The sequence below is a fragment of the Pseudomonas sp. HY2-MNA-CIBAN-0224 genome (genome assembly GCF_040310285.1).
GTDB classification, from domain to species: Bacteria; Pseudomonadota; Gammaproteobacteria; order Pseudomonadales; family Pseudomonadaceae; genus Aquipseudomonas; species Aquipseudomonas helleri.
In genome coordinates this window covers 1-57,671 of the sequence record NZ_JBEOPQ010000027.1, presented here as the reverse complement: position 1 = coordinate 57,671, position 57,671 = coordinate 1, and the positions used below count along the sequence as shown (strand labels likewise).

The window sequence follows — 57,671 nt, the reverse complement described above, 5'->3', positions numbered from 1 at the left end:
GCGTGCATCAATATCGGTCATCAGCCATTTCTCCAGCAGATTCTGGGCGAGTTCGTGGCCCAAGAGTGCGTCGCAATGGGCGTCGCTGGCAAGCCATGCGCGCGCTAAACAGCTAATTAACCTATGACCCATCAGTCAGAAAATTTTTAGGCAAACTGCCATCTTTTTTTTTGAACTATTCAAATTTCGTTCAGGTCACAGCTTTTAACCATCACTGCAGGAACCTGCGTCCAACTGCTCCAGGTCAACCGACAGTTGTGATGGAGATGATGTTTTTAAGGAGTTCCCTAATGGAGTTGAAGACCATGATGACCCGCACTGTCAAAACCACCTCTCCTCGCCTGCGCGGGCTGAAACTGGCTGCATTGGCGATCGGTGCCAGCTTCGTTTTAGCCGGTTGTGCTGGTAACCCGCCAACCGAGCAATACGCTGTGACGCAGTCAGCCGTAAACAACGCCGTCAGCGCTGGCGGTACCGAATACGCTCCAGTGGAAATGAAGTCGGCACAAGACAAGCTCAAACAAGCTGAGCTGGCCATGCACGACAAAAAATATGACGAAGCCCGTCGCCTGTCCGAACAAGCTGAATGGGACGCTCGCGTAGCAGAACGTAAAGCCCAGGCCGCCAAAGCCGAGAAGGCCGTTCAGGATGCTCAGAAAGCCGTCCAGCAACTGCGTCAGGAAGGCATGCGCGGCCTGCAATAACAGCCGCCCCTCTTTGATCGCAACTGGCGATACAGCATTCCTAATAGATAGAAAGGACAACTATTATGCGCAATACAGTAATGATCCCTGCCCTGCTGGCCCTGAGCGTTGGTTTGGCCGCGTGCTCGCACCAGCCGAACGTTAACCTGGAAAACGCCAAGAGCAACTACTCGGCCCTGCAAACCAACCCGGAAGCGACCAAGGTTGCAGCGCTTGAAACCAAAGACGCTGGCGAGTGGCTGGACAAGGCTGAAAAGGCCTACCTGGACAAAGAAAAAGAGTCCAAGGTTGACCAACTGGCTTACCTGACCAACCAGCGTGTTGAGCTGGCCAAGCAAACCATCGCCCTGCGTACTGCTGAAAACCAGCTGAAAAACGCCGGTTCCGATCGTGCCCAGGCTCTGCTGGATGCCCGTGACGCGCAAATCAAAAAGCTGCAAAGCCTGAACGCCAAGCAAACGGATCGCGGCACCCTGGTGACCTTCGGTGACGTGCTGTTTGACTTCGACAAGGCCAACCTCAAGCCTAACAGCCGCGAAAGCATCGCGACCCTGTCCAACTACCTGATCCAGAACCCGGATCGCAAGGTGATTGTTGAGGGTTACACCGACAGCAAAGGCAGCGCTTCTTACAACCAGAACCTGTCTGAGCGTCGCGCCAACGCGGTTAAAGCAGCACTGGTACGTGCCGGTGTAGACCCATCGCGTATCGTTGCCCAGGGCTATGGCAAGGAATACCCGGTTGCTGACAACAGCAGCAACTCGGGCCGCGCTCAAAACCGCCGGGTTGAAGTGACCATCTCCAACGACAACCAGCCGGTTGCGCCACGCTCTTCGATCCAGTAAATCGACAAGCGTTAAATGAAAGCCCCGCCTGAGTGATCAGGCGGGGCTTTTTGTTGTATGGCTTTCCCCTCACCCCAGCCCTCTCCCGCGGGAGAGGGAGCTCTACCGACGTGTTCTCACATTCAGCGTCAGGCTCACAGATCGCCAAAAATCTGCAGCAGCCCACAAGCGGGAGAGGCGTGGTGAGGGCGCTTTTGCTCTTAAGGTTGCAGCTTCGGCGTGTCCTGCCCCATGCAATGCACAGCCTGTTTCTTGTTATTGACCAACACCCCGGTCAGGCCTTTTTGTTCGGTATCAAACAACACCACGATCCCGTCAATGCACTGCGCCACCTGGTTGGCGGGCGTCAGGGAGACTTTGTAGTCCTCGCCCGGCAAGGTCTTGAGCATGGTGAAGTCGTTGAGCAGCAACGCATCCTCAGGCTTGGCGAAGTGTAGGTAACCGTAGTACCACAGGCAGCCCACCGTACCGATGATGGTGCCGATGCCAGTGAGGATCAGGGGGATGGCGTTACGCTCTTCACTCATTGCGGGGTCTCTGTTTCGGGAGCTTTAGTCGGCGAGTAATTGGGGATCTCCCCCAGTCGCCGCACACCGTTGAAATGTTGCGGGTCTTCAAGATAACGCAGCATCACTTGGCGCCAGGTCGGGTCACCAAACGTTTGCACGTGACCGCCCCGGGTCAGTTGCAACACCTTGGGCGGCGGCGCGGCCTGGTACAGGCGGATACCGTTGGACAGCGGGACGATCGGGTCGTCCATGCTGTGAAAAATCAGCACGGGCAGGTCTTTCATGTCCGGCATGGCGTACACCGCACTGTCTGCGTCAGGCACCAACCACGACAGCGGCACTTGCAAGGGCCAGGTCAGCCAGGACGTGCTCAGGGCAAATTGCCCCACTTCGCGGTAACTGGCAGGCACACCATCGAGCACCACGGCCTTGAGCCGGGCGCGCTGCTGCGGGTGCTGGCTCAGGTAATGAACGCCCATGGCACCGCCCAGGCTTTGCCCCAGCACAATCAGTGGCTGCCCCTGCACGGACGGTTGTTGCTCTAACCAGTCAAAGGCGGCGTCGATGTCCTGATACACCGCAGGCAAGCCCGGTTTGCCCTGCGACAGGCCATAACCGCGATAGTCGAGCATCAGCACTTGATAGCCCTGCTCGGGCAACCAGGCCACCGCGCCCAAGTGATACGCCAGATTGCCGCCATTGCCATGCAGGTGCAGCACCGTGCCCTTGAACGGCACGCCGGGCTTGGCCGGCAGCCACCAACCATGCAATTGCGTGCCATCGGCGGCAGTGAGGTTGACGTCTTTGTACGCAAGGCCCGCCGCCGTCGGGGTAATCGGCTGGCCAGGTTCGGGGTAAAACAACAATGAGCTGCATCCGCTGAGGGCGAGCAGCAGGCAGAGTGCAGCCAGGGTTTTCATTGAATGGACCGCCTTGTCACAAGATATTGGAGTAGTCGGCTTCGATCCGGTCCAGGCTCAAGTGGTTGAGGAAGTTGGAGAAGCACATCCATGCCGACAAGGCGTTCATGTCGCGGAACTGGTCTGGCAGGTATTTAGGCGCAACCACTAATCCTTCATCGACCAACTGGCGCAAGGTGCGCATGTCTTCCAGCGTGGTCTTGCCACAGAACAACAGCGGCACTTGTTCGAGCTTGCCCTTACGCACGGCCAACTGAATGTAGTTGTAAACCATGATGAAGCCTTTGAGGTAGGACAAGTCTTTGGTGAATGGCAGACCATTAGGCACCGAGCCACGGAAAACCCGACTCGCGTTGCCATAGCTTTCTGGCATCTCGAACCCCTGATCACGGAAGAACTGATACACCTGCATAAAGTCCGCGCCCTCTTCCACCATGTGAATGGCGCGGGTGCGGTTGGTTAGTTTGCGCAAGCGGCTCGGGTAGGAGGCGAAGGTGATGACTTCCATCAAAATCGCCAGCCCTTCCTGGGTCACGGTCGATGAGGGCGGGCCTTTGGACAGGAAGGTGCAAATGGGCTGGTTTTGGCCATTGAGCGTGGTGCCCACGTGCACCAGCCTTTCGTGTACTTCTAGGGCGCGCACGTCGCGCTCGTTGAACATCGCATCGCTGCGGATCTTGATGTAGTCGGCGCCGGCTGCTGCGTCCGCGACGATACCGTCCGACTCAAACACCCGAATGGTTTCTTCGCACTCGCCAAAGACCTTGTTGAGCCGGCTTTGCAGCAGGTTCACCGCGTCTTTGGCGGTCAGATTTTTGACTTCGTCCTTGAGGTCACCACGCCCGTCGATGTTGTCCAGGTAATCGGACATCATCAGGCCCAGATCGGCCAGCGTTGGATCACCGGCATGGAACGCGTCGGAAGCAGCGCCGTATAACTCTTGGGAAATCAGCCCGAAGTCTTCTGTGCCGCGTGCTTCGAGCATGCGCACCACCATTCGGTACTCTTTGCACATGCGCCGCATGATCTGCCCGACCGGGTTGAACTGCCCCAGTTGCCGGGTGATGTCACGCTCAATGTGTTGGAACTCTGACTTGACCGCACTGGAGTCAAAAGACAGCGGCCGCGACAAGTAATAGTCACGGCTGACCGCTGGCATCTCTTTGCCTTTGGCCTTTAAAAAACCCTGCCGGATGCTGTCATCCCATTTCACCGCATCCAGCACGCGGATCGGCGCCTGGGCCAGCACAATGCGGTCTGACAATGTGCGTATGGTGCGCTGGTAATCGTCCACCCGCGGCTCCTTGATTAAATGCGGTTACTTGATCGCACGCTGATAGCGGGCCACTTCGACAAAGACGTCCGAATTGGCAGGATCGTCGAGGTATGCAAAAACTGTAGCTGATGGGCTCTTGATCTGTACGCCTGAACCTTCAGACGTTTCGACCGGCTCACCGTTCAAGGCCGACTGGCCTATCGCCTGCTTGATCTGATCAAGGTCCAGGTCGTACACCACCAACTCACCGTTGTCGTTCACCTCAAAGCCATTGAGGGTGTAACCACCGCCCAGTTTGGCTGGCAAATTAGCCGAGGCGTACCAGCGGCTGCCGTGGCGGGCAACGATAAAGGTGTAGCGATCACGCGCCTTGGGTTCGCCCTTGGGGTAGACCACGGCTTCGTAGCGCGTCTTGTCGACGGCGCGGATATTCAGGTTGCGCGCCTCGCCCCAGGCATCCTTGCTGGTCCATCTTCCGAGCAGTTGTTTTGGCGCTGGCTGGGCCGCAATCGGTGCGTCTTTAAACGTCACCAGGCACCCGCTCAACATCAAAAATGACAATGCCACCAGCAATACGCGCCACACTTTCATGCCTGCATCCTTCTATAGAGCGGCCAGGGCTCATTGAGTAGGGCCTGATATTCCATCCGACTGACAATCGCCGTCAACCGTTGGCATGCTGGTGCGCCTGATTGAAGAGCGCGATTTTCTTTGTAGCCGCTGCCGAAGGCTGCGATAAGGTCCGCAGGGCCTTCACTTTTGACGCCAGAAACCGGGGCTGCTACGCAACCCATCGCAGCCTTCGGCAGCGGCTACACCCTATGCGCTTTCATCGGGCAATAAAAAACCGCCTTGAATCGGCGGCTTTTTATTCGGCATCGTTACGCTTGTGGGCGCATGTGCGGGAACAGGATCACGTCGCGAATCGACGGGGAGTTGGTCAGCAGCATCACCAGACGGTCGATACCGATACCTTCACCCGCCGTTGGCGGCATGCCGTATTCCAGTGCACGCACGAAGTCGGCGTCGTAGTGCATGGCTTCGTCGTCACCGGCGTCCTTGTCCGCCACCTGCGCCATGAAACGCTCGGCCTGATCTTCCGCGTCGTTCAACTCGGAGTAGGCGTTGGCGATTTCACGGCCACCGATAAACAGCTCAAAACGGTCGGTCACGTTCGGGTTGTCGTCGTTACGACGGGCCAGCGGCGACACTTCAAACGGGTACTGGGTGATGAAGTGCGGCTGTTCCAGCTTGTGCTCGACCAGCTCTTCGAAAATCATCACTTGCAGCTTGCCCAGACCTTCGAAGCCCAGCACCTTGGCACCGGCTTTCTTGGCGATTTCACGCGCCTTGTCGATGTCGTTCAGGTCTGCAGCGGTCAGCTCAGGGTTGTACTTGAGGATCGAGTCGAAGACCGACAGACGCACAAACGGCTCACCAAAATGGAACACCTTGTCGCCGTACGGCACGTCGGTGCTGCCCAACACCAGCTGTGCCAGTTCACGGAACAGCTCTTCGGTGAGGTCCATGTTGTCTTCGTAATCGGCGTAGGCCTGGTAGAACTCAAGCATGGTGAATTCTGGGTTGTGACGGGTCGACACGCCTTCGTTACGGAAGTTACGGTTGATCTCGAACACTTTTTCGAAGCCGCCCACCACCAGACGCTTGAGGTACAGCTCAGGCGCGATACGCAGGAACATTTCCATGTCCAGCGCGTTGTGGTGAGTTTCGAAAGGTTTGGCTGCCGCGCCGCCCGGAATGGTTTGCAGCATCGGCGTTTCAACTTCAAGGAAGTCACGCGCCATCAGGAAGCTGCGGATGTGCGCGATCACTTGCGAACGCACACGGAAGGTGTGGCGCACGTCTTCGTTAACGATCAGGTCAACGTAACGCTGGCGATAGCGCTGCTCGGTGTCAGTCAGACCGTGGTGCTTGTCTGGCAGCGGGCGCAGGGATTTGGTCAGCAGACGCACGTTGGTCATTTCAACGTACAGGTCGCCTTTGCCGGAACGGGCCAGGGTGCCTTCAGCGGCGATGATGTCGCCCAAGTCCCAGGTTTTCACGGCGGCCAGGGTTTCTTCTGGCAGGGTTTTACGGTTGACGTAGACCTGGATGCGACCGGTCATGTCCTGAATCACCATGAACGCGCCACGGTTAAGCATGATGCGACCCGCAACCTTGACCGGAATGGCTGCTTCAGCCAGCTCTTCCTTAGTCTTGTCGGCGTACTGCTTCTGCAAGTCAGCGCAGTAGTTTTCACGACGAAAATCATTCGGGAAGGCGTTGCCTTTAGCGCGCTCGGCTGCAAGTTTTTCCTTGCGCAGGGCGATCAGGGCGTTTTCTTCCTGTTGCAGGTCTTGGGGGTCGAGTTGTTGGTCGCTCATGTCTTAAAAATTCCATCACAGGTTCGTTGCCCCTGCCCTGCGGCAGGGGTTGGCGGGCCTTTAGCGCGCCTTGAGGCATCGCATTGGCTGCGCACTTACGGTTATTGCGCGACTTACAGCCCTTGTTTCAGGCTGGCTACCAGGTATTCGTCGATATCGCCGTCGAGCACTTTGTCGCAATCGCTGCGCTCGATGTTGGTACGCAAATCCTTGATACGCGAAGCGTCGAGTACGTACGAGCGGATCTGGTGGCCCCAGCCGATGTCACTCTTGGTGTCTTCCAGGGCTTGGGACGCCGCGCTGCGCTTCTGCATTTCTTGCTCATAAAGACGGGCCCGCAACATTTTCATGGCGGTGTCTTTGTTCGCATGCTGGGAACGTTCGTTCTGGCAGCTCACCACAGTGTTGGTCGGTACGTGGGTAATCCGCACGGCCGAGTCAGTGGTGTTTACGTGCTGACCACCCGCACCGGAGGAACGATAGGTATCGATCCGCAGGTCAGACGGGTTGATGTCGATTTCGATGTTGTCGTCGATTTCCGGCGAAACGAAAACAGCCGAGAACGAGGTGTGACGACGGTTGCCCGAGTCGTAAGGGCTTTTACGCACCAGACGATGGACGCCAATCTCGGTACGCAGCCAGCCAAAGGCGTATTCACCCTTGATATGCACGGTTGCGCCTTTGATACCAGCGACTTCACCGGCAGACAGTTCCATGATGGTGGCATCGAAGCCGCGCTTGTCGGCCCAACGCAGATACATCCGCAACAGGATATTGGCCCAGTCTTGCGCTTCGGTACCGCCGGAGCCTGCCTGAATGTCCAGGTAAGCGTTATTGGCGTCCATCTCACCGCTGAACATGCGGCGGAATTCGAGTTTTTCAAGGGCTTCGCGAAGACGCTCGACTTCAGCGGCGACGTCATCGACAGCGGCCTGGTCTTCTTCTTCGGCGGACATCAACAGCAGGTCTTTGGCATCGGCCAGACCTGAGTGCATCTCATCCAGGGTTTCGACGATCTGCGCCAGCTGGGCGCGTTCGCGGCCTAGCTCCTGGGCGTACGTCGGGTTGTTCCAGACACTAGGATCTTCAAGCTCGCGATTGACTTCGATCAGACGCTCATGCTTTTGATCGTAGTCAAAGATACCCCCGAATAGTTTCGGAGCGCTCTGACAGGTCCTTGATGCTGTTAAGGATCGGGTTGATTTCCATGGCTGGCGGCACTCGTAGGCGATTTTTACAAAGCCGGGGAGTATACCGCAAACATGGGCTGGCAGCAGCCCGCCTGGCGGGGGCAGTTCACTTTGTAGGAGCTGCCGAAGGCTGCGATTTTTTGCCTTTAAAGATCAAAAGATCGCGAGGCAAGCTCGCTCCTACAGAGTTTTGGGATGGCTTTTTGACGCATTCCGTCAGCAATTTCCTCTTCCCAATGCAGGGCACTTCCTAGAAGATTGCCCCCGCTCGTGAGTCGCTTGCACCACTGTAAAACCGGGGTTTAGTCTGCGCCCTTCGTTGAACTTTCAACGGACGGATGTGGAAGTCCGATGCTACTCACGCCCCGATAATCAGCAAGCGGAGCTTTCGTATCATGAAAAAAACAAACCCGGACCTACCTAAAACTCAATCCCTCGAAACCGCCCAATACCGCATACTCACAGCGCTTAAAAGCCCAGCCCCCGACATCCATTCGACCCTGCCCAACACATCTCAACGCGCCTTCGGCCCTATCGACTCGACTTTGCAACCCATGTTTACCCTGCGTGCCGGCATCAGTGCGCAAGATGCACTGGCGCATGTGTCGCTGTTGCTGTTATGCGCCGAGCAGACGAGTGATGAAATTACAGAGTTGGGCAGCGGCGTTGAACGCGGGTTGATCTGGTCGATGGTGCACTCGGTCGAAATGGCCCGTGCGGTGGTGGATTCATTGCTGGATAGCTCACAGCATCACACGACATAAACGCCCCGCTATGGGCTGACTTGTCAATTCCAACAGCCTTTACAGCCAATAGATCATACAAAAAAGAGCTCGTCAGTTTCTGTAGCTCAGGCTGACGGGCTTACAATTATTCCGTTCCTGAAACCAAACCAACAAGCTGCTCTCTTTAAAACAAACCGCCTATCAGAAAAACATTAAAGACCAACAGCCTATACACACTCACCACCCTCATAAAAAAATACTTACCTATCAATAAATTAAAAACAAAAAAAACACATTCAACAAAAACATCCTACATAGAAAACAGAAAAATCCTACAACAATCAAAAACAAAAAGAGCATTCATTAAAAATAATAAAATTGACAGTGAGGAATCAGAAAACTATAAAAAATACGCACACCAGATACAAAACTGTCTCACCCACTGATCAAGGAGTAATCGATTATGACCACAGAAAATGATATTGAAATACTCGAAGATTCAGCCTCGGAGATTGAAACACTTACAGCACTTGTAGAAACTGACTATGATGCTGTCGGTGGAAAGACATCACCAGAGTTCTAATTAACCGCCCTGCGAACCTTGTCCTCACAAGGTTCGCTCAAGGAGATGTGAGATGTACATCACCTTAAAAAAGGATGTTTTTTCGTATTCTAATCTAGGGTTTTGCTTTTTCCACAACGGCAGCCACTTATTAAAGATAAACAAGAAGACTTTCTTAAACGCTCTCGCAAAACCGATAGAAGCTCAGCGAATTATTGATCAATACCCAACATTTTTTACTGCCACCTTTATAAATGGCGATGGTAAAACATATGAACAGAGCATTGTCGACTTTTCAACTATTCACGAGCAATTCTGACAGTGGTGGGCCTGAGTTAAAAATAGCGCTGGTTGCCCTTCCTTATGAAGAGGGGCCACAGAGGATAATGCCACTAGGACTACAAAACATTTCAGCTTATATCAAGAAAAATATAAAGCAGAAAAAATCTATAAAAATATTTGATTATTCCAATTTAGAAAGCTCCAACACAGAACAACTAGAGGATCTCATTTCTTGGAAACCTGATCTAATAGGCATATCAATTTACAGCAGTCACGTATGTGCCGCTATCCATTGGGGACATATAATTCAGCAATCATTACCTGCAAGCTTCATTTTTTGTGGAGGACCGCACATCAGTCTCGCCGCAGAAGATTTTTTAATTAGAAGCCACCATACATTTAAACTCGCCATTCAAGGCGAAGGCGAACATCCAACTCGAATTTTAATAGAACACTTCAACACCTTGCCCTCCCTAAAAAATTCAATTGACTACGATAATTGGGCAGAACAAATACCCAACACCGTGTGGATCAACTCGAAGGGCAAGATAAAACATAGCCTTGATAAAAAACTACAGTTACCGGCCAGCGAATGGGAGAATCCATTAATGGAGTACCATTCTGAACGTTTACAAAATCTGTACTTTACTGATCGTCGCGACAAAAAAAAGCGAACAGCCATCGCCCTCACCAGTAGCCGTGGCTGCCCACTAAGCTGTTCTTTCTGCGCAATTGTTGCTGCGGATAAAGAGGGTCCTAAATGGCGTGCTGTTGAAGCAGAGACTCTTGTCGCATGGATTGGGGAGGCATTAAACAGCTATGACTTTCAGCACATCTACATAATGGATGCCAATTTCTTTGTAAAAAAAGAAAGAGTGCTCGCTTTTTCCAGAGGTTTACACAAGCTAAGAGGAGGCACACTCACTTGGAGCAGCTCATCTACAGTTGGTTATTTATTAAAAATACGTCACGAGTTACCCACACTGGTATTGCGAGGCTTACGTTTAGTGGAAATGGGTATAGAGGCAGGTTCTCAGTCTCAACTGGACTATATGAACAAGCGTGTGAGCGTGCAAAACAACATCGATGCCATTAAGGCTCTACAGAAAAACAATATTGATATCGGTCTTGATTTTATAATGTTTTACCATGACCAAAAAAAGCAAGAAATTATAGATAATCTTATCTTTCTGGTCAGCGCTGGCGTTACAGAGCACGAGTCATTTGATCACTATTTCAATATCATGATGCTTTATCCTGGAACTCCAGTCAGGCACAATTTAGAAAACAGCATCGGTGAAAAGCTCAGCCTTGAGAAACTTCCGTTCAGCAGAGACTTTATAGACAACTACGATGTAAAAAAATTTACTCCACTTTCATAGATGACTTCGCAAAACCTTGGTTAGGAAAGCTAGAAGCCGCTATTTCATCCAACCTAAGAGTGCTCTCCCAGTCAAAAAGCAAGTCACTGAAAGCACAGCTTTCACTGATGAATATTTACTTGAGGCATATGCCATTTATCGTCTTATGGGAACTGTCTCACGCAAAAAAACATGCTCCAATCGAAGTTATTGTCCCCCAATTTTCAAACTACACACACCTCATAGAGTCCCTCTTACATCGTAAAGACGAGGCTACGATCGCACGCAAAATAGTCGAAATAGGCACAACCGGTGTCGGTGGGCGTAGCGGAGAACTAATCAGTAAAATTTCATAACTCCAACAACTACGAAGGTGAGCACATGCGTACCAATGACGTGCGGCTAGGTATTAGCGGTGACATCCATAAATTAGCGAGTATTGCCCGCGCATTCAGGCAAGAAAAATACCACCCTTTCAGTAATATTCATCACTTCAGCTTAGGCCTAAGGCCTTGGGAGGTCCTGGATGAAGCGCTTATCGATTTCTTAAAAAAACAAAATATCACTCTATCCGCTCACCCTACTGATATTAATTTTTCCGGAAGGTTAAATATCACCGAGCTAAAAATATTAAGTAAAACACTTAAACCTTGGCCAGTCTCATACATTGAAGAGGACATGGGTATCTGGCGTACTGGAAAACTATTTTTGGGAGCACACCAGTTAAATCCTGTCATGAACAAAACATCACTACACAAAACAAAACTCAATATTATAGACGCGTCAGAAATACTAGAGTTACCCATTACTATTGAAAACCCACCCATTTACTACGAGGCTGGGAATATTGATTTTTGGGATTACTATTTGGAATTATGTACCTGTTCAAACAGCCAGATGGCTTTTGACATAGGTCACTACATCGGATATTGCAAAAGCCAAAATCAGTCACCTGTTTACAGTTTACCCTTCCATGACCTGTGCAATTTAATGAGAACCGTACACATATCCGGTATAAAATCCTGGACGTGGAACGGCATAGCCGTTTGGTTAGATCAACATGCAGATGAGTTCAAAACGCCAAGCCTCACTCTGCTAAAAAACGCAGTTGAGCGGAGCTGTAATATTTCAAATGTCTTACTTGAAATGGAGGGAGCGTCCGCATCCGTAGAGGCAAACAATATTGAACGCGTGTCGACTTTTTTAAGCGAGCATCTCTACCATGGATAACTCAACGTGTAGCCCCACTGAATTCCTCAGCACAATTTATACTCTTGATAATATTAGACCCTCAGCTTCTCGCCCTCACCAAAACGCCCACCTGGTGTTCGAGAGCACTCGAAGATTCTTGGATATTACTCGGCACATTTATCGCCGGTGGCCGTACTCAGCCCCCTATATATTAGCTTTTGACCAAGGCCACTCGCTGACTCAGGTGTTTGAGCAATTCCCCTTACGCGCGCGTCATTACAACAATATAGCAATGGGCGCTCATGCATTATTCAAACGTGCTGTTGCAACATTGAGCACTCCCTTTTACGCTGAGCTTCTAGAATACGAAGATGCCCAAAATTCGCACACTCCTCACGGCGTCATATACACAACTGAACAACCGCAGAAAGGTCACTACTTAGTACTCCCCTATGACTTAAATTCGATGTATACAAGCTTACTATTTTACGGCAGAGCTTCAGCCCCAGCATTTCTATATCAACAACTAACACCTGAGCAAGGCACGACTTATAAGATACTCTCACCATGAAGGCCAAACAACTGATTGGCCGATCAGATGCGATGTATTGTGGCATCGCCATGGTAGTTACCATATTGGAACTTGCTCTTATAGCAACAAACCCACAGCTAGGTGCCTATGCGTTAGAAATCGCATTACTATTACAGCTCATTATTTCTGCCTCACTAGAGTTTTATGCTGGAGCCACACTAAGTTTCTATATAGGTATTGGTAACACCATGCTGACGGGATTCGCACTCAAACTGGCGAGCGCCGTCAGCTTCCTAATCGGATTTTATTTATCTTACCAAGGATTAATTATAATAACCTGGTGTTTTTTAGTGACTGCTTTTGCCTTGGACTCCATAGGCACAGGCTGTTTAAAATCGACATTTCGCCCAACTTATAATCGAATCCATTACACCCTGACAGGGAAGAACGCTGACTTCGCTATCATAGCCTTTAGTTTCTTGACGCTACGCCTCTTACTTCCTTTAGCACTGCTACTTTTGGCCAGCTATGTATTGAGTTCCTGGCAACCTTCATACTCAGCAGCAGCCACTTTTTCAACGATTATTATTTGCAGATTAGTTCAGTTTTTTTATGCCCACCAAGACCTTAAACTAACTCGGGTGACATTCAAACCTAAACAACACATTCGCATCCTCTCACTGAGCAGACTCCGTAACGCTTACCAACGAAATCCTTCGGCTTTTTATGGCTTTTTAACTGGAAACTTATTTGAGTCAATCATTCTCATGTACGCTATCGGCCTGTTGTATCAGTACAAACACCTTTTACAACTACCTGGGTTCCTGTCTTGGCTTGGCAGTTCTATGATAGCCTTTTCGCTGTATTTAATTTCTATCATCATTGGCGGTGGGCTATTAGTAAAAATCATAAATAACACACTACCAAAATCTTTAGCTTTGATTTTTTTCAGCCTAACACTGTCAAGCTCTCTCTGGATAATAATCGACACGCAGGACAAAGGATTATTCTATGCACTGACGATATTCAGCTTCTCGGGCGTCATAATTGGCTTAATACTTATGAGGCTATCAACTAACTCAATTCTACAAACCTCTACCGATTTAGAGGCGGTAGATTTCTTTCTTCTAGTTGAAGTAACCACCACTTTCTGCATTGTTATAATAGCGGGTATTGCGGCTTTAATTTTTGGTCCTGATGGTTTAATAAAAGGCTTCGGCTCAGGCATTACCATTGCCATGCTTATTTATTTTTCTTACTTATACAAAAAGCAAAAACAATCCACTCTGTGAGTGCGAGCTTGTCTCGCGAACTTTTGCCTTTAAAGATCAAAAGTTCGCGAGACAAGGTGGGATGCGTTACTCGATCCCGACTTGGTTACGCCCGTTGTGTTTGGCCAGGTACAGGCCTTTGTCCGCCGCGGAGATCAATTGGCGTGAGCTGCCGTTTTGCTGTGGGGTGAGGGTCGCCAGGCCAATGCTGATGGTCAGGCTGCGGCCTTCGCTGGGCTGGATGTGCGGGATTTTCAGGGCTTCTACGGCCTGGCGCAGTTTTTCTGCCACCAGTCGTGCTCCGCCCTGGGAGGTGTTGGGCAAGACGATGGCGAATTCTTCGCCGCCGTAACGCGCCGGCAGATCAGACGGGCGACTGCTGGCATCACGAATGGTAGAGGCCACTTTGCGCAGCGCTTCGTCGCCGTCCAGATGGCCGAAGGTGTCGTTGAAAGACTTGAAGTAGTCAACGTCGATCATCAACAACGACAGCTGGGTCTGCTCACGCAAGGCGCGGCGCCATTCCAGCTCGAGGTATTCGTCAAAGTGCCGACGGTTCGACAGCCCGGTCAGGCCGTCCGAGTTCATCAACCGTTGCAGCACCAGGTTGGTGTCGAGCAGTTGCTGCTGGCTCACACGCAGCGCACGGTAGGCTGCGTCACGCTGCAAGAGGGTCATGTAGGAGCGCGAGTGATAGCGAATGCGCGCCACCAGTTCGATGTTATCGGGCAGTTTGACCAGGTAATCATTGGCCCCCGCCGAAAACGCCGCGCTCTTGATCAGCGGGTCTTCTTTGGTGGACAGCACGATGATCGGGATATTCTGGGTCGCCGGGTGATTGCGGTATTCACGCACCAGGGTCAGACCGTCCAGCCCCGGCATGACCAAGTCCTGCAAAATCACGGTCGGTTTGATGCGGATGGCTTGCGCAATCGCCTGATGCGGGTCTGCACAGAAGTGGAAATCAATGTTCTGCTCTAGCGCCAAACCCCGGCGCACAGCTTCGCCGATCATCGCCTGATCGTCTACCAGCAGCACCATGGCGGCGTTTTCGTCTGTTTTAACGTCGTCCAACTGTAAATCGCTCATGCGCGTTCACCTGAATTACTGCCTTCAAGCCAGTCCTGAGGGATTTTGTCGATCATTTGGCAAATATCTCCAGCAAACGTGGCGCAATCTTGTCCAAAGGACGGATCTCAACCGCGGCATCAATGGCCGCAGCTGCTTTAGGCATGCCGTACACCGAACTGCTGTGTTGGTCTTGCGCAATGGTGAGGAAGCCTTGTTGGCGCATGAGTTTAAGCCCCTGAGCCCCATCGCGTCCCATGCCGGTTAATAACACCCCCACGGCATCTCCCTTCCAGTACCTTGCAACACTTTCAAAAAACACATCAATCGAGGGGCGGTAAATCTCGTTTACCGGCTCTGCCGTGTAAGCCAAGGTACCGTTTTTCAACAATCGTATGTGGTGGTTGGTGCCCGCCAGCAATACCGTCCCCGGCTGTGGCACTTCGCCTTCCCGGGCCAGACGCACGTCCAGCCCGCACGAGCCGCTCAACCACTCCGCCATGCCCGCCGCAAACACCTGATCTACGTGTTGCACCAGGACGATAGGCACCTGGAAATCTCTCGGCAGCCCCTTGAGCAAACTTTCCAGCGCCGCCGGGCCGCCTGCAGACGAGCCAATCACTACCAGCCCGCCCTGCAAGCCCAATGCTCGCGGCTGTGCCGACACCGGGCGTACCCGCTTGTCACTCTGCCCCATCAACCAGCCCACGTTGAGGATCTTGCGCAGTAACGGCGCTGCCGCTTCTTTGGCATTGCCTGCGCCCAACGCGGGCGTGTCCACCACATCCAGCGCGCCAAAGCCCATGGCCTCGAACACGCGGTGTACGTTCTGCTCCCGGTCAACGGTCACAATCACGATGGCGCAGGGCGTTTCTGCCATGATCCGCCGCGTCGCCTGCACCCCGTCCATGACCGGCATGATCAGGTCCATCAAAATCAGGTCCGGGGTGAAATCAGCACACTTTTGTACCGCTTCGGCACCATTGTGAGCGACCCACACCACTTCATGGCTCGGCTCAAAGGCCAGCGCCCGACGCAACGCTTCAACCGCCAAAGGCATGTCGTTGACGATGGCGATTTTCATGTTTGGGCTCCCCCGATGAGTTCAACCACGGCATCAAGCAAGGCGTCGTCATGGAAGCTGGCTTTGGCTAGATAATAGTCGGCTCCCGCATCCAGGCCACGTCGACGGTCTTCTTCGCGGTCTTTGTAGGACACAACCATCACCGGCATGGATTGCAGGCGGTTGTCGCGGCGCAACAGGGTGACCAGTTCGATGCCATCCATGCGTGGCATGTCGATGTCGGTAATCAACAGATCGAAATGCTCGGCACGCAGGGCGTTCCAGCCGTCCATGCCGTCAACCGCCACGGCCACTTCGTAACCCCGATTGATCAGCAATTTGCGCTGCAATTCGCGCACGGTCAGCGAGTCGTCTACCACCAGAATGCGTTTGCGGGTCAATTCTGCGGTGTGCCGATTGCGCCGATCAATACGCTCCAGACGCCCGGTGTTGAGCAACTTATCGACCGAACGCAGCATATCCTCAACATCAACAATCAGCACCGGCGAACCATCGTCCAGCAGCGCACCGGCCGAGATGTCCTGCACCTTGCCCAAGCGTGGATCGAGCGGCAAAACCACCAGCGTGCGCTCACCGATAAACCGCTCGACCGCGACGCCATACACGGCGTCGCGCTCACGGATGACCACCAATTTGAGGGTTTCGTCATCGCTTTGGCTGGGCGGGCGCTGGAGCAACTGGCTGGCGGCCACCAGGCCGACGTGCCGGCCTTCGTGCCAAAAGTGCTGACGCCCCTCGACTTGCACGATGTCATCCGGCAACAGGTCGCGCATACGCTCGATGTGCGCCAGCGGGAAGGCGTAGGCCTCGTCGGCCACTTCAACCACCAGGCTGCGCACCACAGACAAGGTCAACGGCACTTCCAGCAGGAACCGGCTGCCCTGCCCTGCGGTTTGCTCCAGCACGATGGCACCGCGCAACAGGCGCACCATGTGTTGCACCGCATCCAGCCCGACGCCGCGCCCGGAGACTTCAGTCACCGTGTCGCGCAGGCTGAAGCCCGGCAGAAAGAGGAAGGTCAGGAGTTCTTCTTCGCTCAGTTGCGCCACCGTCTCGGCGGTCGACAACTGGCGCTCGACGATGCTGCGGCGCAAGCGTTCGAGGTCGACACCGGCGCCATCGTCACTCAATTCGACGGCCAGCAATCCGGCCTGATGCGACACCCGCAAGCGGATCGTGCCTTCCGGCTGTTTGCCCGCCAGAAAGCGTTGCTCGGGCGATTCAATCCCGTGGTCGACGGCGTTGCGCAGCAAGTGGGTCAGCGGCGCTTCAAGTTTTTCGAGAACATCGCGGTCAACCTGGGTTTTCTCGCCTTCGATTTCCAGGCGTATCTGCTTGCCTAACGCCCGACCCAGATCACGGACCATACGCTCCTGGCCCACCAACACATCGGCGAACGGGCGCATGCGGCAGGCCAGCGCAGTGTCATAGAGCAATTGCGCGCGCTGGCTGGTCTGCCAGCCGAATTCGTCGAGTTCGGCGGTCTGCTCGCTGAGCAAATGCTGCGACTCGGAGAGCACGCGGCGGGCCTCATTCAGGGCCTCTTCAACCTCGTGCGTCAGGCCCACCACTTTGAGCTGCTCGTTAAGGGTGTCCAGCGCCCGCAGGCTGGTGCTTTGCATACGTTTGAGCCGATGCAACGCCATCAGATACGGCTTGAGACGCTGGGTTTCGACCAGCGATTTACTCGACAGATCGAGCAAGCTGTTGAGGCGCTCGGCGGTGACGCGCAACACCCTTTCGCCGCTTTCTGTCAGGCGCTGAGGCCGACGCGCAGGTTCGGGGGCCGGCTCGGCGGCAACTGGAGCCACCGGCTCTGGCTGAAGCAGCGGCTCGGGCTCGGGCAAAGCCTCGGGGGCCAGCAACAATTGCGAGACGTCGAACTCCACAGACGCGGCCCGTGGCGCCTCCCGCCCTGAAGGGTCCAGCAGTTCGTTGAGGTGCGCGACATACGCGTCGATATCGGCCGGGCCGACGTTGTCGCTGCCCGGCGTGGCGATGCGCATCAACAAGTCGGTACCCTGCAACAAGGCATCAATGTGCTCGGGATGCAGGCGCAAACGGCCTTCCTGCGCGCTGACCAGGCAGTCTTCCATCACGTGGGCCACGCTGACGCCCGCATCCACCCCGACAATCCGCGCTGCGCCCTTGAGCGAGTGGGCGGCGCGCATGCAGGCTTCCAGCTGGTCAGCCTGGGTCGGGTTGCGCTCAAGCGCCAGCAACCCCTCATTCAGCACCTGCGTCTGGGCCTCAGCCTCCAGGCTGAACAGTTCAAGCAGCGACGCGTCGCGCATTTGCTCGGGGGTCATGTCAGGCTCCGGGTAATTGCGCCAAGCAGTTGTTCTTCATCCAGCCAGCGCAGGCTGCGGCTTTTCCACGCCAGCACACCCCGGGTGTATTTCGCGCTGGCATGCTCGCCCGACAGCGAGGCGGCGTTCAAAGCGCGCTCTTCAATATTGTGGACACCGTCGACTTCATCCACCGGCAACACCACCGGGCCACCATGGGCGGCCACGATCAGCATGCGCGGCATCACCCGCTGCGAAGGGGTAATGGTCACCGTCGGGTCCAGCCCCAGCAGGTCAACCAGCGACAAACACGGCACCAGCGCTCCGCGCACGTTGGCCACCCCTTGCAGGGCCCGCGAACGCTGGTGTGGCAACGAGTGAATGGCCTGCATGCGCGCCACTTCGTCGAGGCACACCGTGTTCAGGCCCAGCCATTCACCGCCCAGACGGAACACCACCAGCGAACGTGTGGCGACTTTTTGCTCAGCCACTGGCTGGGCGTTGAGTTCTTCAGGCTCTTGCTCAAACGAGTAGCGATCCAGCAAGCGCGTGGCTGCGGCGGAATACACGGCGCAATTGCGGCAATGGATGTGCTCCGGCAGCTTCGGGCAAGACTTGTCGCCGAAGATACCGATGCGGTTCCAGCAGTCATCAATGGTCTGGGCTTCATCATGAATCAAGCCTTGGGCGAATAAACCTCTCATTGTTTGCGCTCACTGTGAACCGAACGTTCATGACGGGCAGCGCGCTCCTGCAAGCGCTGGGCGCCTGCTGTGTCACCTTGGGCAGCCAAAAGAGCAGCCAGGTGCGCCAGCGCTTCTGAATGCTGGGGTTCCAGGTACAGCGCCTTGCGATAGAAACTCTGCGCCTGCGCCGCTTGATCTTCAACATCGCTGAGCAGGCCCAGCCAGTAGAACACCTGAGCGTGCGGGCCATGCAGTTGCAAAAACTGATCACACGCCTGGCGGGCATCGCTGCTTTTGCCTTCGTTGGCCAGCACGGCAATGTTCGCCAGCAAGGCGGCACCCGCGCACGCGGCGGGGGTTGGCGCGGTGGGCATTGCGGGCACTCGCGGTGCTAAGGGCCGCGGCGCAGAGACCGGCGGCATCGGCCGTGGTGCGGGCTTGGGCAGCGGTCTGGACTCGGCCAGCGGTGGCCGCGCAACAGGCACCGGCTCATGGCTGTGACAGAAGGCAAACGACTGCGGTGCACCGATCGAACGCATGCCCAGGCGGCCCAGCAGGCTGCCCTCGGCCGGGCCGATAAACAGCGCGCCGTCGTCACGGGTCAAGCGCTTGAGGATATCCAGCGCTTGGTGCTGAGTCTTGAGGTCGAAGTAGATCAACAGGTTGCGGCAGAACACAAAGTCATAAGGCAGGTGATGGCTGAGCAGCGTCGGGTCGAGCAAGTTGCCGACCTGAAAAGTGACCTGCTCGTGCACCCGCTCCGACAGCTGATAGCTGTCATTGACCGGGGTGAAATAGCGCTCACGAAAACCAATTTGCTGGCCGCGAAATGAATTTTTGCCATACAGCGCCGACTGCGCCCGCGCTACCGACAACGGGCTGACGTCCAGGGCTTCGACCTTGAACTGATGCCCGACCAGCCCCGAATCAAACAGGGCCATGGCAATCGAATACGGCTCTTCACCCGTGGAGCACGGCAAACTCAGAATGCGCAGGGTGTGCAGGCCGCCGGTGTCGGCCAAACGCTGGCGGGCCAGACGGCCCAATGTGGCAAACGATTCGGGATACCGAAAAAACCAGGTCTCGGGCACGATCACCGATTCGATCAACGCCTGTTGCTCATCGTGGGAGCAGATCAGGCGCTGCCAGTAGTGATCGTTGTCGGGCATGTTCAACGCCAGGCAGCGCTGGCGTACGGCACGCTCGATAATCGCCAAGCCCACGGACGCGACATCCAGGCCTATGCGTTGCTTCAAAAAATCGTAAAAGCGCTGGTCGTCACTCATGCGAGACCCTCTGCGCTGGCGTCATCCAGGCTCGGAGGGAACAGCAGCGCGCACACTGCCGGGCTCAACAGGTCATCGACATGGATCCACTGCAGCAAACCCTGGGCATCCTCACGAACCGGCCCCAGGTACGGCGCGTCGCGATTATCCAGGCCGTAGGGCTGAAAATCTGCCGGATCGCAGCGCAAGGTCGCGTTGGCCTGTTCCAGCATCAGCCCCAACAGTTTGCCGCGAAAATTGACCAGCACCAGCCGCGTGCTGGTGCGGGCCACGGCTTCATGGCCAAAGGTCATGGCGCTGATATCGATGACCGGGACCATCTGCCCACGGTGCGAAAACACGCCAGCCACCCAGGCCGGGGCGTGGGCAATCGGCTTAAGCGGTAAACGCGCCAGCACCTCGACCACATCGGTCGCCGCCAAGGCATAACGCTCATCCCCGATGTAGAACACCAGAAACAGGCGCTGACTCGGCGCCACGACGGCCGCACGCTTGGTTAAAAGTTCGCTCATCAGACTTTAAAACGCGAAACGCCACTGCGCAGCCCAACGGCAACCTGACTGAGTTCGTCGATCGCGAAGCTGGCCTGACGCAAGGACTCTACGGTCTGACTGCTGGCATCCCCCAACTGCACCAGTGCCAGGTTAATTTGCTCGGCGCCGGTGGCTTGCGCCTGCATGCCTTCGTTGACCATCAACACGCGCGGCGCCAAGGCCTGAACCTGATGAATGATTTGCGACAGTTGCTCACCGACTTGCGTTACTTCGGCCATGCCACGGCGCACTTCTTCAGAGAACTTGTCCATGCCCATCACACCCGCTGACACGGCGGACTGGATCTCGCGCACCATCTGCTCGATGTCATAAGTGGCCACAGCCGTCTGGTCGGCCAGGCGGCGGACTTCGGTGGCAACCACGGCGAAACCACGGCCATATTCACCGGCCTTCTCAGCTTCAATGGCCGCGTTGAGTGACAGCAGGTTGGTCTGGTCGGCAACCTTGACGATGGTGACGACCACCTGGTTAATGTTGCCGGCTTTTTCATTGAGGATCGCCAGCTTGGCGTTAACCAGATCGGCAGCGCCCATCACCGAGTGCATGGTTTCTTCCATGCGCGCCAGGCCTTGCTGCCCGGAACCGGCCAAGATCGAAGCCTGATCGGCAGCCGAAGTCACTTCGGTCATGGTGCGTACCAGGTCACGGGAGGTGGCGGCAATTTCGCGGGAGGTCGCGCCGATTTCCGTGGTGGTGGCTGCGGTTTCGGTAGCAGTGGCTTGTTGCTGTTTGGACGTGGCGGCGATCTCGGTCACCGAGGTGGTGACCTGGACCGAGGAACGCTGGGCTTGAGACACCAGAGCGGTCAGCTCGGTCATCATGTCGTTGAAGCCGGTTTCGACGGCACCAAACTCGTCTTTGCGGTCCAGGTTCAAGCGCGAGCTCAAGTCACCGGAACGCATGGTTTCAAGGATCGAAACGATGCGCTGCATCGGCGACATGATCGCCTGCAACAACAGGTAGCCGCACAGCCCGGCAGCCAGCACGGCCACTATCAGCGAGATGATCATGCTGATTTTTGCCGTGGTCACCGCATTGGCAATGGTTTCGGTGGCGTGGTTGGCCTGGGTGCGGTTGGTGTCAATGATGGTGTTGAGCTGCTTGCGCCCGGCCGCCCACAGCGGGGCCAGTTGCTCGTTGAGCATGGCATCGGCTTGCTCGGTTTTTTTGTCTTCGTAAAACTGCAGAACGCCCGCTAACGCTTTGGTGTATTGACCATGGATACGCTCGAATTCATCAAACTCGGCGCGGTCCTGGTCATCAAAAATGGTGGTGCGGTAGTTGTCCAGCTCCTGGTTCATGCGATCTTCGTAGCTGGCATACAGCTTACGGTCTTCGCTAGTCAAATCACGCTGGGTGGCCGAGCCGACCAGTTGCAGGGTCAGGACATAGCTGTCGACCCAGGCACTGCGCACCATCGAACTGTAATAGACCCCGGGAATCGAATCGGTGCGAACGGTCTCTTCGCTCGACTCAATCGACAGCAGGCGCGAGTAAGACGCGACAACCATCAGCAACATGATGGCGATGATCACCGCAAAGCTCGCCAAAATGCGTTGGCGTAACGTCCAGTTCTTCACAGTCTATCCTCGGGGCCATTCAAATGATGGAGGAGTATAGCCGAGGGCCAGCAAGGATTCTCACGGACGTTGAGACTGTTCTCACAGCAATTAGTAAAAATACCTACAACATCGGGTTGCGCACATAACCCGTGTAGGAGCGAGCATGCTCGCGAGCTTTTAAAAGATCAAAAGATCGCGAGCAAGCTCGCTCCTACAGAGACGTAAGGGGACGCTTCTATCTCACGCCTGAGCCTGTTTAACCTGCGCCTCCAGTTCAGCTTTTAGCCCCGGATCCAGCTTGAGTTGCTTGGCCAGTTCATCCAGATAAGCCCGTTCACCAAACGCCTCTTCATCCACAAGTATCAAGCTGGCAATGTACATTTCTGCGCCGATTTCCGGGGTGGTGGCCGCGCTGGCGACTTCGGCCGGGTCCAGCGGTTTGTTCAGTTCAAGCTGCAGCCATTGCTGCAGTTGTGGGTCGTGCTTGAGCTTGCTCAACTCGCCCTCAATCATTTGCCGCTCGCGATCGTCAATGTGACCATCCGCCTTGGCCGCCGCGACCAGTGCTTTGAGAATCGCCTGACTGTGTTCCTCAACCTGCACCGGCTCGACACGATCAATGGTTTGCGGCGGGTGTTCGGGGGCCGTGCCCTGGCTGGCCTGCCAGTTGCCATAGGCTTTGTAGGCCAGCACGCCCAAGGCCGCCAACCCCCATAGGTCAAGGCCTGGCCGCCGAACTTGCGCCCGCGCTTACTGCCCATTAACAGGCCCAGGACACTGGCCGCCATCGCCCCACCTCCTGCCCCCGAGAGCAGGCCGCCGAGCCCGCCCGCACCCAGCACATTGCCCAATCCCCCTTTATTGGTACTGGCGCCAGAAGCGTTGTTTGACGCACCGGTCTTTTTCTCCAGCAGTTCCTGGCCAGACTTCAGCAGTTGATCGAGCAATCCACGGGTGTTCATCAGCAACCTCCTCGTAACGGGTTCAAGTGACAGGTCGGGTTTCAGTCGCGCAGGTCCGATTCATGAATCGGCTGATCGCGATGGGTCGCACGCTGGTACTGCGCCGGCCAGATCGCTTTTCTGCCGCCCAGATCATCGTCGGCATGCAGCGGCCAGTACGGGTCACGCAAAAGTTCACGGGCCAGCAGAATCAAGTCCGCTTGGCCTGTGCGCAAAATATGTTCGGCCTGCGCCGGCTCGGTGATCATCCCCACCGTGCCCGTGGCGATGGCCGCCTCCTTGCGCACACGCTCGGCGAATCGGGTCTGGTAACCCGGCCCCACCGGAATTTCTGCCGTCGCCGCCGTCCCCCCCGACGACACGTCAATCAGATCAACACCCAGTGCTTTCAGGCGCCGCGCCAGCTCAACCGTTTCGTCTGGGTTCCAGCCATCTTCGACCCAATCGGTGGCCGAAACGCGGACAAAGACCGGCAGTTCTTTGGGCCACACTTCACGCACCGCTTCGGTCACTTGCAGCACCAGGCGGATGCGATTCTCGAATGAACCGCCGTACTCGTCGAGGCGTTGGTTGCTCAGCGGCGACAAAAATTGATGCAGCAAGTAACCGTGGGCAGCGTGTACTTCAACCACCGAAAATCCGGCTTCGAGCGACCGTTTGGCGGCATCGATAAAGGCTTGAACTATGCCCTGGATCTGTTCTGTATCCAGTTGTTTGGGCGCGGTGTGATTGGGGTCAAAGGCAATGGGTGAAGGCCCGACCGGCACCCAGCCGCCCTCGTCCACTTTGACGCTGCCATGCTTGCCCAGCCAAGGCCGGTGCGTGCTGGCCTTGCGCCCGGCATGCGCCAGCTGAATCCCCGCCACGGCGCCCTGGGCGCGGATAAAGCGGGTGATGCGTTGCAGCGGTTCGATGTGTTCGTCGCTCCACAGCCCAAGGTCTTGAGCGGTGATCCGGCCATCGGGGGTTACCGCGGTGGCCTCGGTAAAAATCAGACCGGCGCCGCCAACGGCCCGGCTGCCCAAGTGAACTAAATGCCAGTCATTGGCCAGCCCATCAACGCTGGAGTATTGGCACATTGGCGAGACCGCAATGCGGTTATTCAAGGTCAGTTGGCGCAGGGTGTAGGGTTCGAGCAGCAGACTCATGGGTCACCTCTCATTCCAGTGGGTAGGCTCCAGGCACTCCTTAGAGACTAGTCGACAACACTGGAAGAGGTGGGGTTCAAATGAGGGGGCAGGCCGTGGTCTTTTAAAAGATCAAAAGATCGCGAGACAAGCTCGCTCCTACGGTTTTGCTTGTAGGCGTTAGCGCGGTTCGATGTGGGCGATCATCAGTTGCACGGTTTCGTTGCCGCGAAACTCGTTGAGGTCGAGTTTGTAGGCCAGTTCGACCCAGCGAATGGTCGGGTTGGGCCACACTTCGCGGTCTACACCAAAGGCAATGCCGTCCAGTTTGACGCTGCCGCACTCGGTCTTAAGTACGACTTTCAAGTGCCGCTCGCCAACAATACGCTGCTCGACCAACTGAAACACGCCGTGAAACAGCGGCTCAGGGAAGTGCTGCCCCCACGGCCCGGCATGGCGCAACGCGCGAGCCAGTTCAAGGTGGAATTCTTCAATTGCCAAACTGCCATCAGACAGCAGCCGCCCGGTCAGGTCTTCTTCACGCAGTTGACGTCGGACTTCCTCATCAAATGCCTGAGCAAACTGTGGGAAGTTGGCTTCAGGCAATGTCAGACCCGCGGCCATGGCGTGGCCGCCATATTTGCTGATCAACTCCGGGTGCTGCGCGGCGACCACGCTAAGGGCATCGCGGATATGAAAGCCCGGTACCGAACGCCCCGAGCCCTTGAGCATGCCGTCTCCGGCATCGGCAAAGGCAAAGGTCGGGCGGAAATAGCGCTCTTTGAGGCGCGAGGCCAGAATCCCGATCACCCCCTGGTGCCACTCCGGGTCGAACAGGCACAGGCCGAACGGCATGCTGTCCAGCGTCAATTCCTTGAGCTGAGCCAGCGCTTCACGCTGCATGCCTTGCTCAATGGACTTGCGGTCCTGGTTCATTTCGTCGAGCTGGGCGGCCATGTCCCGCGCCGCGTTGGGGTCGTCGGTGAGCAGGCACTCGATGCCCAGGCTCATGTCGTCCAGCCGCCCGGCCGCGTTCAGCCGTGGCCCGAGAATAAAGCCCAGGTCGGTAGAAGTAATCTTCGAATGATCGCGCTTGGCCACTTCCAGGATTGCCTTAAGCCCTGGCCGCGCACGCCCGGCACGGATTCGCTCAAGCCCCTGATGCACCAGAATGCGGTTGTTGGCGTCCAGCGGCACCACGTCGGCCACGCTGCCCAATGCCACCAAATCGAGCAATTCGGCGATGTTGGGCGCTTTGACCGTTTGATACCAACCCAAACTGTTCAAGCGTGCACGCAAGGCAATCAGGACGTAGAAGATCACCCCTACCCCGGCCAGCGCCTTGCTGGGGAACTCGCAACCCGGCTGGTTGGGATTGACGATGGCATCGGCCGCCGGCAGTTCGTTGCCCGGCAAGTGGTGGTCGGTGACCAGCACACTCAGCCCGGCTTTTTTTGCCGCCGCCACGCCTTCGACGCTGGAGATCCCGTTGTCCACGGTGATCAGCAATTGCGGCGAACGGGTCAGCGCCACTTCGACGATTTCGGGGGTCAGGCCGTAGCCGTACTCAAACCGGTTGGGCACCAGGTAGTCGACATGGGCGGCGCCCAGCAGACGCAAACCGAGCATGCCCACGGTGCTGGCCGTGGCACCGTCGGCGTCAAAGTCACCGACGATCAAGATGCGCTGGCGCTGTTCAAGCGCCATCACCAGCAAGTCCACCGCCGCGTCGATGCCCTTGAGCTGCTGGTACGGGATCAACCGCGCCAGGCTCTTGTCCAGTTCAGCTTGTGATTGCACACCCCGCGCGGCGTACAAACGCGTGAGCAGGGTCGGCATTTCGCCCAAGAAAGGCAGGGTTTCGGGCAGTGGACGAGGTTCGATGCGCATAACCGGGGGGATGTTCTCTTAAAGTGTTGAATCGAGTGAATTAACCGCGTTCGCCTTGCAGCCACTGCAACTGAACTTCGTGCTGGCCACGGTCGTCGGTCACGAACACGGTGCCTTCACTGATCATCACGTCCCACTTGATAACGCGTGGCATGTCTTTGGCCAGTACTTCCAGAATCTCTTGCGGAACGGCAGCGATGTTGACGTTTTTCAGGTTTTTGATCGCCGGGATGACCTTGCCTTCCCAGACGCGCAAGCTGCCATAGGCCAGCAAACTGGTGCGTTCGGTACGGCGCGAGCACCAGGTCAGACGATCGGCATCGGGCTGGCCCACTTCGATCCAGTGCAGAACACGGTCATCCAGGCTTTTTTCCCACAGCGCTGGTTCGTCTACATCTGAAAGGCCTCGGCCAAACGACAAATGCTCGTTGTACCAAAGGGCGTAAGCCAGAAGGCGCACAGCCATGCGCTCTTCGGTTTCCGAAGGGTGACGGGCGATGGTTTGCTTGACGGTTTCATAGACCCCACGATCGAGATCGGTGAGGTTGAGTTCGAACTTGTAGGTCGTGGACGGCTGGGCCATGAACGGGCTTCTTGATACGGAGAAAGACGGCAAGTCTAACCGATCCGCCCGAGTTCTGTGGGAGCGGGCTTGCTCGCGATGCAAACAACGCCGTCTATCTGAATCACCGCGGTGATGTTATCGCGGGCAAGTCCGCTCCCTCAGGACGGGGTGCCACGACCTATGTTAAAACGCTGTTCTCGTTCGCTCTGCATAAGGACTCCGCATGTCGCTCGCCACCAAACCCCTTTCAGGCCTCAAGGTTATCGAACTGGGTACCCTGATCGCCGGTCCTTTTGCCTCGCGAATTTGTGCCGAATTTGGCGCCGACGTGATCAAGGTGGAATCACCCGATGGCGGCGATCCCCTGCGTAAATGGCGCAAGCTGTATGAAGGTACATCGCTGTGGTGGTTCGTCCAGGCGCGCAACAAAAAATCCCTGACGCTGAACCTCAAGCACCCCGATGGCCTGAACATCCTCAAGGAGCTGTTGGCCGAGGCCGACATCCTGATCGAGAACTTCCGCCCCGGGGTTCTGGAAAAACTGGGTTTGGGCTGGGACGTGCTGCACGCCTTGAACCCCAAACTGGTGATGGTGCGTTTGTCGGGCTTCGGGCAGACCGGGCCGATGAAAGACCAGCCCGGTTTTGGCGCGGTGGGTGAGTCCATGGGCGGGTTGCGCTACATCACCGGTTTTGAAGATCGCCCGCCCGTGCGCACCGGCATTTCGATTGGCGACTCGATTGCCGCGCTGTGGGGCGTCATTGGCGCTTTAATGGCATTGCGTCATCGTGAAGTGAATGGCGGCCTGGGCCAAGTGGTGGATGTGGCGCTGTACGAAGCCATTTTCGCCATGATGGAAAGCATGGTGCCGGAGTTCGATGTGTTCGGCTTTATTCGCGAGCGCACCGGCAATATCATGCCGGGCATCACGCCCTCCTCGATTCACACCAGCAAGGACGGCAAGCACGTACAGATTGGCGCCAATGGCGACGCAATTTTCAAACGCTTCATGCTGATTATTGGCCGCGAAGACCTGGCGAACGATCCGCAACTGGCCAGCAACGATGGCCGGGATGCCCGCCGTGACGAGCTGTACGGCGTGATTGACCGCTGGGTTGCCTCGCTGCCGCTGCAAACCGTGCTTGATCACCTGAACACGGCAGAAGTCCCCGCCAGCCGCATTTTCTCGGCCGAAGACATGTTCACTGACCCGCAATTTTTGGCCCGCGAAATGTTCTTGCAGGCCAAACTTCCTGACGGCAAAGCGTTCAAAATGCCAGGCATCGTGCCTCGGCTTTCTGACACGCCAGGGTCAGCCGAGTGGGTAGGACCGGAGCTGGGCGCTCATAATCAGGAGGTCTTGGCTGATTTGGGCTACGACGCCAACGCCATCGTTAAATTGAAACAGGCAGGCGCGATTTAACCGTTAAGCCGTTTTAAGGACCGCCAAGGAGACAGGCCCGATGACCAAGCGCTGGAAATGGCGAGGCATCTGCGCGGGGATGATAACCTCGGCGATGTTTTTTTACACGCCCGGCGCGCTGGCGGCCGAAAAACTCATTTGGCTGGTGCGCGACCTGCCACCAATGGCAGTGCACGATGGGCCGAACAAGGATCAAGGCATCATCGATCGCTTGCTCCCGGTGCTGATCGCCAACATGCCGCAGTATGAACATGTCATCCAGCGGGTCAATCGGGCCCGCTCCCTGCAAATGCTAGAAGGGCAAGAGCTGGCCTGCGATCCAATGCTGGTGTGGAATCAGAGCCGTGCCCAGCACATTGTTTATTCAAGCCCGATCTTCGGTTTACGCAGTAACGGGCTGGCCATTCGCCGTACGGATGAACAACTGATCGCGCCGTTTGTGCATGACCAGGCCGTCGACTTGCCTGCTCTGCTGAGCGCTCAGTCTGTCAAGCTCGGTCTGGTGGCCAAACGCAGCTACGGGGTCTGGATTGACGATCAATTGTCAAAAAGCCCGACGGACCCACTTTTTATCCATTACGGCAACGATGCGATAGGCAGCCTGTTGCAAATGCAGCACGCCGGACGCCTGCCGACGCTGCTGGGGTATTGGCCAGAGATTCAGTCAAAGGCCAGGCAATATGGGCTTTCATCCAAGGCGCTGGCTTTTTACCCGATCCAGGGTGCCCCGGCTTACCAAACGATCTACGCCGGGTGCACAAAAACCCCGGAAGGGCAAAAAGCCATTGCCGACATCAATACGGTATTGGGAAATCTGCCCCGGGATTCACTCGCGTCTGCGCAGACCTTTTGGATACAGGCCGATGATGGCAATGCATCGGCCCCCATTCCGGAGCAAGAACCGACGGGGCCCTGACAAAAAAAATACAAAAAAAACCCCGAGCAGTGGGGAGACAACTCGGGGTTTAACAAGGTCATGATGACCTGCTCAGCAAGCTACAAGTCTCGGAGCAAAAGACTTGATCTTGCTGATAAAAAATCTGACAGAGCAAACTCGTCAAAGGTTCCCGATGCGCGGGATCAATTTTCACTTCATGCGCCAGCCCGTGTGCCATAAGCATCCAGCAAGCGTCCGAGGCCGTTAACGGTCACGGGTTTGGGCAAATACCCCAACACCTCCAAGCCTTCCTCGCGGGCAGTGCGTACCGCGCTTTCGACAACGTGTGGCGCGGCACAACTCAGAATAATCAGCGCCTGGGCTTCACGCTTGGTCGCCAACTCGCGAATCAACTCAAGCCCGGACAACCCTTCCAGATGCAAATCACAAATAGCCAGGTCAATGCCCCCGCATTTGGCCAATGAGCAACGGGCAGACTCAACACTCTCGGCAGCCAGCACGTCAAAGATGCGAAAGGCGTTCAACATTTGGTGTAGCACCATCAGCTGAAAAGGATTGTCTTCAAGAATCAGAACTTTCATTGAGCGCATAAAGGGCCTTGGAAGAGTTCACGCACTATTGGCAAGGGGATCGACTTTAGTGCGATTGCCTAAGAATCGACATAAGACAAATCCTAAATAGATGTAGGGCAATTCAAAAAAACAAAACTAATCGATACCGCCTTTAACCCCAGCTCCCCCCATCAAGGGCCATGAGCGTGCTGACAACCGGCCGCATGCCCTGTGCGGTCAACGGTTTGAGGCTTAATGAAGGCCAGATCTTGTCAGATGAAATACACCGCAAGGGCGCGGTCCAGGCATGAGAACAGCGAGTTACTGACTAGCGGTGCAAGCCTGCCCAAAAGATCGCTAGACAAACTCGCTTCTGAGGTGGCTAAGCATTTACCCCCATTTTTGGCGATTTAGACAGGTCAAACCAGCCTCCCACCACCCCTTCCAAATGGCCTGAGCCCGAGTAAAAAGGCACAATCCAGCAACACACCTCACCACCGGCCGTTTTGAAGGCTTGACTGCGTTTTTGATAGAAAGGCTTTCGGTTGCGCAGCACCAACATCAGTTCAGCATTAAACTGCTCAGCGATTTCAGTGGAGAAAAACGGCACTTCGGTCATAGGCCGCCCGAGAATCAGCTCTAGCCGGGTCGAAAAAAAATCTTCGTAAGTGCGGTTACAGGTGATGACTTGCCCTTCAAGCCCCTTCACAAAAATCGGACAGGGGATCGCATCAAAGAAGCGTTGCCCAAACTCCAGGCGGGCGCTTAAAGCGCTCTCGGCCAAGCGTGCAATGCGCAACTGGTTTACCAGGCGTCGGTTCCACACCACCAGAATTCCCGCCAGGCCGATACCGCCTGCCAGCCCCCCGTACAACAACGGCAAAATCGACACCTGCGGTTCGACCGGCATTTTCTTGAGGTCATGCAACCACTTGTGCCGCAGTGCCTGCATATCAGTCATGGGGATGGCCTCCAACCCCTTGTTCAGTATGTCGAGCAGTTCCGGGAACTGATCCGCAACCGAAAAATTATCGGAGGCCCAGCGACCGTCGACACTTCGGCCTACTTTCAAGTGCCTGGCCGGGTGCAGATACGCCTGTGTTTCATTCTGGATCGTGGCCAGCGCTTCGCCTTGCTCAACCAGATCACGTGCCTGCGCATAGTTCTCGACACTGCGCAGGATGATGTCGGGGTAGTTGCGCCGAATCATTGATTCCAGCGCATGCCGGGCCGGTAGCGCCAATACCTTGCCCGCGAGCTGATCCAGAGAACTCAGGCGAAAATCATTGTTGCGCACGACAAAGACCCAGGGAGCGCCGCCATAGGAATAGGTGAAATTGAGATACGCCTGACGCTCGGCATTCTTGGCCAGGGTGGTATTCATCTGCGCCTTGCCGCTTTTGAGCATCTCCAGGGTTTGCGCTGTTGAGGCGCTATCTTGATGGACAAACTGCAACCCGGTCATATGGGAAATACGCGCCAGAATATCCGCGTTCAACCCCTCCCAGCGCTCCTCACCGTTTTTGAAGACATACGGCGGGTATTGCTGAGAGGCCACAATAACCACCGGATTTTGCTTGATCCAGTCGTGTTCGCGCGGCATGAGTTGTATGTGTTGCTGGCCAATAGCGCCCAGATGCCCTGCGTGCCAACGCGAAAGGATTACGTGCCCCATCTCGTCATCCAGGCTGTTCAACGCGCGATCAATCAAGGCCTGCAACTGCGGATCATCACGGCGCACGGCAAAGGCAAAACCCGACTTCGGCAAAGCGCTCTGCCCCAAAACACGCAAGCTTGAGTAAGACCGCAGCGTCTTGAAGCCCCGGACAATGAGTTCATGGGCAACCAGTGCATCAATGTCGCCTTCATTGAGCGCTTCCAGCGCACTGTGCAAGGTGGGGGTGAGGATGATCTCGCTGTCTGGGTAGAACGCGTCGGCAACGTGTGCATCGACCTCGCCGTCGAGAAAGCCGATTTTTTTGCCTGCCCAGTTCCCGTCGGGCGCTGCTGCTTCTTTGCCCACCATCACTGAGCGATCAGTCATGTATTCACTTGAGAACAGCAGGCCGTCAATACCGCGCTCGTAGCCGGTGGCGCTGGTCAGAATGTCGATTTTGCCCGAGAGCAGCGCTGCCACTGCCTGGTCACGCTTGCTGAACCCCAGCACTTCAACCGTGCCCCCCAGCTTGTCCCGCACGAGGCTGAGGTAATCGGCACTGATGCCCTGATAACGGTTGCGCTCGTTGGCGATGTCCATGGGGGCGTAATCGCCAATGGAGATGCCCACGCGTAGCCGGCCGCGCGCCTCCAGCCATTGCTGTTGCTCGTAATCAAGCACCAGCGGCTTGAGTTCGATAAAGCTCTTAGGCAGCCGGAACGGCAAGCCTTGGGCCGCCTGGGTGCTGGCAGTCACGCTCACCAGCACGATGCACAGCACCCGCAACATCCATGATTTCAGCACGTGGGCAAAACGTGACATGACAGCCTCCTTGACCGGCTACTCGCCAGCATACGGAGGCGAAAACCGAGCAAGTTTGCCACGCACCCACAAAAAAGCCCGTCAGATGACGGGCTTAAAAGTACGTAAGAAAAAGACCCTTAAAGAGCTTTCCCACGGTTGCCATGCTGGCTGACAAAGGCCTGTACGGCTTTAAGGTCATTGGCCAAAACGGTGTAACGCTCTTCTCGCTCAAACAAGTCGGAAAGGTGAGCAGGCAGCTCCAGAGCTTTTCCTACACCCGCTTTCTCAACAGCCTCAGGGAACTTGACCGGATGCGCCGTCCCCAGAATAACCATCGGGATATCCAGGCTACGACGGCACTCACGGGCCGCCTTCACGCCGATGGCGGTGTGCGGGTCGAGTACTTCGCCGGTTTCAGCGAACACTTGGGCGATGGTTTCGCAGGTTTGCTCGTCGTTGACCGCCAACGAGTCGAACAGACGGCGAGCTTCAGTCCAGCGATCGTCTTCCACGCTGAAGGTGCCAGTTTGCTTGAACGCGTCCATCAGGCCCGCAACCGCGGCGCCATTGCGACCATGCAGGTCGAACAGCAGGCGTTCGAAGTTCGACGACACCATGATGTCCATGGACGGCGACAGGGTCGCGTGCAGGGTCTCTTTGGCGTACTGGTTGCCGCTCATGAAGCGGTGCAGGATGTCGTTGCGGTTGGTGGCTACGATCAACTGATTGATCGGCAAGCCCATGTTGCGCGCCAGGTAGCCGGCGAAAATATCGCCAAAGTTACCGGTCGGCACCGAGAACGACACTGAACGGTGCGGACCGCCCAGTTGCAGGGCTGCGTGGAAGTAGTAAACGATCTGGGCCATGATCCGTGCCCAGTTGATAGAGTTCACGGCCACCAGGCGTGTGCCCTTGAGGAAGCCCTGGTCAGCAAAGCTGGCCTTGACCATTTCCTGGCAGTCATCGAAGTTGCCTTCGATGGCGAGGTTGTGGATGTTGTCGCCAAACAGGGTGGTCATTTGACGACGCTGTACTTCCGACACCCGGTTGTTCGGGTGCAGGATGAAAATATCCACGTTCTCGCAGTGTTTGCAGCCTTCGATGGCCGCCGAGCCGGTATCGCCCGACGTTGCGCCAACAATGACCACGCGCTCGCCACGCTTGGCCAGCACGTAATCCAGCAAACGCCCCAGCAATTGCAGGGCAAAGTCCTTGAACGCCAGCGTAGGGCCGTGGAACAGCTCAAGTACCCACTCGTTGCCATTGAGCTGACGCAGCGGTGCAACCGCGCTGTGAGCAAAGGCGCCGTAGGTTTCTTGCAAGATTTTTTTGAAATCGGCATCAGGAATGCTGCCGGTGACAAACGGGCGCATCACCCGGAATGCCAACTCGTGGTACGGCAGGCCTGCCCAGGAAGCGATTTCTTCCTGAGTGAAACGCGGCAGGTTTTCCGGCACGTACAGACCGCCGTCGCTGGCCAGACCGGCCAACAGAACATCTTCAAAATTCAGGGCCGGTGCCTGGCCACGGGTGCTGATATAGCGCATTTTTTTCAAACCTTCGGCTTGAGCGGCAAGCGGTTTAGCCCCAAGCCACAAGTAAAAGCAGAGTTGCCTTTAGCTTGCAGCTTGCAGCTTGAAACTTGCCGCTCTCAATTAATTGAGACTTTCTACGCGGATGCGAACGACCGGACCTACAACACCTTGCAGCGCTTCAAGCGCAGTGATGGCGTCATTGATGTGCTGCTCGATAACACGGTGAGTCAGCAAAATCATTGGCACCAGACCGTCATGCTCTTCGGCTTCTTTCTGCATGATCGATTCGATATTGATACCGCGCTCCGACAAGATGCTGGCCACTTGAGCCAGGACGCCCGGATGGTCTTTGGCCTGGATGCGCAGGTAGTAAGCACTTTCACACGCCTCGATCGGCAGGATCGGGTGAGCAGACAACGCGTCCGGCTGGAAGGCCAGGTGCGGCACGCGGTTCTCCGGGTCGGAGGTCATGGCGCGCACCACGTCGACCAGGTCAGCCACCACCGAGGAGGCGGTCGGTTCCATGCCGGCGCCAGCGCCGTAGAACAGGGTCGAACCCGCCGCGTCACCATTGACCATCACCGCGTTCATCACGCCATTGACGTTGGCGATCAGGCGATCAGCCGGGATCAGGGTCGGGTGAACCCGCAGCTCGATGCCGCTGGCCGTGCTGCGCGCAACGCCCAGGTGCTTGATGCGATAGCCCAGGGCTTCTGCGTAGTTCACGTCAGCCGTGGTCAGCTTGGTGATGCCCTCGGTGTAGGCCTTGTCGAATTGCAGCGGAATACCGAAAGCAATCGACGCCAGAATCGTCAGTTTGTGCGCCGCATCAATGCCTTCAACGTCGAACGTCGGGTCTGCTTCGGCATAGCCCAACGCTTGCGCTTCGGCCAGCACGTCTTCAAAGGTACGGCCCTTTTCGCGCATTTCGGTAAGGATGAAGTTACCGGTACCGTTGATGATGCCCGCCACCCAGTTGATGCGGTTGGCCGACAAGCCTTCACGAATCGCCTTGATCACCGGAATACCACCGGCAACCGCCGCTTCGAACGCAACGATCACGCCCTTTTCCTGAGCCTTGGCGAAGATCTCGTTACCGTGCACGGCAATCAGCGCCTTGTTGGCGGTGACCACGTGCTTGCCGTTTTCAATGGCTTTGAGCACCAGTTCACGGGCGATGGTGTAACCACCAATCAGCTCGATAACGATGTCAATTTCAGGGTTGGTGGCAACAGCGAAAACATCGTTGGTAATGGGGGTACCGGTAATGTCGCACTGAGGGTTTGGCGTACGCAGAGCAATTTGCGCAACCTGGATGCCACGCCCGGCACGGCGGGCAATCTCCTCGGCGTTACGCTTTAGTACGTTAAAGGTACCGCCACCGACGGTCCCGAGCCCACAGATACCTACTTTGACCGGATTCACGCTGAACTCCCCATAAAACGGCCGACTCAAGGTCGGCCGTGGAAAACAACCGTGGACTGCCACGGTTCTCTATTAATAGCCGGGCAACTGAAGTGCCCGGCCATGATCGTTACCGGCTTAGCGTAACGACGCAGGATTATTTAACACTGAGTGCCAGCTTGCCAACCTGCGCAGCAGGCTGATAACCCGGAATTACTTGGCCATCGGCAAGTACGATGGCCGGTGTGCCGTTGACCCCGATGGACTGCCCCAGGGCAAATTGCTTGGCAACCGGGTTGGCACATTTCGGCGCGTTGACGGTTTTGCCGTCTGTCATCTTGTCCATGGCGCTTTTCTTGTCCGTGGAACACCAGACCGCCTGCAGTTGTTGGTCACCCGGCGAGCCCAAGCCCTGACGCGGGAACGCAACATAGCGCACTTCGATCCCCATTTTGTTCAGTTCAGGGATTTCGGCGTGCAATTTATGGCAATACGGGCAGGTGGTGTCGGTGAAGACGGTGATATGCGACTTGGTTTCACCGACCGCAGGGTAAACGACGGTTTCGGCCACCGGAATACCATTGATCAGTTTGGCAACGCCATCACGCTCAGCCTTTTCGGTGAGGTTGACCGGCTTGCCGTCCTTGAGCTGGAACATGTAGCCCTGCACGATGAACTGGCCATCGGCGCTGGCATACAGCACGCGGCTGCCCTTGAGCTTGACTTCATACAGGCCCGCCATCGGGCTTGCGCTGATGCTCTCGATCGGAACATCCAGCTGCAGCGTATCAAGGCTCTTGCGAATGGCTTGTTCGGCGCCGGTGTCGGCGAAAGAAAACGTACTGACCAACGCAATGGCTGCGGCGGCAAAAATCTGGGTCACGCGCATGGGAACTCCTGAAGGCGGACAAACGGCCAAGCCTGATACCACGGTGTAAAAACGGGTTTTGGCGGCTCGCTTTCGAAACCGGCAAAGCCTACCACAGATGGCTTGCCGGGCCGACGATCAACTGACGTCCAGCTAGCCTCGCGGATGGTGCTGGGCATGCAGATCTTGCAAGCGGGCGCGGGCCACGTGGGTGTAAATCTGCGTGGTGGACAGGTCGCTATGCCCCAACAGCATCTGCACCACGCGCAAATCGGCGCCATGGTTGAGCAAATGGGTGGCAAAGGCGTGCCGCAACGTGTGCGGGGACAGCGATTTTTCGATCCCGGCCACCATGGCCTGATGCTTGATGCGATGCCAGAAGGTCTGGCGGGTCATTTGCTCACCGCGCAGGCTGGGGAACAGTACATCGCTGGGGCGGCCGTTCAACATCTCTGCACGACCATCGCGCAGGTAGCGCTCAACCCAGACAATCGCCTCCTCGCCCATCGGCACCAGCCGCTCCTTGCTGCCCTTGCCCATTACCCGCAGAACGCCCTGGCGCAGATTCACTTGCTCCAGAGTCAGGCTGACCAGCTCGGTTACCCGCAACCCGCAGGCATACAGGACTTCGAGCATGGCGCGATCACGCTGGCCGATGGCTTCACTCAGGTCTGGCGCGGCGAGCAAGGCTTCTACGTCTGCTTCTGACAGTGACTTGGGCAAAGGCCGGCCTAACTGCGGCATATCAACTTGCAAGGTCGGATCAACGGCTATGAGCTTTTCACGCAAGAGATAGCGATAGAACCCCCGTGCACCGGACAAAAAACGTGCGGTCGAGCGCGGCTTGTACGCCTGGTCGAGGCGCCAGGCCAGATGATTGAGGATCAACTCACGCCCGGCATCGATCAACTCGATACCGCGCTCCTGCAACCAGCCATTGAACAGCGCCAGGTCGCTGCGATAAGCATCGCGGGTGTTGTCCGACAGGCCTTTTTCCAGCCACAGGGCATCCAGAAAGCGGTCGATAAGCGGGTTGTCGATGGCAGGCATTGGCACTCGTACAGCACGGCCAGTGAGCCGCGCACAAATAAAATGTGAATTGAAAAAGCGGCCGCTAGTCTTTCATAGGCAGCCTGCGCGATAAACCATCAGTTTTTACGGGACTACATATGACCGAACAACAGATTTTGCTGTCTTTCGGCGGTATCGGCCTTGCCGCACTGGCGTCTCAGTGGCTGGCCTGGCGGCTCAAGCTGCCGGCCATCCTGTTTTTGCTGCTGACCGGTATCTTGGTAGGCCCCGTACTGGGCTGGCTCGACCCGCAGGCGCTGTTCGGCCCGCTGCTGATGCCGCTGGTTTCGCTGGCGGTGGCGTTGATTCTGTTTGAGGGCAGCCTGACCTTGCACCTGTCCGAATGGCGTGAGATCGGCAGCGTAGTGCACCGTTTGGTGACCATCGGCGCCCTCGCCACCTGGGCGGTGATCACCCTGGCTACCCATTGGCTGCTGGGCTTTGACTGGCTGCTGGCTCTGTTGTTCGGCACCCTGACCCTGGTCACCGGGCCGACCGTGATTGTACCGATGCTGCGGGTGGTGCGACCCAAAGCATCGATTGCCAACATCCTGCGCTGGGAAGGCATCGTTATTGACCCGATTGGCGCCCTGCTCGCCGTGGTGGTTTACAGCTTTATCATCGCCCGCGCCAGTGACAATGGCCTGAGTCAAAGCTTGCTGACATTTGCCGGGGTTATCGTCTGCGGCAGCCTGTTTGGCATTATCGGCGGCTGGATCATGGGCCAGATCGTGCGCAAGCAATGGCTGCCGGAATACCTGCAAAGCCTGGCGACGCTGGCCGGGGTGCTGGGGGTTTTTATTGCGGCCAACCAGGTGATGCATGAGTCCGGGCTGCTGGCGGTCACGCTCATGGGCATGTGGATGGCCAACATGAAGGGCGTCGATGTGCGCAACATCCTGCACTTCAAAGAAAACCTCAGTGTGTTTCTGATTTCTGGCCTGTTTATTCTGCTGGCCGCACGTCTGGACTTGCACGCCATGATCGGCCTCGGGCCTGTGGTGCTGGTCTTGCTGCTGATTATCCAGTTGGTTGCGCGCCCTTTGAATGTGCTGCTGTCCACGGCGGGCTCAAAGCTCAGCTGGCGCGAGCGTGCCTTGCTGGCCTGGATCGCGCCGCGCGGTATTGTCGCAGCGGCCGTGTCGGCGATTTTCGCGATCCGGCTCAACGAGGCGGGCCATGAAGGCGCGCTGTTACTGGTGCCGCTGACCTTCGCGGTGATCATTGGCACTGTGGTGCTGCAAAGTGCAACAGCACGGCCACTGGCACGTCTGCTCAAGGTCGCAGAACCGCCCCCCAGCGGTTTTTTGATCGTCGGCGCCAACGGCCCGGCCCGGGTCATCGGCAAAGCCCTGCAACAACAAGGCAGCCACGTGGTGCTCACCGACTCCAACTGGGAGAACATCCGTGCTGCGCGCATGGACAACTTGCCCACTTACTTTGGTAATCCGGCCTCACAGCATGCCGAGACACATCTGGATCTGGTCGGGCTTGGGCATTTACTTGCCTTGTCGGCGTCTGGCGAGCTGAACACCTTGGCGGCAGTGCGTTTCGCCCATGAATTTGGCCCGCGCCGGGTGTTTGCACTGGCCAACGGCCAGGAATACCGCCGTTCTGACAAGCATCGCGCCAGCCATGAATACCGTGGGCTTGCGCTGGGCAATCCGGCGCTGACCTACGGGCAATTGGCCAGCGAACTGAGCCAGGGCGCCGAGATGTACAGCACCACGCTGACCGACAACTTCACTTGGGAGGATTACCAGAAGCTGCACGGCAAACGCGCCACCCTGCTGTTCGCCCGGGACAGCACCGGCTGGGTGCATGTGGTGACGCCCGAAAGCGAATTGAAACCGGGCGCAGGGTGGACGTTGCTGGCGCTGATCAGGCAGGACGCCTGAATGGATTATGGCTGCTGCGCAACCGATCGCAGCCTCGTACCTCGTCATCGACTACACAATCTGTAGGAGCGAGCTTGTCTCGCGATCTTTTGATCTGCAAATGGTTTTTCGGCTGCTGCGCAACCGGACGTAGCCTCGCAAGGCTCGTCAACTGCTACAGACGGGGTACACCCGTGGACGGCGGTCCTGCGGCCCGCATCGCAGCCTCGTACCTCGTCAGCGGCTACACATGGTCATATCCGCTATTTAATACCCCGGCAACACCGGCACCGGGCGTTTGGCATCGTCGATGGCAACAAAACTGAACAAACCCTGAATCGCCAGTTCACGACCATCACTGCTCATGCTCTCGACATACACTTCAACTTCAACCTTGAGGCTGGTATTGCCCACTTTCACGACACGACCAATCAACTCAACAATCGAACCCGCCGCGATCGGGTGGTTGAAGTCGATACGGTCAGTCGAAACGGTCACTAACGGCAAACGGCAGAAACGAGTCGCGGCGATAAACGACACTTCGTCCATCCAGGCCAGCGCTGTGCCGCCAAACAAGGTGTTGTGGTGATTGGTGGTCGAAGGGAATACCGCTTTGGTAATGCTGGTGACGGATAAATCTGTACGACGTTGGATCTCTTGCTCGCGCGAAGTCATGCTTTTTACTACCCACAACTGGACAAAGGTCTGACAAATTTCAGGCAACAAAAAAGCAGCCCGAAGGCTGCTTTTTTCTGCATCGGGAAGCTGGACTTAAGCCAGTTTTTCCTTGATGCGAGCTGCTTTACCGGACAGGTCACGCAGGTAGTACAGCTTGGCTTTACGAACGTCACCGCGACGCTTCACAGCCATGCTGTCGATTTGCGGGCTGTAGGTCTGGAAAGTACGCTCTACGCCAACACCGTTGGAGATTTTACGAACAGTGAAAGCACTGTTCACGCCACGGTTACGCTTGGCAATCACTACACCTTCGAAAGCTTGCAGACGCGAACGGTCGCCTTCCTTCACTTTCACCTGAACGACAATAGTGTCGCCCGGGGCAAAGGTAGGGATCTCTTTGGTCATCTGCTCTGCTTCGAGTGCAAGGATGATTTTGTTAGTCATGCTGTGCTCCTAAGGTAGATCGTCTGGATCTACCATCGATACGTTGTTAACTATCGTCCCGCTCGCGGATATATTCCTCAAGCAGCTTCTTCTCTTCTCCAGAAAGCGAGCGGCTTTCCAGAAGATCGGCGCGTCGTTCAAAGGTCCGCCCAAGGGACTGCTGTAAACGCCAACGCCGGATGTGTGCATGATTGCCACTTAGCAATACGTCGGGAACACGCTGATCCGCATACACCTCCGGTCGGGTGTAGTGCGGGCAATCCAGCAGACCGTCCGTGAAGGAATCTTCCTCCGCGGAGTCCACATGCCCTAAAGCTCCGGGCAGCAGTCGTGTAACCGCATCAATCAGAACCATCGCCGGCAGCTCGCCACCGGAAAGTACATAGTCACCAATCGACCACTCTTCATCGACATAAGCGTCTATAAAACGCTCGTCAATGCCTTCATAACGACCTGCAATGAGGATTAATGCTTCCTCATTCGCCAGTTCGCGTACCGCCGACTGATTAAGCTGGCGGCCTTGGGGCGACAGGTAAATTACCTTCGCCGCCTCTCCGGCTGCTTCTCTGGCCTGAACCAGCGCATCTTCCAGAGGCTTGATCTTCATCACCATGCCCGGACCACCGCCAAATGGGCGATCGTCCACAGTGTGATGCCGGTCCGTTGTGTAGTCCCGCGGATTCCAACAGGTGAGCTGCAAGAGCCCTTGTTTCACCGCGCGACTGGTGATGCCATAGTCGCTGATGGCGGAAAACATTTCGGGAAACAAACTGATCACTTCTACGCGTAATTTAGCCACGCTTAGAAGTCCGCATCCCAATCCACCTTCATCTCGCCGGCTACCAGGTCGACGTTCAACACGCATTGCTCTGTATAGGGCAACAAGCGATCACGGTCATCCAGGCTACCTGGGCAAGGCTTGACGTACATCACATCGTTAGAGCCAGTCTCTAGCAGGTGATCGATTTTGCCGAGCAATTGCCCTTCTGTATCGATGACCTTGAGGCCTTCAAGCTCGTACCAGTAGTACTCGCCGTCGGTCAGTTCAGGGAACAGGCTGCGTGGCACGCAGATTTCGAATTCGCGAAGAAGACCTGCTTCATCACGGTCATCGAGACCCTTGATCTTCACAACCAGAAACTTGCCGTTCTGGGAACGACCACTGACCAGCTCTACCTGCCGCACATCATTACCACGCCGAAGAGTGACTTTTTTGTAATCGAGCAGGTTGTCAATTGGATCCGTAAAGGAATACACCTTCACTTCGCCGCGTACGCCATGAATCGAAAAAATCTTGCCGATAACGATCAAATCATCAGCAGTTTCAGGCGTCACGCTCATATTGCTCAGGCCGCAGCCTTAGCATTGACCTTCACAAGCTGAGCTACACGCTCAGACATTTGTGCACCAACGCCCAACCAGTAAGCGAGACGGTCTTCTTTAACGGAGAAACGAACTTCCTGACCACGGGCAACCGGGTTGAAGAAGCCAATTTGTTCCTTGTGGGAACCGTCACGTGGGTTACGGCTGTCGGTAACGGTCAAGTGGTAAAACGGGCGCTTTTTGGAGCCGCCAAGGGCAAGACGGATTGTTAGCATGTGAACATCGTTCCTGTAGTCGGTGCTGCAAATCTAAATGCACAGCGGGCATAGGTGCCCGAAAGGCCGCATATTCTAAGGAATATCCGGACTTTTGCAAATGTCTTTTTCAGGCGCCTATGGGCCTGCGATGTAGATTTGCCATAAGGCCGCCACGAATGGCGACAGGTCAGCTCCCGCACAACGCGGGTTTGCCGGGTGTCTCGCAAGGTTGCGAGTTACCCGCACGCACGCGTGCGGGCGGGTAATTTACATTTTTGGCATGCCGCCGCCGGGCAACATCGAGCCCATGCCGCGCATCATTTTGGCCATTCCGCCTTTGGCAGAGAATTTTTTCATCATCTTTTGCATCTGCTTGTGCTGCTTGATCAAGCGGCCGATGTCCTGCACCTGAGTGCCGGAACCCATGGCAATACGACGTTTGCGCGAACCGCTGATCAGGTCAGGGTCACGACGCTCGGCCGGCGTCATGGAGTTGATGATGGCTTCCATTTGCTTGAACTGCTTTTCAGCAGCGCCCTGGGCATTGCCCATTTGCGCCAGATTGACACCGCCCATGTTCGGCAGTTTGTCCATGAGGCCGCCAAGGCCGCCCATGTTCTTCATCTGTTGCAGTTGGTCGCGGAAGTCTTCGAGGTCGAAGCCTTTACCTTTTTTAAGCTTTTTAGCCAGTTTGTCGGCTTTGTCTTTATCGAGCGTCTGTTCAGCTTGCTCGATCAGGCTGAGCACGTCGCCCATGCCCAGAATGCGCGAGGCGATACGGTCCGGGTGGAACGGCTCGAGCGCGTCGCTCTTCTCGCCCATACCAATGAACTTGATCGGCTTGCCGGTAATCGAGCGCACGGACAACGCCGCACCGCCACGGGCATCACCGTCGACTTTGGTCAGGATCACACCGGTCAGCGGCAGCGCATCACCAAAGGCCTTGGCAGTGTTGGCCGCGTCCTGGCCGGTCATGGCGTCGACCACGAACAGGGTTTCGACCGGTTTGACCGCCGCGTGCAGCTCCTGAATCTCGGCCATCATCTCGGCGTCGATGTGCAGACGACCGGCGGTGTCGACGATCACGACATCGATGAATTTGAGCTTGGCTTCATTAATAGCCGCTTGCGCGATGGCCACTGGCTTCTGGCTGATATCGGACGGGAAGAACGTAACGCCCACTTCGCCCGCCAGGGTTTCCAGCTGTTTAATGGCCGCCGGACGGTAGACGTCGGCCGACACCACCATCACGGTTTTCTTTTTGCGCTCTTTAAGGAAGCGCGCCAGCTTGCCGGCGGTGGTGGTTTTACCCGCACCCTGCAAACCGGCCATCAGAACCACGGCAGGCGGCGCAACATTGAGGAGCAGGTCCTCGTTGGCAGCGCCCATCAGGCTTTCGAGTTCGGCCTGGACGATTTTTACAAACGCCTGACCCGGCGTCAGGCTGCGCGACACTTCGGTGCCGACCGCGCGCTCTTTGACCGAGTTGACGAAGTCTTTGACCACTGGCAAAGCCACGTCGGCTTCCAGCAACGCCATGCGCACTTCACGCAGGGTGTCTTTAATATTGTCTTCGGTCAGCTTGGCCTTGCCGGTGACATGGCGCAGCGTCTGCGAGAGACGATCGGTTAAATTTTCAAACATGCGCGATCCTTTCAGGCCCAAAGTAGACCGGGGTAATTGCGGCCCAGCCCGTGTAAAACTGATGCTCGGCGAGCCTGCGGCGTGGGCAGGTCGCGGATTATAGCGAAGACTGGCCGCCGCGCACACCTTGGCGTCGCGTATGTGGTCTTTCGTGTACGGCCGGTTGTATGCCAAACTCAGCCCTTTCGGGCTTGCCTAACAGGATTTATGCTCCCCTTGTCACCCAGCTTGCTACCCAGCCTCGCCGCCGCCTGCTTATATGCCGCTGCGACCTTTTATCAAGGCAAATGCCTGCGCCAGGGCGCCAAGGCCAATAAACGCCTGTTGGTAACGCTCGGCATTCTTGCCGTCATCGCCCACGCCGCTAGCCTGTTTACCCATTTGCTGACACCGGCAGGCCTTGAGCTGGACTTTTTCAGCGCCGCGAGCCTGATTGCCGTGGCGGTGATCATCGTGACGCTGGTGGCCTGCGCCCGCATCCCGGTCGAGAACCTGCTGCTACTGCTGTATCCGTTGGGGATATTCACTGTACTGATGTCGCAGTTCGCCCCCGCCGGCACTGTTCAGGTGGTCGATGAAGAGCCGGGGATCCTGCTGCACATCCTGCTGTCGATTCTGGCGTACGGCATGTTCACGATTGCCGTGTTCCAGGCTTTGCTGCTGTCCTTGCAGAATTACCAGCTCAAGCACAAGCACCCCAAGGGCCTGATCAAGAACTTCCCGCCGCTGCAAACCATGGAAAGCCTGCTGTTTGGCTTCCTGTGGGCGGGCTGGTCGCTACTGTCACTGTCGCTGATTTCTGGCTGGGTGTTCCTGGGCAACCTGTTTGCCCAGCATCTGGTGCACAAGACCCTGCTCGCTTGCCTGGCCTGGATTGTCTTTAGCGTGCTGCTGTGGGGGCGTAACCGCCTCGGCTGGCGCGGGCACAAAGCCATCCGCTGGACGCTTGCCGGTTTCTGCCTGTTAATGCTGGCCTACTTTGGCAGCAAACTGGTCCGTGAATACATTCTGCATATCTGACGGCGATGAATATGGATAGCTTGCCCCACGGTCCAGTGCTTGCAGTGTTGGCCCTGCTGTTTCTCGGCTTAGGCTTCTTTATTGGCAAAACGTCGCGCAAGGTGGGCGCCAAGGCGCACCGCGACGCGCCGCAGCAGTCGCCCAGCGAAGTCCCGACCCGTGATGCCGAGCCCTCCAGCAGCCGTCCCGGCCTGCTGTCGGGCATTCAGGCGCTGGACAACATCACCGTCAACGACATCCTGATCCCGCGCAGCGAAGTCGAAGGACTGAACCTCGATGACCCGATCGAAGACCTGATCGAGCAACTTCGCCTGACCAAACGCACGCGCCTGCCGGTGTTTCATAACGACATCAATCAGGTCGAAGCCATCCTCAATACCCGGCACATCCAGCACATGCTGCCCGATGCCAGCCTGACCAAAGAAGCCTTGCTGGCGGTCTGCCACGAACCCTACTTCGTTCCCGAAAGCACCCCGCTACAACTGCAACTGCTCAATTTTCATAAACAGCAACGCCGCATCGGCGTGGTGGTCGATGAATACGGCGAAGTGCTCGGCATTGTCACGCTGGAAGATATTCTCGAAGAGATCGTCGGCGAATTCGAAAACGAGCAAGACCTCGACAACCCGCATATTGAGCCGCTGCCTGATGGCCGCTATGTAGTCGATGGCGCCGCCAGCCTGCGCGAATTGAACAAAAGCCTGGGCTGGCACCTGCCCAGCGACGGCCCGAAAACCCTCAACGGTCTGGTCACTGAAGCGCTGGAGACCATCCCCGAAAGTACTGTGTGCTTGAAGATCGGCCACTACCGCCTCGAAATCCTCGCCACCGAAGATAACCGCGTCAGCCGTGTGCTGATCTGGCACGACAGCGTCAAGCTCGCGGCCTGATCGCCATGTAAGGCCTTGTTACATTCGATTTGGCCTCCCTATAATCAAAGCGCTTATCCAAGCCCCGCCGACACGCGTGCTACCCGCACCCTGCGCTGTCAGCGGGTGGCTGCACGTTCGATCAGCGCTTGTTCCCATCCCGAACCGCGTTTACACCCAGCCTCAGGGCTTAACGACCATAACAATTGCTCCGGCATATCCAGCTTTCAGGGCGGATAGCGACCACGAGCTCATAACTGTCAGGGATATGCGCATGACCTCCAGCACCACTTACAGCGAAGCCTCGTCTGATAAACCGGCCAATTCCGCGACCCGCGTTGCCACGGCCAGCTTTATTGGCACGGCCATCGAGTTCTATGACTTTTATGTCTATGCCACGGCGGCAGCATTGGTCATTGGCCCGGTATTTTTCCCGCAAACATCCGGCACCGCACAAATGCTGTCGGCGTTTCTGACCTTTGGTATCGCCTTTCTCGCACGCCCGCTGGGTTCATTCCTGTTTGGCCACTTTGGTGACCGGGTCGGGCGTAAATCCACGCTGGTGGCGTCCCTGCTGCTGATGGGCGTGTGTACCACTTTGATCGGCGTGTTGCCGGGCTACGCCACCATTGGCGCCTGGGCCCCGATCCTGCTGTGCGTACTGCGCTTCGGGCAAGGCCTGGGGTTAGGCGGGGAATGGGGCGGCGCGGCCTTGCTGGCCACCGAAAACGCGCCAAAAGGCAAGCGCGCCTGGTTCGGCATGTTCCCGCAATTAGGTCCGTCGATTGGCTTTCTGGCTGCCAACGGCCTGTTCCTGATACTGGCCATGTCCCTCAGCGACGAACAGTTCCGCTCGTGGGGCTGGCGCATTCCGTTCCTGTTGAGCGCCGCGCTGGTGATGGTCGGCCTGTATGTGCGCCTGAAGCTGGAAGAAACCCCGGTGTTCGCCAAAGCCGTGGCGCAACACGAACGGGTAAAAATGCCGATCGTCGAGCTCTTTGCGCAATATTGGGCACCGATGCTGCTGGGCGCCGCCTCGATGGTGGTGTGTTATGCGCTGTTTTACATCTCCACGGTGTTTTCGCTGAGTTATGGCGTAGCAACCCTGGGCTACACCCGCGAAACCTTCCTGGGCCTGCTGTGCTTTGCCGTGCTGTTTATGGCCGCGGCAACACCGCTGTCGGCCTGGGCCAGCGATCGTTACGGGCGCAAGCCGGTGCTGGTGGTCGGTGGCGTGCTGGCGATTCTGTCCGGCTTTTTGATGGAACCGCTGCTCACCCACGGCACCACGTGGGGCGTGGCGCTGTTCTTGTGCATTGAGCTGTTTTTGATGGGCGTGACCTTCGCCCCCATGGGCGCCCTGCTGCCTGAACTGTTCCCGACCCGCGTGCGTTACACCGGCGCGTCGGCAGCCTATAACCTGGGCGGGATTGTCGGCGCATCGGCCGCACCGTTCTTCGCCCAGAAGCTGGTGGCGATGGGCGGTTTGAGCTGGGTGGGCGGGTATGTCTCGGGCGCAGCGGTGCTCAGCTTGATCGCTGTGCTGTGCCTGAAGGAAACCAGAGAAGCGGACCTGAACAAGGTCGCATAACGACTGTAGGAGCGAGCTTGCCTCGCGATCTTTTAAAGCTCAAAAGATCGCGAGACAAGCTCGCTCCTACAGGTCGGGTTACAGCTCTACAACAACCGCTTGGGCGGCGCGGGTGGCTTTGGCGCGGGCCGCTTCAATCGACTCGTCACGGGCCAGGGCAACGCCCATGCGGCGCTGACCATTGACTTCTGGCTTGCCAAACAAGCGCAGCGCGGTGTCCGGCTCGCTCAGGGCGGCGCCGAGGTTGGCGAATGCGGTCTGGGTCGACTGACCTTCTACCAGAATCACGGCCGAAGCCGATGGGCCGAACTGACGGATCAACGGGATCGGCAAGCCCAGAATGGCGCGGGCGTGCAGTGCAAACTGTGACAAGTCTTGCGAGATCAGGGTCACCAGACCGGTGTCATGGGGGCGCGGCGACACTTCGCTGAACCACACCTGATCGCCTTTGATAAACAGCTCAACGCCAAACAGGCCACGACCGCCCAGCGCTTCAGTCACCGCTTTGGCAACGCGCTCGGACTCAGCCAGAGCGATCGGGCTCATGGCCTGTGGCTGCCAGGATTCCTGATAATCGCCCTTCTCTTGACGATGGCCGACCGGCGCACAGAAAGTTGTGCCGCCTACGTGGCGCACGGTGAGCAAGGTGATTTCGTAATCGAAGTCGATAAAGCCTTCGATGATGACCCGGCCTTTGCCCGCACGACCGCCTTCTTGGGCGTAGTCCCAAGCCTTTTGCACGTCGTCAGCGCTGCGCAGCAGGCTCTGGCCTTTGCCGGACGAGCTCATCACCGGCTTAACCACGCATGGGAAGCCCAGGTCCTCGACCGCTTTGCTGTAGTCCTCGAAGGTGTCAGCGAAGTGATACGGCGAGGTTGGCAAGTCCAGCTCTTCAGCGGCCAAGCGGCGGATGCCTTCGCGGTTCATGGTCAGCGACGTGGCACGCGCGGTCGGGATGACGGTGAAGCCTTCGGCTTCCAGCTCGACCAGCGTCGCAGTGGCGATGGCTTCGATTTCCGGAACGATGAAGTGCGGCTTTTCCAGCTCGATGACGGCACGCAGCGCAGCGCCGTCGAGCATGTTGATCACGTGGCTGCGGTGCGCAACCTGCATGGCCGGGGCATTGGCATAGCGATCAACGGCGATCACTTCAACGCCCAAGCGCTGCAATTCGATGACGACTTCTTTACCCAGCTCGCCGCAGCCACACAGCAATACGCGGGTCGCGGTCGGCGACAGTGGAGTTCCGATACGGGTCATTTCAGGTCCTCAAGGAAGCAAATCATCGAAGGCGCGTGTAACGCTCGCGCCTGCCGGGAAGAAAGGCCAGCATTTTACATGATCCAGCGTGTCAGGCTTTAGCTTGGTTGGCTTTGCGCAACCGCCAGGCCATGGCCAGCCAGACACAGGTCACACCGGCAAATTTTGAAGCCATCGCGGTGATGATCACGCCAGGGGTAAAGGCGTCGATCATGCCGAAGAAGATAAAGGTATCAATCGGGATGCTCAGCGCCGAGCTGATCCACAGACGGTCATGCAACGGCCGCTTGGTGATGCTGAACACCAGCCAGTCTATGCATTCGGACACCGCAAAGGCGGTGGCACTGGCCAGGGCAATCGAGGGATCGGAGGTGATATAGGACAACACCAGCGCGACCAGCATGGCTATCAACGCGCCATGACCGAAGCGCGTTTGCACCATGTCGCGCAGCACAAAGACCAAGCCACCCCAGGCTGACCAGATGATGTCCAGGTGCGGCGCCGAGGAGAACGCGTAGTTGATCAGCACAACGCTGGCGATGTAAGCGATTAGAAACAGCATGGTTGCGGGTGACACCTCAAATTAAGGCGCACAGGGTACTTGAGTCATGCCCTTTTTTGTAGCCGCTGCCGCAGGCTGCGATGGGTTGCGCAGCAGCCCCAGGATTTTGAAGCCCCTTCGGGCCTTATCGCAGCCTGCGGCAGCGGCTACAAAGCAATTACTGACCGCCCAACACCCACATCACGCCGCTGGATTTGGCCCGCTCATGACACAAGGCCAGCACTTCGCGGCGCTCGGGGTTGGTCATGCGGCTCCAACGGGTGATTTCGGCCACGGTGCGCTGGCAGCCGGTGCAGATGTCATCGTCGTCCAGTGCGCAAATGCTCACGCACGGCGAGGCGACCGGACGCTCGGCATCACTCATCGTCTTGCACCGCCAGGTCGCGGGCATAGCGCTGGCCGTTTTTCACATAGCTGGCCGCGCTGGCTTCGAGCATTTTTTTCTGTTCTTCGGTCAGCTCACGCACCACTTTGCCCGGCGAGCCCATGACCAGCGAACCATCCGGGATCTCCTTGCCCTCACCGATCAGCGAATTGGCGCCGATGATGCAATGTTTGCCGATTTTGGCGCCGTTGAGGATGACCGCATTAATGCCGATCAAGCTGTAATCGCCCACGGTGCAGCCATGCAACATGGCGTTATGGCCAATGGTCACGCCAGTGCCCAAGGTCAGCGGGTAGCCCATGTCGGTGTGCATCACAGCGCCGTCCTGCACGTTGCTGTGCTTGCCAATCAGGATGAGTTCGTTATCGCCGCGCAACACAGCGTTAAACCAGACACTGGCGCCCTCTTCCAGACGGACCTTGCCGATCAGGGTGGCATTGGGGGCCGCCCAACTGTCGGGATGTGTGTCGACACGGGAATCGCCCAAGCGATATTTCATACTGATGTCCTCAAGGCAGGCGTGGCTGTCTGCAGACAGCTCTATACATTGATAAAACGTTCAGGCGGGGTGTGCAGGCTGATGTTGACGTCGTCGTACAGCAGGTTCATCAACTCAACGATCATGATCGCCGACAGGCCCCAGATCTTGTAAACACCAAAACGGTAACTGGGCACATACCAACTGCGCCCCTGGTAATCGATACGGTGGGTGTGCTCGCGCGGGTCCTGGCGGAAGAAATCCAGCGGCACGCTGAACACCGCCGCGATTTCGGCATCGTTAGCCAGATACTCGACGTAATCCGGGACCAGCCCCACATAAGGCGTGACACGGATACCGTGCAATGAGACCAAAGGGCTGAGAGGCCCGACGACCTCGACCAGCCCCGGCGGCAAACCGATTTCTTCTTCGGCTTCACGCAGGGCAGTAAACACCAGGTCCGGGTCTTCGGGGTCGCGGCGCCCACCCGGAAAAGCCACTTCACCGCCGTGAGTCGACAACCCGCTGGCACGCAGGGTCAATATCAGCTCAGGCTTGTCACTGCGCGTCACCGGCAACAGTACCGCGGCCTCCGGAAAGCTGCGGTCTGTTTCCAGCGTACGTGGGGTGTAGCGACTCATACGGCTAAGTAGCTCATCCAGCATAGGTCATCTCGATCCGTCACTTATCGGGCATCATGCACCAAATTGTCCAAGGCACCCAAGCCCCAGACTGTCGCAGGGCACAAAGTGGGGCTTGCCGTAAATTCGTCTCAGCCCCAAGATAGGCGCCACAGCGCGAGAGCACAGCATGAAATTTTGCAGTCAGTGCGGCAACTCTGTCAGCCAACATATCCCGCAGGGCGATTCGCGCCTGCGTTATGTCTGCGACCACTGCCACACGATTCATTACCAGAACCCGAATATTGTCGCCGGCTGCCTGCCCACCTGGGGCACGCAAGTGCTGCTGTGCCGTCGCGCCATCGAACCGCGCAAAGGCTTCTGGACACTGCCCGCAGGCTTTATGGAAAACGGTGAAACAGTCGAACAGGCGGCCCGCCGCGAAACCCTCGAAGAAGCGTGCGCCCAGGTTCAGCAGTTGGCGATCTACACGCTGATTGATGTACCCCACATTAATCAGGTGCATATTTTCTACCGCGCCCAATTGCAAAGCCCCGACTTTGCCGCCGGTGAAGAAAGCCTCGAAGTGCGGCTGTTTGATGAGGCCGATATCCCTTGGTCCGAGTTAGCTTTTCGCACTGTGAGCCGTACCCTAGAATGCTTTTTTTCTGATCGCCCGACACAGGCCTACCCTGTGCGCAGCGAGGCGGTGCCGCCGCTGCCAGAGTTGATAACACCCCCACAATAATGATGTTCGCCTTGTACCTCAGGAATACCTCCCTAATGCGCTGGTTGCTTGCTGCACTTTGCCTGTCGTTTGCCGTTACTTGCCAAGCCGCTGTAGTCATGACTATCAACGGTAAGCCTGTCGACAAAGAACAGGTGCTTAAACCACCCCAAGCGTCACAACGGACCAGTGCCAGCAAAACGGTCGACAAGATCCTGGTGATCAAGTCTGCGCGCAGGCTCGAGCTGATCAGCGATGGAAAAGTGATCAGAAGCTATCGCATCTCGTTGGGCAAACAGCCTAAAGGGCCAAAATTACAGGAAGGCGACAAGCGCACCCCCGAAGGGCTGTACTGGGTGGATTGGCGCAAGCGCAGCGACAAGTTCAACCTGGCCATGCACATCAACTACCCCAACATCACCGATGCCGCCAAGGCTCGGCGTGAAGGGGTGAATCCGGGTTCGATGATCATGATTCACGGCACGCCAGACTCGGAAGACAACCCCGAAGAGCTGTTCCACACGCTGGACTGGACCGATGGCTGCATCGCCATGAAGAACTACGAAATGCGCGAAGTCTGGAACATGGTCAAAGACGGCACGATGGTTGAGATACGCCCTTAACCTGCAAAAACGCCGCGCACTAAAAAGCCCGCTGCCCCCATAAGGGCCAGCGGGCTTTTTACTGCAGCGCCGGATTAGATATCAGCCAGACGCCACACCTCGTATGCAGGCGTTTCATACGGGTGGCTGTGCTTGAGCGCAGCCACCACGGCTTGAATCAACTCATCTGCCACGACCAGCTCAACTTTCCATTCGCCGACATACTCGACCTGACCGGTTTGCCCGATAAACGGCTGACTGCCGTCCAGCGCTCGAAACTGGCCCTGCCCCATGGTCTGCCAGGCGCAGTGGTCATAGCTGCCGATGCGACCACCACCGGCGGCGAACACAGCATCCTTGACCACATCAACATGGCTTGGCGGAACGAAAAAGCTGAGCTTGTACATAAGCGAACACTCTGTTGAACATGCCTGGAAACCTGTGGGAGCCTGGCTTGCCAGCGATGTAGTCAACACGGTTTCTGTTAAACCGCGTCGATGCCATCGCGAGCAAGCCCGCTCCCACAAGGGATATGCGTCTAGCGGGCATTGAACTTCAAAATGCCTTAATCGACCCAGACGCGAGCGTTACGGAACATGCGCAACCATGGCGCATCTTCGTTCCACTCTTCAGGACGCCACGAGTTCTGTACGGCGCGGAACACACGCTCAGGGTGCGGCATCATGATCGTCACACGGCCATCACGGCTGGTGAGGCCGGTAATACCGCGCGGCGAGCCGTTCGGGTTGGCTGGGTAGTTTTCAGTGACTTTGCCGTGGTTGTCGACGAAACGCAGGGCAACGGTGCCCGACAGATCGGCTTGCAACAGCGCTTCAGGGCTGGCGAACTCCGCGTGGCCTTCACCGTGAGCGATGGCGATTGGCATGCGCGAACCGGCCATGCCCTGCAGGAAGATCGAGTTCGACTCTTGCACTTGAACCATGGCAACACGGGCTTCGAACTGCTCGGAGCGGTTACGCACGAAGTGCGGCCACAACTCGCTGCCCGGAATCAGTTCGCTGAGGTTGGACATCATCTGGCAACCGTTGCACACACCCAGGCTGAAGCTGTCGGTACGCTCGAAGAAGCCCTGGAAAGCATCACGTGCGCGGGCGTTGAACAAGGCTGACTTGGCCCAGCCTTCACCGGCACCCAGTACGTCGCCGTAAGAGAAACCACCGCACGCTACCAGACCCTTGAACTCGTTCAGGTCGACACGGCCGGCCAGAATGTCGCTCATGTGCACGTCGATCGCGTTGAAACCGGCACGGTCAAACGCCGCTGCCATTTCAACCTGACCGTTAACGCCCTGCTCACGCAGAACGGCAACTTGTGGGCGAATGCCTTTTTTGATGTACGGCGCGCTGATGTTGGCGTTGACGTCAAAGCTCAACTGAGCGGTCAGGCCCGGGTTGTCTTCTTCCAGCAGCACGTCGAATTCTTGCTGTGCGCAGTCTGCGTTGTCACGCATACGCTGGATCTGGAAGCTGGTTTCAGCCCACTGGCGCTGCAACTCGCCGCGCTGGCCAACAAACACTTTGTCACCGTGGAAGCTGATGGTGACTTCGCTGTTGTTCAGCGGCTGACCAATCACGTCCACGCATTCACCCAGACCCGCCGCGCTGAACTGTGCGAGCACGTCAGCGGTAGCGTCCTGGCGAACCTGGATCACGGCACCCAGCTCTTCGTTGAACAGCACGGCCGGCAATTGACCAACGCTGTCGGCCAGGCAATCGAGGATCAGGTTCAGACCGCAGTGACCGGCAAACGCCATTTCCATCACAGTGGTCAGCAAACCACCGTCAGAACGGTCGTGGTAAGCCAGCAGGTGGCCATCAGCGTTCAGACCTTGAATTACGGCGAAGAAGGCCTTGAGGTCTTCTGCGTCATCAACGTCCGGGGCCTGCTTACCAAGCTTGCCGTAGGTCTGGGCCAGGATCGAAGCGCCCATACGGTTTTGGCCACGGCCCAGGTCGATCAGGATCAGATCGGTCAGGCCTTTGTCCATGCGCAGTTCTGGGGTCAGGGTGCGGCGAACATCGAGCACCGGGGCGAAACCGGTGACGATCAGCGACAGCGGCGAGGTCACGCTCTTGTCGGTGCCTTCATCGTTCCAGCGGGTTTGCATCGACATCGAGTCTTTGCCCACCGGAATGGTGATGCCCAGCTCAGGGCACAGCTCCATGCCGACCGCTTTTACGGTGTCGTACAGACGCGCGTCTTCACCTGGGTGGCCAGCCGCCGACATCCAGTTAGCAGACAGTTTGATGTCAGAGATTTTGCCAATTCGCGAGGCCGCGATGTTGGTCAGGGTTTCACCGATGGCCATGCGGCCCGATGCCGGAGCATCCAGCAGTGCCAGCGGAGTCCGCTCGCCCATGGCCATGGCTTCACCGGTGTACACGTCAAAGCTGGTCGCTGTAACGGCAACGTCTGCCACCGGTACCTGCCACGGGCCGACCATTTGATCACGGGCAACCAGGCCGGTGATGGTACGGTCGCCGATGGTGATCAGGAAGCTCTTGCTGGCGACTGCCGGGTGGTGCAGAACGCGCTCGATGCACTCGCCCACGTTCAGCGCTGCAGGATCGAAGTCATCGCCCAGCTCGGCTTCACGCACCACCGAACGGTGCATGCGTGGCGCCTTGCCCAGCAACACTTCCAGTGGCATGTCCACCGGGCTGTTGCCGAAATGGCTGTCGGTGACGGTCAGTTGTGGTTCGGCAGTTGCCTCGCCCACCACGGCAAACGGGCAACGCTCACGCTCGCAGATGGCCTGGAAGCGCTCGAAGTCTTCAGCGCTGACTGCCAGAACGTAACGCTCCTGGGATTCGTTACTCCAGATTTCGTGCGGGGCCATGCCCGGCTCGTCGTTTGGAATGTTGCGCAGTTCGAAACGGCCACCACGGTCACCGTCGTTGACCAGCTCAGGGAAGGCGTTGGACAAACCGCCCGCACCCACGTCGTGGATGAAGCTGATCGGGTTTTTGTCACCCAGTTGCCAGCAACGGTCGATCACTTCCTGGCAGCGGCGTTCCATTTCCGGGTTTTCGCGCTGTACCGAAGCGAAATCCAGGTCGGCCGAGCTTGCGCCAGTAGCCATAGACGAGGCAGCACCGCCGCCCAGGCCGATCAACATGGCCGGGCCACCCAGCACGATCAGCTTGGCGCCAACGGTGATTTCGGCTTTTTGTACGTGTTCGGCGCGGATGTTGCCCATACCGCCCGCCAACATGATCGGCTTGTGGTAACCGCGCACTTCATCACCGTGCGGGGTGGTGATGGACTGCTCGAAGGTACGGAAGTAACCGGTCAGGGCCGGACGGCCGAACTCGTTGTTGAACGCCGCGCCACCCAGCGGGCCTTCAATCATGATGTCCAGCGCCGTTACGATGCGCTCTGGCTTGCCATACGGCACTTCCCACGGCTGGGTAAAGCCCGGGATTTGCAGGTTGGACACAGTAAAGCCGGTCAGGCCTGCCTTTGGCTTGGCGCCACGGCCGGTTGCACCTTCGTCACGAATTTCGCCACCGGAACCGGTCGCTGCACCCGGGAACGGGGCAATGGCGGTTGGGTGGTTGTGCGTTTCAACCTTCATCAGGATGTGCACAGGCTCCTGCACCGCGCCGTACTGGCGGGTTTCAGGGTTCGGGAAGAAACGCCCGCCAACGCTACCGACGATCACCGATGCGTTGTCTTTATAAGCCGACAGAACGCCTTCGTTGTGCATCACGTAGGTGTTTTTGATCATGCCAAACAGGCTTTTTTCCTGGCTTTGGCCGTCGATGTCCCAGCTGGCGTTGAAGATCTTGTGGCGGCAATGCTCGGAGTTCGCCTGGGCAAACATCATCAGTTCGATGTCGTGCGGGTTGCGGCCCAGACCATTGAACGCATTGACCAGGTAATCGATTTCGTCTTCAGCCAGCGCCAGGCCCAACTCAACGTTGGCTTTTTCCAGCGCGGCGCGACCGCCACCCAGCACATCAATAGCCGTCAGCGGCTTTGGCTCGGCATGGCTGAACAGACCGGCGGCCTGCTCCAGGTCGCCCAGTACGATTTGGGTCATGCGGTCATGCAGAACCGATGCAATCAGCTCGGCATCGGCGTCGCTGAACTGGCCGGCCACATAAAAAGCAATACCGCGTTCCAGGCGCTGGATTTTCGCCAGGCCACAGTTACGGGCAATATCGCTGGCCTTGCTCGACCAAGGAGAAATGGTGCCAAACCGCGGCAACACCAAAAACAGTCGGCCATTTGGCTCTTGGACCGGCACGCTTGGGCCGTACTTCAGGAGACGAGCCAGTACCTGCTGTTCATCGCTGGTCAGATCACCGGTGACATCGGCAAAGTGGGCGAACTCAGCATACAAACCACTGACAGCCGGAACCTTGAGGCTCAGTTGTGCAAGGAGTTTGCTGTGGCGAAAGGCAGAAAGGGCAGGAGCGCCGCGCAGGATCAACATCTTCGGGACAGCCTCGGGAGGGGTGTGCTTTGAGGCCCGGCATTCTAGCCTAAAGCTTCGGTCACGGCACCCGAAACGGCACACTAGACGTACGCCAAACGTCGTTAATCGACCAAATCCTTATTCTTTATGGCTATCAGCGTGTAAACAGATGGTCGGTAATGATCTTTAGAGCTCGTTCCAACCCCCATTCCACAGGGGTTGCAGCGTTTTGGGCGGCTGTTATCAGAATGCCCACAGATTGTCGAGATATGGCACCCGTGCAGCTTTGCGTATACTGCGCGCATGTTTTCTCTAACTGCATTCCGCCAGCGTGGGGCCAAGTGGCTGCTCGTAACCGGACTCTTCCTGATGCTCGGTGCCTGCGTTGAAAAACCCAGCACCCTTGAGCGCGTAAAGGAGGATGGGGTACTGCGGGTGATCACCCGTAACAGCCCGGCCACCTATTTTGAAGATCGCAACGGCGAAACCGGCTTTGAATACGAGCTGGTCAAACGCTTTGCCGACGACTTGGGCGTCAAGCTGGAAATCGAAACGGCTGACAACCTCGACGACCTTTTCAACAAGCTGGGCCAACCTGACGGCCCGGTTTTAGCTGCTGCCGGTCTGGTCAGCAGCGATAACCGCCTCGCACAAGCCAAGTTTTCTCACCCGTACCTCGAAGTCACGCCACAGATCATTTACCGCAACGGGCAATCACGCCCTACTACAGCGGCCGATCTGGTCGGCAAGCGCATTACCGTACTCAAGGGCAGTTCCCACGCCGAACAGCTTGCCGAACTTAAGAAGCAATATCCCGGTATCGAATACGACGAGTCCGACGCCGTTGAAGTCGTCGACTTGCTGCGCATGGTCGATGAAGGGCAGATCGACCTGACCCTGGTCGATTCCAACGAAATGGCCATGAACCAGGTGTACTTCCCCAACGTGCGCGTGGCCTTTGATTTGGGCGATGCCCGCAGTCAGCGCTGGGCCGTGGTCGCAGGCGAAGACAACAGCCTGCTCAACGAGATCAACACTTACCTGGACAAGGTCGAGAAAAACGGCACCCTGCAGCGCCTTAAAGACCGCTACTACGGGCACGTTGATGTATTGGGCTATGTGGGCGCTTACACCTTTGCCCAGCACTTGCAACAACGCTTGCCCAAGTACGAAGTATTCTTCAAGGATGCCGCAAAAAAAGAACAGATTGACTGGCGCCTGCTGGCAGCCATGGGCTATCAGGAATCCTTATGGCAAGCCGCCGTGACCTCTAAAACCGGGGTTCGCGGGCTGATGATGCTGACCCAGAACACCGCGCAGGCCATGGGCGTGTCCAACCGGCTGGACCCCAAGCAAAGCATTATGGGGGGCGCCAAGTACCTGGCTTATATCAAGGACCAACTGGACAGTGATATCGCCGAGCCAGACCGCACCTGGTTTGCACTGGCGGCCTACAACGTGGGCACCGGGCATCTGGATGACGCACGCAAGTTAGCAGCCAAAGAAGGCCTGAACCCGAACAAGTGGCTGGACGTGAAGAAAATCCTGCCTCGCCTGGCGCAGAAGCAGTGGTACAGCAAAACCAAATATGGCTACGCCCGTGGCGGCGAGCCTGTGCACTTCGTGGCCAACATCCGTCGTTACTACGACATCCTCACCTGGGCCACACAGCCACAGCTTGAAGGCGACCAGGTGGCCGACGGCAAACTGCACATCCCCGGCATCGACAAGACCAAGCCCAAAGAAGAACCACAGCTGTAACACACGCTATCGCCCAGACCCAAATCACACTGTAGGAGCGAGCTTGTCTCGCGATCTTTTCAAAGGTCAAAAGATCGCGAGACAAGCTCGCTCC

The 57,671-nt window shown here is 57.0% G+C and carries 51 protein-coding genes and 2 pseudogenes (1 of these 53 running past the window's edge); 16 read left to right on the top strand and 37 right to left on the bottom strand.

The window, feature by feature from the left end:
- Positions 1-21, bottom strand: the 5' portion of a protein-coding gene (ppc, locus tag AAEZ03_RS14265; RefSeq protein ID WP_282364436.1) for a phosphoenolpyruvate carboxylase. 2,610 nt of this gene lie to the left of the window's left edge; only the first 21 of its 2,631 coding nucleotides appear in the window; the start codon lies at positions 19-21; its stop codon lies beyond the left edge, outside the window.
- 269 nt (positions 22-290) lie between these two features.
- Here ppc and AAEZ03_RS14260 point away from each other — a divergent pair, with 269 nt between their 5' ends.
- Positions 291-704 carry a DUF4398 domain-containing protein gene (locus AAEZ03_RS14260; RefSeq protein ID WP_048368136.1) on the top strand — a complete coding sequence of 138 codons (414 nt, stop codon included), beginning with the start codon at positions 291-293 and terminating at the stop codon, positions 702-704.
- A 65-nt stretch (positions 705-769) separates the two neighbouring features.
- Positions 770-1,549, top strand: coding sequence for a lipotoxin F family OmpA-related lipoprotein LptF (gene lptF, locus AAEZ03_RS14255; RefSeq protein WP_048368137.1), 780 nt, complete (start codon positions 770-772; stop codon positions 1,547-1,549).
- 200 nt (positions 1,550-1,749) lie between these two features.
- On the opposite strand, the gene AAEZ03_RS14250 is transcribed toward lptF, so the two are convergent.
- The 6 genes from AAEZ03_RS14250 to prfB all read right to left on the bottom strand — a co-directional run bounded on the left by AAEZ03_RS14250 (position 1,750) and on the right by prfB (position 7,847).
- Positions 1,750-2,076: a PA3694 family proteiin gene (locus tag AAEZ03_RS14250; protein WP_048368138.1), complete on the bottom strand. Its 327-nt coding sequence runs from the start codon at positions 2,074-2,076 to the stop codon at positions 1,750-1,752.
- Complete coding sequence (locus AAEZ03_RS14245) at positions 2,073-2,978, bottom strand: alpha/beta hydrolase (protein WP_350579468.1); 906 nt, start codon at positions 2,976-2,978, stop codon at positions 2,073-2,075. The genes AAEZ03_RS14250 and AAEZ03_RS14245 overlap by 4 nt, the downstream gene beginning before the upstream one ends.
- Positions 2,979-2,994: 16 nt before the next feature.
- Positions 2,995-4,272, bottom strand: coding sequence for a flavohemoglobin expression-modulating QEGLA motif protein (locus AAEZ03_RS14240; protein WP_350579466.1), 1,278 nt, complete (start codon positions 4,270-4,272; stop codon positions 2,995-2,997).
- A 24-nt stretch (positions 4,273-4,296) separates the two neighbouring features.
- Positions 4,297-4,845 (bottom strand): hypothetical protein, encoded by a 549-nt coding sequence (locus AAEZ03_RS14235; RefSeq protein ID WP_350579465.1) that lies wholly within the window; start codon positions 4,843-4,845, stop codon positions 4,297-4,299.
- 290 nt (positions 4,846-5,135) lie between these two features.
- A complete protein-coding gene (gene lysS, locus AAEZ03_RS14230; protein ID WP_048368143.1) occupies positions 5,136-6,638 on the bottom strand; it encodes a lysine--tRNA ligase in 1,503 nt (500 codons plus the stop codon).
- A 113-nt stretch (positions 6,639-6,751) separates the two neighbouring features.
- Positions 6,752-7,847, bottom strand: a protein-coding gene (prfB, locus tag AAEZ03_RS14225) for a peptide chain release factor 2 (RefSeq protein ID WP_153351134.1) whose coding sequence is annotated in 2 segments (ribosomal slippage) — positions 6,752-7,774 and positions 7,776-7,847 — 1,095 coding nt in all. Because the reading frame shifts where the segments join, the coding sequence is not laid out codon by codon here.
- Between the two features lie 376 nt (positions 7,848-8,223).
- On the opposite strand from prfB, the gene AAEZ03_RS14220 reads away from it, so the two are divergent.
- From AAEZ03_RS14220 to AAEZ03_RS14200, 5 genes are all read left to right on the top strand, one after another.
- Positions 8,224-8,592, top strand: coding sequence for a DUF3077 domain-containing protein (locus AAEZ03_RS14220; protein WP_048385610.1), 369 nt, complete (start codon positions 8,224-8,226; stop codon positions 8,590-8,592).
- A 596-nt stretch (positions 8,593-9,188) separates the two neighbouring features.
- The gene (locus AAEZ03_RS14215) at positions 9,189-9,434 is read left to right on the top strand and encodes a hypothetical protein (RefSeq protein WP_194287934.1); all 246 of its coding nucleotides are present in this window, start codon (positions 9,189-9,191) and stop codon (positions 9,432-9,434) included.
- On the top strand, positions 9,388-10,779 hold the full coding sequence (locus tag AAEZ03_RS14210; RefSeq protein WP_350579462.1) for a B12-binding domain-containing radical SAM protein: 1,392 nt from the start codon (positions 9,388-9,390) through the stop codon (positions 10,777-10,779). Before AAEZ03_RS14215 ends, AAEZ03_RS14210 begins: the two co-directional genes overlap by 47 nt.
- Before the next feature lie 360 nt (positions 10,780-11,139).
- Entirely contained in the window at positions 11,140-11,988 is an 849-nt protein-coding gene (locus tag AAEZ03_RS14205; protein WP_350579460.1) for a multinuclear nonheme iron-dependent oxidase, read from the top strand.
- Between the two features lie 528 nt (positions 11,989-12,516).
- Positions 12,517-13,773, top strand: coding sequence for a hypothetical protein (locus tag AAEZ03_RS14200; RefSeq protein ID WP_350579459.1), 1,257 nt, complete (start codon positions 12,517-12,519; stop codon positions 13,771-13,773).
- Positions 13,774-13,839: 66 nt separating this feature from the next.
- Here the strand turns inward: AAEZ03_RS14200 and AAEZ03_RS14195 are convergent, their stop codons facing one another.
- The 11 genes and pseudogenes from AAEZ03_RS14195 to AAEZ03_RS14145 form a co-directional block, all read right to left on the bottom strand.
- On the bottom strand, positions 13,840-14,841 hold the full coding sequence (locus AAEZ03_RS14195) for a response regulator (protein ID WP_153326151.1): 1,002 nt from the start codon (positions 14,839-14,841) through the stop codon (positions 13,840-13,842).
- Positions 14,842-14,893: 52 nt separating this feature from the next.
- A complete protein-coding gene (locus AAEZ03_RS14190) occupies positions 14,894-15,904 on the bottom strand; it encodes a chemotaxis response regulator protein-glutamate methylesterase (RefSeq protein WP_123749702.1) in 1,011 nt (336 codons plus the stop codon).
- Positions 15,901-18,213 (bottom strand): hybrid sensor histidine kinase/response regulator, encoded by a 2,313-nt coding sequence (locus AAEZ03_RS14185; protein WP_350579456.1) that lies wholly within the window; start codon positions 18,211-18,213, stop codon positions 15,901-15,903. Before AAEZ03_RS14185 ends, AAEZ03_RS14190 begins: the two co-directional genes overlap by 4 nt.
- Positions 18,210-18,896: a chemotaxis protein CheW gene (locus AAEZ03_RS14180; protein ID WP_153335880.1), complete on the bottom strand. Its 687-nt coding sequence runs from the start codon at positions 18,894-18,896 to the stop codon at positions 18,210-18,212. The genes AAEZ03_RS14185 and AAEZ03_RS14180 overlap by 4 nt, the downstream gene beginning before the upstream one ends.
- Positions 18,893-20,164, bottom strand: coding sequence for a CheR family methyltransferase (locus AAEZ03_RS14175; protein ID WP_350579453.1), 1,272 nt, complete (start codon positions 20,162-20,164; stop codon positions 18,893-18,895). The genes AAEZ03_RS14180 and AAEZ03_RS14175 overlap by 4 nt, the downstream gene beginning before the upstream one ends.
- On the bottom strand, positions 20,161-20,676 hold the full coding sequence (locus tag AAEZ03_RS14170) for a chemotaxis protein CheW (protein ID WP_350579451.1): 516 nt from the start codon (positions 20,674-20,676) through the stop codon (positions 20,161-20,163). Before AAEZ03_RS14170 ends, AAEZ03_RS14175 begins: the two co-directional genes overlap by 4 nt.
- Positions 20,676-22,298, bottom strand: coding sequence for a methyl-accepting chemotaxis protein (locus AAEZ03_RS14165; RefSeq protein ID WP_262126691.1), 1,623 nt, complete (start codon positions 22,296-22,298; stop codon positions 20,676-20,678). The genes AAEZ03_RS14170 and AAEZ03_RS14165 overlap by 1 nt, the downstream gene beginning before the upstream one ends.
- 222 nt (positions 22,299-22,520) lie before the next feature.
- A pseudogene (locus AAEZ03_RS14160) lies at positions 22,521-23,242 on the bottom strand (tellurite resistance TerB family protein).
- A gap of 41 nt (positions 23,243-23,283) precedes the next feature.
- Positions 23,284-24,390: an NADH:flavin oxidoreductase/NADH oxidase gene (locus AAEZ03_RS14155; protein WP_123749697.1), complete on the bottom strand. Its 1,107-nt coding sequence runs from the start codon at positions 24,388-24,390 to the stop codon at positions 23,284-23,286.
- A gap of 159 nt (positions 24,391-24,549) precedes the next feature.
- Positions 24,550-26,259, bottom strand: coding sequence for a single-stranded-DNA-specific exonuclease RecJ (gene recJ / locus AAEZ03_RS14150; protein WP_350579448.1), 1,710 nt, complete (start codon positions 26,257-26,259; stop codon positions 24,550-24,552).
- Positions 26,260-26,299: 40 nt separating this feature from the next.
- Entirely contained in the window at positions 26,300-26,842 is a 543-nt protein-coding gene (locus AAEZ03_RS14145) for a YaeQ family protein (protein ID WP_048368162.1), read from the bottom strand.
- 205 nt (positions 26,843-27,047) lie between these two features.
- On the opposite strand from AAEZ03_RS14145, the gene AAEZ03_RS14140 reads away from it, so the two are divergent.
- Positions 27,048-28,247, top strand: a complete 1,200-nt coding sequence (locus AAEZ03_RS14140; RefSeq protein WP_350579446.1) for a CaiB/BaiF CoA transferase family protein — start codon at positions 27,048-27,050, stop codon at positions 28,245-28,247.
- A gap of 40 nt (positions 28,248-28,287) precedes the next feature.
- A complete protein-coding gene (locus AAEZ03_RS14135) occupies positions 28,288-29,163 on the top strand; it encodes a TIGR02285 family protein (RefSeq protein ID WP_350579443.1) in 876 nt (291 codons plus the stop codon).
- A gap of 176 nt (positions 29,164-29,339) precedes the next feature.
- On the opposite strand, the gene AAEZ03_RS14130 is transcribed toward AAEZ03_RS14135, so the two are convergent.
- From AAEZ03_RS14130 to xerD, 6 genes are all read right to left on the bottom strand, one after another.
- Positions 29,340-29,726 (bottom strand): response regulator, encoded by a 387-nt coding sequence (locus tag AAEZ03_RS14130; protein WP_153333417.1) that lies wholly within the window; start codon positions 29,724-29,726, stop codon positions 29,340-29,342.
- 352 nt (positions 29,727-30,078) lie between these two features.
- Positions 30,079-32,175, bottom strand: coding sequence for a transporter substrate-binding domain-containing protein (locus AAEZ03_RS14125; protein ID WP_350579441.1), 2,097 nt, complete (start codon positions 32,173-32,175; stop codon positions 30,079-30,081).
- A gap of 119 nt (positions 32,176-32,294) precedes the next feature.
- Positions 32,295-33,704: a threonine synthase gene (gene thrC / locus AAEZ03_RS14120; protein WP_153333559.1), complete on the bottom strand. Its 1,410-nt coding sequence runs from the start codon at positions 33,702-33,704 to the stop codon at positions 32,295-32,297.
- Positions 33,705-33,812: 108 nt separating this feature from the next.
- Positions 33,813-35,117 carry a homoserine dehydrogenase gene (locus tag AAEZ03_RS14115; protein ID WP_048390998.1) on the bottom strand — a complete coding sequence of 435 codons (1,305 nt, stop codon included), beginning with the start codon at positions 35,115-35,117 and terminating at the stop codon, positions 33,813-33,815.
- A gap of 136 nt (positions 35,118-35,253) precedes the next feature.
- Entirely contained in the window at positions 35,254-35,985 is a 732-nt protein-coding gene (locus AAEZ03_RS14110) for a thioredoxin fold domain-containing protein (RefSeq protein WP_048368169.1), read from the bottom strand.
- A gap of 132 nt (positions 35,986-36,117) precedes the next feature.
- Positions 36,118-37,014: a site-specific tyrosine recombinase XerD gene (gene xerD / locus AAEZ03_RS14105; protein ID WP_350579438.1), complete on the bottom strand. Its 897-nt coding sequence runs from the start codon at positions 37,012-37,014 to the stop codon at positions 36,118-36,120.
- Positions 37,015-37,133: 119 nt separating this feature from the next.
- On the opposite strand from xerD, the gene AAEZ03_RS14100 reads away from it, so the two are divergent.
- Positions 37,134-38,933, top strand: a complete 1,800-nt coding sequence (locus tag AAEZ03_RS14100) for a cation:proton antiporter (RefSeq protein ID WP_350579436.1) — start codon at positions 37,134-37,136, stop codon at positions 38,931-38,933.
- 246 nt (positions 38,934-39,179) lie between these two features.
- Here AAEZ03_RS14100 and AAEZ03_RS14095 read toward each other — a convergent pair whose 3' ends face one another.
- From AAEZ03_RS14095 to ffh, 6 genes are all read right to left on the bottom strand, one after another.
- On the bottom strand, positions 39,180-39,587 hold the full coding sequence (locus AAEZ03_RS14095) for an acyl-CoA thioesterase (RefSeq protein WP_048368173.1): 408 nt from the start codon (positions 39,585-39,587) through the stop codon (positions 39,180-39,182).
- 96 nt (positions 39,588-39,683) lie between these two features.
- The gene (gene rplS, locus AAEZ03_RS14090) at positions 39,684-40,034 is read right to left on the bottom strand and encodes a 50S ribosomal protein L19 (protein WP_003175895.1); all 351 of its coding nucleotides are present in this window, start codon (positions 40,032-40,034) and stop codon (positions 39,684-39,686) included.
- 46 nt (positions 40,035-40,080) lie between these two features.
- Positions 40,081-40,833 (bottom strand): tRNA (guanosine(37)-N1)-methyltransferase TrmD, encoded by a 753-nt coding sequence (trmD, locus tag AAEZ03_RS14085; protein ID WP_048368174.1) that lies wholly within the window; start codon positions 40,831-40,833, stop codon positions 40,081-40,083.
- 2 nt (positions 40,834-40,835) lie between these two features.
- Positions 40,836-41,375, bottom strand: coding sequence for a ribosome maturation factor RimM (gene rimM / locus AAEZ03_RS14080; RefSeq protein WP_123749689.1), 540 nt, complete (start codon positions 41,373-41,375; stop codon positions 40,836-40,838).
- 5 nt (positions 41,376-41,380) lie between these two features.
- Positions 41,381-41,632: a 30S ribosomal protein S16 gene (gene rpsP, locus AAEZ03_RS14075; RefSeq protein ID WP_048368177.1), complete on the bottom strand. Its 252-nt coding sequence runs from the start codon at positions 41,630-41,632 to the stop codon at positions 41,381-41,383.
- Between the two features lie 249 nt (positions 41,633-41,881).
- Positions 41,882-43,258, bottom strand: a complete 1,377-nt coding sequence (gene ffh, locus AAEZ03_RS14070) for a signal recognition particle protein (protein WP_048368178.1) — start codon at positions 43,256-43,258, stop codon at positions 41,882-41,884.
- A 207-nt stretch (positions 43,259-43,465) separates the two neighbouring features.
- Between ffh and AAEZ03_RS14065 the strand changes: the two genes are divergently transcribed.
- The 3 genes and pseudogenes from AAEZ03_RS14065 (at position 43,466) to AAEZ03_RS14055 (ending at position 46,738) form a co-directional block, all read left to right on the top strand.
- Positions 43,466-44,278, top strand: coding sequence for a cytochrome C assembly family protein (locus AAEZ03_RS14065; RefSeq protein ID WP_048368180.1), 813 nt, complete (start codon positions 43,466-43,468; stop codon positions 44,276-44,278).
- A 185-nt stretch (positions 44,279-44,463) separates the two neighbouring features.
- A pseudogene (locus AAEZ03_RS14060) lies at positions 44,464-45,168 on the top strand (transporter associated domain-containing protein); the annotation flags it as partial.
- Positions 45,169-45,421: 253 nt separating this feature from the next.
- Positions 45,422-46,738, top strand: coding sequence for an MFS transporter (locus AAEZ03_RS14055; RefSeq protein WP_350579430.1), 1,317 nt, complete (start codon positions 45,422-45,424; stop codon positions 46,736-46,738).
- A 78-nt stretch (positions 46,739-46,816) separates the two neighbouring features.
- Here AAEZ03_RS14055 and purT read toward each other — a convergent pair whose 3' ends face one another.
- From purT to AAEZ03_RS14030, 5 genes are all read right to left on the bottom strand, one after another.
- Entirely contained in the window at positions 46,817-47,998 is a 1,182-nt protein-coding gene (gene purT / locus AAEZ03_RS14050; RefSeq protein ID WP_048389720.1) for a formate-dependent phosphoribosylglycinamide formyltransferase, read from the bottom strand.
- Between the two features lie 91 nt (positions 47,999-48,089).
- Positions 48,090-48,560 carry a 7-cyano-7-deazaguanine/7-aminomethyl-7-deazaguanine transporter gene (locus AAEZ03_RS14045; protein ID WP_048368183.1) on the bottom strand — a complete coding sequence of 157 codons (471 nt, stop codon included), beginning with the start codon at positions 48,558-48,560 and terminating at the stop codon, positions 48,090-48,092.
- Between the two features lie 157 nt (positions 48,561-48,717).
- Positions 48,718-48,924, bottom strand: coding sequence for a DUF1289 domain-containing protein (locus AAEZ03_RS14040; RefSeq protein ID WP_153391220.1), 207 nt, complete (start codon positions 48,922-48,924; stop codon positions 48,718-48,720).
- On the bottom strand, positions 48,917-49,444 hold the full coding sequence (locus AAEZ03_RS14035) for a gamma carbonic anhydrase family protein (RefSeq protein WP_123749686.1): 528 nt from the start codon (positions 49,442-49,444) through the stop codon (positions 48,917-48,919). The genes AAEZ03_RS14040 and AAEZ03_RS14035 overlap by 8 nt, the downstream gene beginning before the upstream one ends.
- A gap of 41 nt (positions 49,445-49,485) precedes the next feature.
- Positions 49,486-50,088, bottom strand: a complete 603-nt coding sequence (locus AAEZ03_RS14030) for a CoA pyrophosphatase (protein ID WP_048368187.1) — start codon at positions 50,086-50,088, stop codon at positions 49,486-49,488.
- Between the two features lie 145 nt (positions 50,089-50,233).
- Here AAEZ03_RS14030 and AAEZ03_RS14025 point away from each other — a divergent pair, with 145 nt between their 5' ends.
- Both AAEZ03_RS14025 and AAEZ03_RS14020 read left to right on the top strand, forming a co-directional pair.
- Entirely contained in the window at positions 50,234-50,791 is a 558-nt protein-coding gene (locus tag AAEZ03_RS14025) for an NUDIX hydrolase (RefSeq protein WP_048368188.1), read from the top strand.
- Positions 50,792-50,826: 35 nt separating this feature from the next.
- On the top strand, positions 50,827-51,393 hold the full coding sequence (locus AAEZ03_RS14020) for a L,D-transpeptidase family protein (protein WP_123749685.1): 567 nt from the start codon (positions 50,827-50,829) through the stop codon (positions 51,391-51,393).
- 74 nt (positions 51,394-51,467) lie between these two features.
- Here the strand turns inward: AAEZ03_RS14020 and AAEZ03_RS14015 are convergent, their stop codons facing one another.
- Both AAEZ03_RS14015 and purL read right to left on the bottom strand, forming a co-directional pair.
- Positions 51,468-51,779 carry a YqfO family protein gene (locus AAEZ03_RS14015; RefSeq protein ID WP_350579424.1) on the bottom strand — a complete coding sequence of 104 codons (312 nt, stop codon included), beginning with the start codon at positions 51,777-51,779 and terminating at the stop codon, positions 51,468-51,470.
- Positions 51,780-51,937: 158 nt separating this feature from the next.
- The gene (gene purL, locus AAEZ03_RS14010; RefSeq protein ID WP_350579421.1) at positions 51,938-55,834 is read right to left on the bottom strand and encodes a phosphoribosylformylglycinamidine synthase; all 3,897 of its coding nucleotides are present in this window, start codon (positions 55,832-55,834) and stop codon (positions 51,938-51,940) included.
- 285 nt (positions 55,835-56,119) lie between these two features.
- Here purL and mltF point away from each other — a divergent pair, with 285 nt between their 5' ends.
- On the top strand, positions 56,120-57,577 hold the full coding sequence (gene mltF / locus AAEZ03_RS14005) for a membrane-bound lytic murein transglycosylase MltF (protein WP_048368192.1): 1,458 nt from the start codon (positions 56,120-56,122) through the stop codon (positions 57,575-57,577).
- The last annotated feature ends 94 nt before the right edge of the window (positions 57,578-57,671 follow it).

Excerpts from the sequence above, each read along its gene's own strand:
- xerD (WP_350579438.1), bottom strand. The coding sequence starts at position 37,014 with ATGCCTGCCATCGACAACCCGCTTATCGACCGCTTTCTGGATGCCCTG.
- mltF (WP_048368192.1), top strand. The coding sequence starts at position 56,120 with ATGTTTTCTCTAACTGCATTCCGCCAGCGTGGGGCCAAGTGGCTGCTC.
- AAEZ03_RS14220 (WP_048385610.1), top strand. The coding sequence starts at position 8,224 with ATGAAAAAAACAAACCCGGACCTACCTAAAACTCAATCCCTCGAAACC.
- AAEZ03_RS14145 (WP_048368162.1), bottom strand. The coding sequence starts at position 26,842 with ATGGCCCAGCCGTCCACGACCTACAAGTTCGAACTCAACCTCACCGAT.
- AAEZ03_RS14110 (WP_048368169.1), bottom strand. The coding sequence starts at position 35,985 with ATGCGCGTGACCCAGATTTTTGCCGCCGCAGCCATTGCGTTGGTCAGT.
- AAEZ03_RS14030 (WP_048368187.1), bottom strand. The coding sequence starts at position 50,088 with ATGCTGGATGAGCTACTTAGCCGTATGAGTCGCTACACCCCACGTACG.
- AAEZ03_RS14125 (WP_350579441.1), bottom strand. The coding sequence starts at position 32,175 with ATGTCACGTTTTGCCCACGTGCTGAAATCATGGATGTTGCGGGTGCTG.
- rplS (WP_003175895.1), bottom strand. The coding sequence starts at position 40,034 with ATGACTAACAAAATCATCCTTGCACTCGAAGCAGAGCAGATGACCAAA.
- recJ (WP_350579448.1), bottom strand. The coding sequence starts at position 26,259 with ATGCGCATCGAACCTCGTCCACTGCCCGAAACCCTGCCTTTCTTGGGC.
- purT (WP_048389720.1), bottom strand. The coding sequence starts at position 47,998 with ATGACCCGTATCGGAACTCCACTGTCGCCGACCGCGACCCGCGTATTG.
- AAEZ03_RS14190 (WP_123749702.1), bottom strand. The coding sequence starts at position 15,904 with ATGAAAATCGCCATCGTCAACGACATGCCTTTGGCGGTTGAAGCGTTG.
- AAEZ03_RS14180 (WP_153335880.1), bottom strand. The coding sequence starts at position 18,896 with ATGAGAGGTTTATTCGCCCAAGGCTTGATTCATGATGAAGCCCAGACC.
- AAEZ03_RS14040 (WP_153391220.1), bottom strand. The coding sequence starts at position 48,924 with ATGAGTGATGCCGAGCGTCCGGTCGCCTCGCCGTGCGTGAGCATTTGC.
- rimM (WP_123749689.1), bottom strand. The coding sequence starts at position 41,375 with ATGAGCGTGACGCCTGAAACTGCTGATGATTTGATCGTTATCGGCAAG.
- AAEZ03_RS14205 (WP_350579460.1), top strand. The coding sequence starts at position 11,140 with ATGCGTACCAATGACGTGCGGCTAGGTATTAGCGGTGACATCCATAAA.
- AAEZ03_RS14065 (WP_048368180.1), top strand. The coding sequence starts at position 43,466 with ATGCTCCCCTTGTCACCCAGCTTGCTACCCAGCCTCGCCGCCGCCTGC.
- AAEZ03_RS14175 (WP_350579453.1), bottom strand. The coding sequence starts at position 20,164 with ATGAGTGACGACCAGCGCTTTTACGATTTTTTGAAGCAACGCATAGGC.
- lysS (WP_048368143.1), bottom strand. The coding sequence starts at position 6,638 with ATGAGCGACCAACAACTCGACCCCCAAGACCTGCAACAGGAAGAAAAC.
- AAEZ03_RS14155 (WP_123749697.1), bottom strand. The coding sequence starts at position 24,390 with ATGAGTCTGCTGCTCGAACCCTACACCCTGCGCCAACTGACCTTGAAT.
- AAEZ03_RS14140 (WP_350579446.1), top strand. The coding sequence starts at position 27,048 with ATGTCGCTCGCCACCAAACCCCTTTCAGGCCTCAAGGTTATCGAACTG.
- AAEZ03_RS14170 (WP_350579451.1), bottom strand. The coding sequence starts at position 20,676 with ATGAGCGAACTTTTAACCAAGCGTGCGGCCGTCGTGGCGCCGAGTCAG.
- purL (WP_350579421.1), bottom strand. The coding sequence starts at position 55,834 with ATGTTGATCCTGCGCGGCGCTCCTGCCCTTTCTGCCTTTCGCCACAGC.
- AAEZ03_RS14250 (WP_048368138.1), bottom strand. The coding sequence starts at position 2,076 with ATGAGTGAAGAGCGTAACGCCATCCCCCTGATCCTCACTGGCATCGGC.
- AAEZ03_RS14245 (WP_350579468.1), bottom strand. The coding sequence starts at position 2,978 with ATGAAAACCCTGGCTGCACTCTGCCTGCTGCTCGCCCTCAGCGGATGC.
- AAEZ03_RS14210 (WP_350579462.1), top strand. The coding sequence starts at position 9,388 with ATGAACAGAGCATTGTCGACTTTTCAACTATTCACGAGCAATTCTGAC.
- rpsP (WP_048368177.1), bottom strand. The coding sequence starts at position 41,632 with ATGCTAACAATCCGTCTTGCCCTTGGCGGCTCCAAAAAGCGCCCGTTT.
- AAEZ03_RS14195 (WP_153326151.1), bottom strand. The coding sequence starts at position 14,841 with ATGAGCGATTTACAGTTGGACGACGTTAAAACAGACGAAAACGCCGCC.
- thrC (WP_153333559.1), bottom strand. The coding sequence starts at position 33,704 with ATGCGCTATATCAGCACCCGTGGCCAGGCACCGGCCCTGAATTTTGAA.
- AAEZ03_RS14025 (WP_048368188.1), top strand. The coding sequence starts at position 50,234 with ATGAAATTTTGCAGTCAGTGCGGCAACTCTGTCAGCCAACATATCCCG.
- AAEZ03_RS14100 (WP_350579436.1), top strand. The coding sequence starts at position 37,134 with ATGACCGAACAACAGATTTTGCTGTCTTTCGGCGGTATCGGCCTTGCC.
- AAEZ03_RS14045 (WP_048368183.1), bottom strand. The coding sequence starts at position 48,560 with ATGCTGTTTCTAATCGCTTACATCGCCAGCGTTGTGCTGATCAACTAC.
- AAEZ03_RS14020 (WP_123749685.1), top strand. The coding sequence starts at position 50,827 with ATGCGCTGGTTGCTTGCTGCACTTTGCCTGTCGTTTGCCGTTACTTGC.
- AAEZ03_RS14200 (WP_350579459.1), top strand. The coding sequence starts at position 12,517 with ATGAAGGCCAAACAACTGATTGGCCGATCAGATGCGATGTATTGTGGC.
- ffh (WP_048368178.1), bottom strand. The coding sequence starts at position 43,258 with ATGTTTGAAAATTTAACCGATCGTCTCTCGCAGACGCTGCGCCATGTC.
- AAEZ03_RS14130 (WP_153333417.1), bottom strand. The coding sequence starts at position 29,726 with ATGAAAGTTCTGATTCTTGAAGACAATCCTTTTCAGCTGATGGTGCTA.
- AAEZ03_RS14035 (WP_123749686.1), bottom strand. The coding sequence starts at position 49,444 with ATGAAATATCGCTTGGGCGATTCCCGTGTCGACACACATCCCGACAGT.
- AAEZ03_RS14215 (WP_194287934.1), top strand. The coding sequence starts at position 9,189 with ATGTACATCACCTTAAAAAAGGATGTTTTTTCGTATTCTAATCTAGGG.
- lptF (WP_048368137.1), top strand. The coding sequence starts at position 770 with ATGCGCAATACAGTAATGATCCCTGCCCTGCTGGCCCTGAGCGTTGGT.
- AAEZ03_RS14055 (WP_350579430.1), top strand. The coding sequence starts at position 45,422 with ATGACCTCCAGCACCACTTACAGCGAAGCCTCGTCTGATAAACCGGCC.
- AAEZ03_RS14095 (WP_048368173.1), bottom strand. The coding sequence starts at position 39,587 with ATGACTTCGCGCGAGCAAGAGATCCAACGTCGTACAGATTTATCCGTC.
- AAEZ03_RS14135 (WP_350579443.1), top strand. The coding sequence starts at position 28,288 with ATGACCAAGCGCTGGAAATGGCGAGGCATCTGCGCGGGGATGATAACC.
- AAEZ03_RS14185 (WP_350579456.1), bottom strand. The coding sequence starts at position 18,213 with ATGACCCCCGAGCAAATGCGCGACGCGTCGCTGCTTGAACTGTTCAGC.
- AAEZ03_RS14260 (WP_048368136.1), top strand. The coding sequence starts at position 291 with ATGGAGTTGAAGACCATGATGACCCGCACTGTCAAAACCACCTCTCCT.
- AAEZ03_RS14235 (WP_350579465.1), bottom strand. The coding sequence starts at position 4,845 with ATGAAAGTGTGGCGCGTATTGCTGGTGGCATTGTCATTTTTGATGTTG.
- AAEZ03_RS14015 (WP_350579424.1), bottom strand. The coding sequence starts at position 51,779 with ATGTACAAGCTCAGCTTTTTCGTTCCGCCAAGCCATGTTGATGTGGTC.